Source organism: uncultured Bacteroides sp. (genome assembly GCF_937912035.1).
Lineage (GTDB): Bacteria > Bacteroidota > Bacteroidia > Bacteroidales > Bacteroidaceae > Phocaeicola.
In genome coordinates, this window is the sequence record NZ_CALDPF010000056.1 from 1 (window position 1) to 55,949 (window position 55,949).

A 55,949-nucleotide genomic window follows, 5' to 3' on the forward strand; every position below is an offset into this window, starting at 1 on the left:
CCCATCCTCTGATAATTCCTAAACGGTTGCTTATTGGATTAACTTTTTGTCCCATTTACCTTAATTTTGATCTTCGTTATTACTTTTAGAACCAACGAACAACGTTACGTGGTTTGAACGTTTACGAATTCTGTAACCTCTTCCTTGCGGAGCCGGACGAAGACGTTTAAGCATCGCTGCACAATCCACATAGATCGTAGAGATGTAAAGTTCTCCGTTTTCGGCTTTGCGTTCGTTCTTTTGCTCCCAGTTAGCGATTGCAGAGCGGAGAAGTTTTTCTACACGCTGTGCAGCCTCTTTATTTGAGAATTTAAGGATGCCAAGAGCTTTGAATACTTCTTGACCGCGCACCATGTCAGCGACTAAACGCATTTTACGTGGAGATGTCGGAACATTGCGCAGCTTAGCGAAGCTCTGAGATTTGCGGGCCTCCTTTATCATTTCAGCTGATTGTCTTTTTCTTACACCCATTGTATTTTATTCTTTATTTTTCTTGAATTAATATTACGGGCCATTATTTCTTCTTGTTACCACCGTGACCACGGAAGTTACGAGTCGGAGCGAATTCTCCGAGCTTGTGACCAACCATGTTTTCAGTTACGTAAACAGGAATGAACTTGTTACCATTGTGTACTGCGAAAGTATGACCTACGAAATCCGGAGAAATCATTGAAGCACGGCTCCATGTCTTAATTACAGACTTCTTGCCTGATTCTTCCATTGCAGCCACCTTCTTTTCGAGCTTAACGCTGATAAATGGTCCTTTTTTTAATGAACGACTCATAGTTGTTTAATTAATCAATTTACTTTTTTCTTCTTTCAATAATGTACTTAGAAGACTGTTTCTTAGGAGCACGTGTCTTCAAGCCCTTAGCATACAAGCCTGTACGTGATCTTGGATGACCTCCAGACTGACGTCCTTCACCACCACCCATTGGGTGATCAACAGGGTTCATTACAACACCACGGTTGTGTGGACGACGACCTAACCAACGAGAACGTCCTGCCTTACCAGAAGATTCAAGTGCGTGGTCTGAGTTACCTACACTACCGATAGTAGCTTTACAAGCACTCAAGATTTGTCTTACTTCACCTGAAGGCAATTTGATTACACAATATTTTCCTTCACGAGAAGTCAACTGAGCAAAATTACCAGCCGATCTTACTAAAGCTGCACCTTGTCCTGGACGTAATTCAATATTGTGAATAACTGTACCTACAGGGATGTTCTCAAGCGGAAGTGCATTACCAATCTCAGGCGCTGCAGTCGCTCCAGACATCAAAGTGCTGCCAACTTGCAATCCATTAGGAGCAATAATATATCTCTTTTCTCCATCAGCATAGAACAACAAAGCGATACGAGCCGAACGGTTTGGATCGTACTCTATTGTTTTTACAACTGCTGGAACACCGTCTTTATTTCTCTTGAAGTCGATGAAACGGAATTTTCTCTTATGACCACCGCCAATATAGCGCATTGTCATTTTACCAACGTGGTTACGACCACCAGTAGAACGCTTTCCACATACAAGAGATTTTTCTGGTACCGATGCAGTAATTTCTTCAAAAGTACCAATAATTTTGTGTCTCTGCCCCGGTGTTGTGGGCTTAAATTTACGTACTGCCATCTTATCTATTAAATATTGCTATAAAAATCAATAGTATCGCCTTCTTTCAATGTCACTACAGCTTTCTTATAAGCATTAGTACGACCCTGAATCAGGCCCGATTTAGTATAACGGCTTTTATTTTTACCAGCGTAACGAATTGTATTCACGCTAATAACTGTCACGTTATACAAAGCTTCGATTTCACTCTTAATCTCTAATTTGTTAGCATCAGGACGAACAATAAATCCGAAACGATTAAATTTTTCAGTTATTGCAGTCATTTTTTCTGTTACTAACGGTTTAATAATAATTCCCATTTTACTAAGCCTCCTTTAATTATTTAACTAAGGTTTCCTCGATAGCCTTTAATGCACTCTCTGTAACAACAAGAGTTTCTGCATTCAATACAGAGTATGTATTTAACGCAGAAGCAATTGCAAGATTTGTACGCTCTAAATTACGAGCAGACAAATATACGTTTTTATTTGCTTCTGGCAAAACCATAAGTAGCTTTTTGCCAGCCACTTTAAGATTATTCACAACATTTACGAATTCTTTTGTTTTTGGAGCTTCAAAAGTGAAGTCTTCAACTACAACAATGTTGTTAGACTGAGCCTTATATGACAGAGCAGACTTACGTGCAAGAGCCTTAACTTTCTTGTTCAATTTAAACCAGTAATCACGTGGTTTAGGACCAAATACACGAGCACCTCCAACCAAAAGTGGAGAGTTGATATCACCACGACGTGCACCACCGCCACCTTTCTGACGACCCAATTTACGAGTAGAACCGCTAATTTCGCTTCTTTCCTTTGATTTATGAGTTCCCTGGCGCTGATTAGCCATGTACTGCTTAACATCAAGATAGATAGCGTGATCGTTTGGTGTAATACCGAAAACAGCTTCATTAAGAGCTACTTTTCTTCCAGTATCTTCACCTTTTATATTTAATACGTTAACTTCCATTATTTCTCAATTATTACGATTGAACCTTTGTATCCTGGAACAGAACCCTTAATCAAAAGAAGATTGTGTTCTGGAATAACTTTTAATACCTGTAAGTTGTGAGTAGTTACTCTATCACCACCCATGTGTCCACCCATGCGCATGCCTTTGAACACCTTTGCTGGGTAAGAACAAGCACCGATAGAACCCGGCTTACGAGCACGGTTATGCTGACCGTGAGTAGTCTGACCTACACCACCAAAACCATGACGTTTTACAACACCCTGGAATCCTTTACCTTTAGAGGTACCAATAATGTCAACATAAGTTGCATCATTAAACAGTTCTACAGTGATAGTGTCACCTAAATTCAATTCTTCTGAGAAATCTTTGAACTCGGCCAAGTGTCTCTTTGGAGTTACTCCAGCTTTCTTAAAGTGTCCCATCAAAGGCTTAGTAGTATGCTTTTCTTTTTTGTCCTGGAAACCTACCTGAACAGCAGCATAACCATCTTTTTCAACACTCTTAATCTGAGTAACTACACAAGGACCAGCTTCGATAACAGTGCATGGTACATTTTTACCATCAGCACTGAACACGGATGTCATTCCGATTTTCTTTCCTAATAATCCTGGCATTTCAGTTAAATTTTAATTGATTAAACTTTAATTTCTACTTCTACTCCACTTGGTAATTCCAATTTCATCAAAGCGTCAACAGTTTTAGCAGTTGAGCTATAGATGTCGATAAGTCTCTTATAAGAAGACAGTTCGAACTGTTCACGTGACTTCTTATTAACGAAAGTCGAACGGTTTACAGTAAAGATTCTTTTGTGAGTTGGCAATGGAATTGGACCGCTAACGATAGCACCAGTAGCCTTCACAGTTCTTACAATTTTTTCAGCAGACTTGTCAACCAAGTTGTGATCGTAAGATTTCAGTTTAATTCTGATTTTCTGACTCATTGTTAAATTTTAAATTATTAATTAAGTATTTATGATAAGATGAAGCATGAGGGCTAAGAGTCATTCGCTAGCCCTCATAGGCTTCAAGATATTTTTATTGATTAAACCAGATCAACTCGACCTTTAACCTCTTCAAGAACAGTCTTAGCGATTGAGCTAGAAACCTGTGCATGATGATCGTATGTCATAGAAGAAGTAGCACGACCTGATGTGATTGTACGCAATGCAGTTACATAACCGAACATTTCAGCCAATGGAACCATCGCTTTAACTATACGAGCACCTGAACGGCTTGATTCCATACCTTCAACCTGTCCACGACGCTTGTTCAAGTCACCGATAACATCACCCATGTTTTCTTCCGGAGTTACAACTTCAAGCTTCATGATAGGCTCCATAAGAACAGGACCTGCCTTAGCACATGCATTCTTGTAAGCCTGAATAGCACAGATTTCGAAAGACAACTGGTCTGAGTCAACCGGGTGGAAAGAACCATCTTTCAACACTACTTTCAAAGAATCAAGAGGGAAGCCAGCCAACACACCATTCTTCATTGCAGTCTGGAAACCTTTCTGCACTGAAGGAATGAATTCCTTAGGCACGTTACCACCTTTAACCTCATCAATGAACTGAAGTCCGCCTTCCTTGTAATCTTCGTCAACTGGGCCGATAGTTACGATGATATCTGCAAACTTACCACGACCACCAGACTGTTTCTTGTAAACTTCACGAAGCTCTACAGTCTTAGTAATAGCCTCCTTGTAGTTAACCTGAGGACGACCCTGGTTACATTCAACCTTAAATTCACGTTTCAAACGGTCGATAATGATATCCAAGTGAAGCTCACCCATACCAGAGATAACTGTCTGACCTGTCTGTTCGTCAGTTCTTACAGTAAATGTTGGGTCTTCTTCAGCAAGTTTAGCCAAACCGTTAGAAAGTTTGTCAAGGTCTTTCTGAGTCTTAGGTTCTACTGCGATACCGATAACTGGTTCTGGGAAGTCCATTGACTCAAGAACGATTGGAGCTGTTTCATCACAAAGAGTATCACCAGTACGGATATCTTTGAAACCTACTCCTGCACCTATATCACCAGCGCTGATTACTTCAACTGGATTCTGTTTGTTTGAGTGCATCTGGAACAAACGAGATACACGTTCTTTCTTACCTGAACGAGAGTTGAAGATATAAGAACCAGCTTCTACTTTACCTGAATATACACGGAAGAATGTCAAACGACCAACGTATGGGTCAGTTGCAATCTTAAATGCAAGAGCTGATGTCTTTTCATCTTCATCTGGTTTACGATCTTCTTCAGCACCAGTAGTTGGGTTTGTACCGATGATGTTTGGAGTATCAAGCGGAGAAGGCAAGAATGCGCAAACATAGTCAAGAAGAGTCTGTACACCTTTATTCTTGAAAGAAGAACCACAGAACATAGGAACGATATCCATCTTCAATGTTCCGGCACGCAAAGCACGCAAGATTTCTTCTTCAGTGATAGTAGAAGGATCATCAAAATACTTTTCCATCAAGGCTTCATCAAATTCAGCCACTTTTTCAAGCATTTTATCTCTCCACTCCTGTGCCTCATCAACGAGGTTAGCAGGGATATCCTCTACATCGTAGTCAGCTCCCATAGTTTCATCGTGCCATACAATAGCCTTCATTTTAATAAGGTCTACTACACCTTTGAAGTTCTCTTCAGCACCGATAGGAATAACAACAGGACAAGGATTAGCTCCAAGAACGTCTTTCATCTGACGAACAACTTCGAAGAAGTCAGCGCCAGAACGGTCCATTTTGTTAACATAACCGATACGTGGAACATTATACTTATCAGCCTGGCGCCATACAGTTTCAGACTGCGGTTCAACTCCACCAACAGCACAATATGCAGCAACTGCACCATCAAGAACACGCAAAGAGCGTTCTACTTCAGCAGTAAAGTCTACGTGCCCCGGAGTATCAATCAAGTTAATCTTATAAGTATTACCCGCATATTTCCAACGAGTAGTAGTAGCTGCAGATGTGATAGTAATACCACGTTCCTGCTCCTGCTCCATCCAGTCCATTGTTGCAGCACCGTCATGAACCTCACCAATTTTGTGAGTCAAACCAGTGTAGAACAAGATACGTTCAGAAGTCGTAGTTTTACCAGCATCAATGTGAGCCATGATACCGATATTACGGGTCAAGTGCAAATCTTGTTTAGCCATTTTAAATCTTTAGTTATTAAATTATTACTTGATTAAAATCTGAAATGCGCAAAAGCACGGTTAGCTTCAGCCATACGATGCATATCTTCCTTACGTTTGAAAGCACCACCCTGTTCGTTATAAGCATCAAGGATTTCAGCAGCCAACTTATCAGCCATGCTCTTACCTCCGCGCTTACGAGCAAATAATATCAAGTTCTTCATTGAGATAGACTCTTTACGATCAGGACGAATTTCTGTTGGAACCTGGAATGTTGCACCACCGATACGACGAGATTTAACTTCAAGTTGTGGAGTTACATTTTCAAGAGCTTTCTTCCACACTTCAAGAGCTGAAGTTTCCTCAGCAGGCAATTTAGTGCCAACTACATTAAGTGCACCGTAAAAGATTTCATAAGAAGTATTCTTCTTTCCGTCATACATCAGATGGTTTACGAACTTAGAAACCTTCTGATCATTAAATACTGGATCCGGAAGGATCACACGTTTTTTTGGTTTTGCTTTTCTCATTTTGTTTGACAAATTATGTTTAGTTTGGGGCTGCACCTCTGTTTGCTTCAACATCTCCTCCGAGACATTTACTCAACCTTAAAGCTTTTCCAACAAACCAAAACGAAATTATTAAAGTCTTTACTTAAAAGGATTGTACTCAGCTAAAATTATTTTTTCTTACCCTTAGCTGCTGCTGGAGCCTGTCCTGGTTTTGGACGCTTAGCACCATATTTAGAACGTCTCTGTGTACGACCAGCCACACCTGCAGTATCCAATGTACCGCGAACGATATGATAACGTACACCCGGAAGGTCTTTCACACGACCACCACGTACCAATACGATTGAGTGTTCCTGCAAGTTGTGTCCTTCTCCCGGAATGTAAGAGTTAACTTCCTTAGAGTTTGTCAGACGCACACGAGCAACTTTACGCATTGCTGAGTTAGGTTTCTTAGGAGTTGTAGTATACACACGTACACAAACGCCACGTCTCTGAGGACATGAATCAAGTGCTGGTGACTTACTTTTCTCAACCAAAACCGTTCTTCCTTTTCTTACTAATTGTTGAATAGTAGGCATTTTGTTTGATTTTTAAATTTATATATATTGTTTATTCAAATTCCAATCCTAAAGCGAAACTACATATTTCGGGTTGCAAAGGTACGAATAAGTTTTTAATACACAAACTCTTTTGCAAATAAAAAAGGCCCAATCTGCTCATTTTTGCGCAAATCAGACCTTTATAAACATTTTTTATTATTTATTAAGCTTCTCCTTTAAAATCAGTCAAAGGTGGAACAAAAGTTCTGCCACTTTTATCTTCATCTTTCACCCTTTCTTCCGGCATTTTTACTGCTCCAAAATTTCTTTCATACTTTACCATATTATCCTGTAAAGCATACATTAATCTCTTAGCATTTTCTGGAGTCATCACAATTCTTGACTGCACACCTGCCTTTGGCAATCCCGGCAACACTGATACAAAATCAATAATAAATTCAGAAGTTGAATGGGTAATAATAGCAAGATTTGCGTAAGTTCCCTTTGCCACATCTTCTTTTAATTCTATTTGCAATTGATTATTTTTATTTTCGTTTTCCATGATAAATTATGTTTTTTAATAATTATATACGACAAAAGTAGAACAAAATAAGCAGTCACGCAAGAAAAGAGTATAAAAGTTATATTTTCATTCACAAAAAAATAGCTAAATTTGCCACATAAGATAATGCATATGAACATATACAGATTTCTGACAATATTTCTTCTACTATTCTTTAAAACAAGTTTTATTATTTCTCAAACTGTTTCCTTCAACAATATTACAACTGAAGACGGTTTATCACAATTGTCTGTCAATAGTATATATATCGATGAATCGGGTATGCTTTGGATAGCAACCAGATCCGGTTTAAATCTATATGACGGGAATCACATATATACATTTAAAACTGAGAAAGACAATCCACAAAGCATTTCTTCAAATTTCATACTTCAAGTAACAGGAAACAAAAACGGTAACATATATATTTTGAGTACAGATGGAATTAGTGAATACAACATGCAAACAAAAGTATTCACCAAAATATATAATAACAAGGCGGGATGTATCTATTATTATGGTAACAAACTATACATAGGTTCAGGCAACACAATATACACTTACGATTTCACAGATTCACTACTAAAGAAGGTATCAACACTACCCAATGATATTCAAAATATAAATAGCATAATAATAGATAATAATGATTACATTTGGCTAGGAACAGATAATGGAATATACAATTATGACACCAATACTGATTCAACATTACACATTGTTAAAATAGGAAATATCACAAAACTTTTCATTGATTCAGCAAACAATATATGGGCAGGAAGCTGGGATAATGGACTTTTCTGCATTACTCCAGAAGGTAAAGTTAACAACTATAGAAACAATAATAAAGAAAAATCCATATCTTCTGATTTTACAAGAGCAATATCTGAGGATAACCTTGGTAACATTTGGATAGGAACTTCAAAAGGAATAGATAAATATAACAAAAAAACAGGAGAATTCAAACATTACACCTCAGGCGATTCAGAATACTCATTAACCCATTCATCTGTATGGTGTATTGAGAAAGATGAACAAGGGACATTATGGATTGGAACATATTTCGGTGGAGTCAATTATATTAATCCTGAATATTCAATCTACACAAGTTACACTATGTCCGACGAAGAAGGTAAAGGTCTTAGTAGTCCAATCGTCGGCCGGATTATAGAAGATGATAAAAGCAATCTATGGATAGGAACAGAAGGGGGCGGACTAAACTACCTCGATAGAACATTAAAGTCATTTAAATGGTATAGCCATACTACAAATAAAACAAACTCTATCTCACACAACAACATAAAAGCATTATTTTTCGACAAAGAAACATATTCACTGTGGATTGGTACCCATACTGGCGGTCTTAACAAACTAGATATAAACTCCGGAAAATTTGTTTATTATAAATCTAACCCCAAAGATAAGACCACTATTCCCTCTGATATTGTTAGAGACATAGAGCCATACACTAAAGACAGTATCATTATTGCCACTCAAAATGGACTTTGCATAATGAACAAATCCAACGGCATATGCCGACAGATACTTAACAATCTTCCCGAGAACCAAAAACTTGGTATGATTGCGGATATAACACTAGATAAAAATAACAATCTATGGATAGCTGCTACAGGTGAAGGAGTTTATGTCTACAATATAAAAAACGGCAGTTTAAAGAATTATCGTCATTCAGAGAATAAATCCGAAAGTATAAGCAGTAACAACATCAACAATATAACCATAGATAATGAAGGAGAAATATGGTTATGTACATCAGGAAGTGGCTTAGATATTTACAGACCTGAGACAGACAGTTTCATAAACTTCGACTCAAGCAACAGCAGTCTGAGTAATAATTGTATATATCAGGCATGTCAATCACCAGTAACAGGCAATATACTGCTCATTACAACAGACGGATTCTCTGTATTCGACAAAAAAGAAAAAACTTTCAGGAACTATAATTCAGATAATGGTTTCCCATTGAAAGCTTTAAACGAAAACGCTCTATATATTTCCCAAAACGGGGAAGTCTTTTTAGGTGGTATACACAATATGGTTTCCTTTTACGAGAAAGATTTAAGAAGGAAGTATAAGCCATACCATATTGTTCCAACCAAACTTTTAATTAACGGCAAATACATTAGAGTCGGTGATAAAGAAGGTATTCTAAAAAAATCAATAGCATATACAGACACGATACAGCTCAATCATAAACAGAATATGATTAGTTTGGAATTTGCAGTTACCAATTATATTGCAGCAAATAAAGATAAAATAATATACAAACTTGAAGGGTTATCCAACGAATGGAATGACACAAGAGGTAAAAACGAAATTACATACACTAATCTTACTCCTGGAAATTATAAACTCATTATAAAGCCCAAGGATATTGATAATTCTATATGCCAACCTATAGAATTACAAATTATTATAAAAGCCGCATTCTATCAAACTACATTAGCCTATATATTATATATACTGATCACAATTCTTATACTTTGGTATATCATAACTATATACCTCACCAGATTACATCTATCCGAATCACTTAAACTTGAGCAAATGCACGCCGACAATATAAGAAAAGAGAACGAAGCACAATTACGATTATTCACTAGTATATCACATGAATTCCGCACCCCATTAACATTAATAATATCACAAATAGAAACATTAGTACATGAAATCAAGCCTTCGCAACGTATTTATAGCAAGCTATCAACTATCTACCAGAACTCAGTACAGCTGCGGGAATTAATAACAGAACTTCTTGACTATAGAAAGTATGAATTAGGCTACCTTAAGTTGCAAGTTTCAAAAAGCAACATTGTACAGTTTATAAAAGAGAATTATCTCCTATTCAACGACTATGCTGCAAGAAAAAACATAGATATCAATTTCTCATCATCAGAAAACGAAATCGAACTATGGTTTGACCACAAGAATATGCAAAAAGTAATAAACAATCTTCTGTTCAATGCGATTAAGCATACACAATCAGGTGGGAAAATTTCAATTACACTCACAAAGGAAATAAATAATGTTGTAATCACTATAAATGATAATGGAGAAGGTATTCCTGAAAAGGATATAAACAAAATTTTCGATATCTTTTATCAATCCGAGAATTCACAAACATCTTTACAGTATATGATAGGTTCAGGAATAGGATTATCATTGGTAAAAAACATAATTCAAATGCATCATGGCAATATCAAAGTAAAAAGCAAGCTCAACGTTGGTTCTACTTTCATATTAACCTTACCTTTAGGAAATGAACATTTCAAGCCTGAAGAGATAACGAATGAATATAACTGGGAAATTTGTGCACACCATACACCTATACCGACAGTAAATTATGATGAAAGAACCGACAATAATAGTATCAATGGTGAATTTACACCAACAGATCGTTCAGAGAACAAACCAGATATGCTTATAGTTGAAGACAACAGGCAAATATGCGAGATGCTTGAAGACATACTAAGTCCTTATTATAATATTCACACGGCATCATCTGCCGAAAAAGCATTAGAACATTTGGAAGGACATATATCCGACATTGTCATAACGGATGTTATGATGTCAGGAATGGATGGCAAAGAGCTATGCAAAAGAATAAAGACTTCAGCAGCAACAAGCCACATACCGGTTATTATTTTAACAGCGCAAACAGCTGTTGAACAATACATAGAAGGATTTCAAACAGGCGCTGACGACTATATTACCAAACCGTTTAACACTCAGATGCTAATATCCAGATGTAACAACCTTGTAAATTCCCGGAAACTATTACAGGAAAAATTCAGTCACAAGCCTGATACATCAGTACAAATGCTAGCTACAAACAAAATTGACAAAGAAATCCTAGACAAGGCTATATCAATAATAGAGGACAATATATCTAATGTTGAATTCAATATGAATATATTTGCCAGAGAAATGGGAATGGCAAGAACAAATCTCTTTACTAAAATTAAAGCAATTACAGGAGAAACTCCAAATGACTTTATTGTCAGTATCCGACTAAAGAAGGGAGCGTATTTATTGAAAAACAACCCTGAATTAAATATCACAGAAATAGCAGAAAAACTAGGTTTCAGTTCTGCCAGATACTTCTCCAAATGTTTTAAAGACATGTATAATATAAGTCCTCTCTCGTATCGTAAAGGAAGTACAGAACACAAAGACTCTTCGGAATAATATAATCCGAAGAGTCTTTCAATATGATAACATATATAACTCTAATTATTCTTTTGCTGACTTACGATATTCTGCCGGTGAAGAGCCGAATAGTTCCTTAAACAAGCGCGAAAAATATTTGGCAGAGCCAAAGCCCAATTTATCAGCAATCTCGCTTATTTGCAGATTAGGTTCCTGCAACAACATATCAGCTGCTTTTTTCAGTTTATGTTGTACAATAAAATCATTAGGTGTCAGGTTTGTCAGAGCCTTAAATTTTCTCTGCAATGCAGTACGACTCATTCCTATTTCCTGACACATAAAAGGAATATCAAAGTCAACATTATCCAAATTTTCGTCTATCACCTTTACCACATCCTCAAGGAATTTTTTATCAAGAGGATTTGTTGCCAACATTACAATCTCACCATTCATCTTCTTCGTATACTTCTCCTTGACAAGCTGTCTGTTCCTGATCATATTATTACAGCGAGTCAGCAACAATCTTACATCGAAAGGTTTGGTCACATAGTCATCGGCCCCCATTCTCAATCCTTCAATATTACTTTCTGGAGAATTCAATGCTGTCAACAATATAACCGGAATATGGGACAATTCCATATTAGATTTTATCTGATGACACATTTCTGTTCCAGACATCTCAGGCATCATCACATCACTAAGTATCAAATCCGGAGCACTTTCTTTGGCACATTCCAGTCCTTCGACACCATTCGATGCCAATAAGACCTCATATAAAGGTGAAAATAACTGATAAAGCATTTGCCTAAGCTCTACATTATCTTCAACAATCAGAATTCTTTTTGCCTGATCATTGCTACCATCATTTTGCATATAGATATCATCAGGCAACATTTCATCAGAGAAAGTATCCATACGTTCAGGAAGTACAGCCGTATCCTTCCATTCTATACCCTCATCACCTTCATAAACAGATTTATCTATCGGTAACTCGACTATAAATGAAGTTCCCTCTCCTATTCTGGATACTACACTGATTGTACCGTGATGCTGTTCTACAATACTCTTTGCCAATGCGAGGCCAATACCAGTACCACCTTTATCTTCTGATGATTTATCTCCTGAGCCTGTCTGATAAAATCTGTCAAAAACATAAGGCAAATCATCTTGCGATATTCCAATACCTGTATCCTCTACACTAATTTTGACTATTCTTTCATCTAAACTGGTTTTTAATCTGATTGAGCCATTATCAGGAGTGAATTTAAATGCATTGGACAATAAGTTCAATATTACTTTCTGCATCTGCCTCACATCAAACCACATTTCCATAGAAGGATCAATTTCATCATCAAAAGTATAAGTTATGTGATGCTGCTTGGCATGCTCTGTAAAACTATAATACATTTCCTTCAGGAAAAAAGACAAGCTCTGTTCGGAAAGTTCCAACTTTTTCTTCTTTTGATCAATCTTTCTGAAATCAAGCAACTCAGTTATTAGCTCATTCAGCTGTTTTATGTATCTTGACACTTTTGAAAGTTGAAAGCGAGCAGAAGATGACAATTGTGAATTTTGTAACACAATCTCTATCTGAGTCGAAATTAATGTCAAAGGAGTTTTAAATTCATGACTTATGTTTGTAAAGAAGCGTAGTTTGGCCTGATTGAGTTCTTCTATATGATGCTTCTCAAATTGTTCTCTCTCAAGTGAAAGTGCAACTTTTCTTTTGGCCTCTTTAATTCTATATATCCAAATACTGATACTTAATAACGAAACAATAAATAATAACCTAGCCCACCAGGTGGCATACCATATATTTTCAACCTCAATCATTAAAGAAGACTCATGAAGTATTGGATAATCTTCACCCATCTGTCCTTTTGCTCTAACCTTAAGACAATAATCGCCAGGAGGAAGATTAGTATATCTAATCTCATTCTTTTTAGTTACTGTCCACTCTTTCTCAAGTCCAGAAAGATAATACTCATACTGCACATCACTGTTATTTCCTCCAACATCAGATGTCGCAAATTCCACCAGTAAATTATTTTTATTATAAGGTAACTTCAGACTTTTGGTCATTGGAAAAGATTCTTGTAATATACCACTTTCATCTCCGGAAGTAATTTTTTCATTATTCACAAATAATCGTGAGAAATAAAGATTTAGATCAATGGATGATTTAAAAAACTCATTCTCTTTAAATGAAACCATTCCATTTGCTCCTCCTACGAACAATTCATTGTCCCGACAGTTATAAATGCCACAACCTGAAACTATAGAGTTTTCAGAGAACAATGCGTTCATTTCTATATTATAAAATTTATCAATCAATGGATTATACAGAAAAATCCCCTTATCCGTAGAGAATACAATATTACCTTTATTTGTCTGGCAAATATTGTAACAATAATTACTCAAAATATTTCTTTCTTCTTTATCTAAGCTAGAAGATTCTTTTTTAATTTTATCGAAAACTACTATTCCAGCTCCTAATGTAGAAACATACACTTTATCACCAACATTGATTACACTAGTCAAATTATAGGATTTAGTACTCTTTAAGTTAATCCAACTGGATTTTGATTTATTATTTAAATCTAGCCTAAATAAAGATTTCGTATTAATACCCCAAAATATCCCTTCTGAATCAATATCAAAGTCCTGAAAAGTACTTCCGGAAATTTTTCTTCCCAAACCAGTTTTACCATCTAATATAAACAATCCATTTCGTGCAGAAACGACTAGAGAATCATTCCACATTTGGACATTATCTATTATATGCCTAGGAAATGGAACATTCTTCCTTTTCTTAAGACTATCATAATTATTAAACTTACCGGATTGAATATCAAAGCATGTCAACCCTCCCTTATGAGTACCTATATACAATAAATCCGATTTACTATCATAACAGATAGCTTTTAAGTTATTATGTGGCAAACCATACTCAGATGCCATATAACGTGTAAACTCTCCAGTTTTTCTGTTAAGGCAGGTTAGTCCTCCTCCATCTAAACATATCCATAAATCCCCCCTTTTATCTTCTACCATATCACCAACAAATGGAAATCCCAAACAGTCAGAACGATAAGGATTGTAATTATATTTTTTAAATCCGCGCGCACTCTCTGTTAAATAATCAACTCCACCATAGTAAGAACCTACCCATACCGTACCATCACGGTCTGTCAATAAAGAATATATGGAAGAATGCTTTAATCCGTTAACAATACCTTCTGAAGTATAAAACGTAACTTTAGAACTTACAGAATTCACCATATATACTCCTTCAAAAGTACCTATTAAAATATTCCCAAATCTATCTTGAGTAAAACATCTTATATCAATACTTTTACTACCGGAAGGCAAGAAAAGATCAAATTTTTCTATTTTTCCAGTTCCTTGAGGAAATATCCTGTAACATCCATTATTAAGCGTACCAACCCAAATTACTCCATCTTTATCCTTAAATAAAGCTCGAATATCAACATTTTTTATTACTTCCTCATTTTTTCCATTAATATCAATTTTATATAATCCATTTGCTGTACCTACCCAGCACACATTTCCTTCTATTAAAAAATTCCTACTTCTTTTAATTTTTTTATGTTGGGTAAATAAAATCCCTTTTTTTGAATCATATTTAAAAATCGAGTCATGTCTTAATCCCCAAATAGCCCCTTCAAAGGTATCTATATAGCGGAATCCACCTTTACCAAGCAAAGTGAGCCTTTCTTTTCTCAAATCATATTTTACCAGATTATCATCAACAAGTAAAAAAACATCACCCTGATTATCACCGGTAATGCATGAAACTAAATTACCCAACAGTTTATTTTGATTATTGTCAACGACACTTCCAATAACACCTTCTCTAATAGATTTATATCCAAAAACATTTTTACCATCATACACAGATATCCCTTCCTGAGTTCCTATCCATATTCTTCCTAGTCTATCTTGATAAAGCGACCTTACTGACAAATGAGATAACCCATCAGACATTCCTAAATGCTTGAAATATGACGCTGAAGCAGTAAAATTAAAAAGATATAAACACAAAAAAAATAAAACGAATTTTATCAAGCAAAACTTATTATGTATTTCCATAGTCTTTACCATTTTTCTATTATGAGCAAGATGCCCACAATTATATTTGTAACAATGTACAAATTTATCAGAAAATTCACAGACAACCTAAAAATATATTAATTTTCTAATTGCGTTTGTTTCAATAAATTATACAAATAGTACGGGAATATCATTTTCACAAATAAATTAAGGGGGAAAAGAACCTTCGAAAATTCTTTTCCCCCTCTTGTTTTCATAGTCAATAGAAAGACATAAAAAGAGTTTTAGTTATAATGTTCAGGGTTTTCATCTTGCCATTCGTTTACCCCATCCCTTATTCTATTACGGAAAGTAAGAGTATCTGTAGCATGTGAAATTGTTCCATCAGCATTCTTAAATTTATATTTTAAGAATATCTTTCTGTCTTGAAGCAATTTAGCACGGTTAAATATACATTCGCCGTCATTCGACACTTCCAAAGCTACATTATCAGACTCAACATTAATAGCTCCTGTTTCGTGATTAAGTGTCAATTTCAATTTACCGGATAATGTTCCATCACCTATTTTATCTGTCATCAAACTTGTAGGAGCCACAGTTGTAAGGTTCCACACCTGGTTATCAGGTTGAGGTATCTGAGTGTAATAACGTTTAGTTTCTATTTCATTTCCATTCGCATCTTTCACCACAGTCACACCCCCATGCCAATAATTACCGAACAACATATTTTCATATTTAAGACCGATAACCATTGTATTCTTATTTTGCAAGATTGTATCAGCATCTGCACGAGTTATTTTGAAAGGTATCGCATAATTTGCCTTCAAAGTTAGAGGGTCATTAACAAACTTCAATGAATCAACCTTAACGGTTACTTTTCCCAAATGATCTCCCTTAGGAATCACTATTACATTATTACTGATACTATAGTAATCAGAAGGCATACTCTTCAACTCAGAAACTCCTTCAACGGCTTCCTTTATATAAGTAGAAGCACTTGCTTTCATTTCCTCAAGAACAGACTCATTCACAAGTGAATTGTCTATTTCATAATCCACCTGTCTGTTCTGATTGTTCTCCATCACTCCACCCAAAACAGCTCCTACTTCAATCTTCATACCTTCACCTACAACTACTGTACGGGTATTTATCTGATTGGCGAAATAAACACCGGAATATTCGTAATCCTTTACATAGTCCTCATAGCATGAAGTCATAGAAAGAGCAATCAACGATACAAATAATGTTTTCTTCATATTAATAATCCTTTTAAATTATTTCCACTGATCCCAGCCCTTGTTTTGCACAAGTTTATCCATTTTACGCATCTCATTATAAGGAATAGGTTGATAAGGTGATGTAAATTTACGTACCTCTACAACCTCAGGTTCACCATAAGTGAATGTCCCGTCTGCATTCTTGGTTATTACAGGTCTTGTAACAGGCATATTTAGAAGAGACAAATCACTTTCTGTTGACCAACGTCTCAAATCATAGTATCTCATACCTTCGAAACAAGTCTCAATACGTCTCTCATTTCTGATGAATTCTCGGAATCCTTCTATATCATTAGATGTAAACTCATCCAAATATGGATCCGCGTCTGCATACAAATTCGCATTATCATAAGTTTTTCTCTGACGAAGCATTCTCATTGCTTCTCTGGCTGTCAAACCATCAATTTCAGCATCAGGACCGCCATATTCATTTGCAGCTTCAGCAAAATTCAGAAGCATGTGAGCCCAACGTACATAGAATTTCGAATGATTTGATTTCTTAACACTTGCATCACTCCAGTTCAAACCCATATATACAAACTTCTTTATGTGATAGTTGGTTCTACTGTTTTTCGCAAGACCTGCCAAATCCTTACCAGGTTGTCCTTCAGCATCAGTCACCCAATTTTCAAAAGTATACATAGGCTTGCTGGCATTATTATCTCTGCAAGCTTGAGCTCCATTATAGAATATAACACTATAGAATCTTGGGTCTCTATTTTTATAAGGATTCTGAGGATCGTACAGTTTCTGTCCTTCCGGATGTTCCTTTGGATAACCATTACTCATAGGAAAAGCATCTACAAGTTCCTGAGTAGCACCTATATTTCCATTACCTCTGAAACCACCTGGATAAAATGCTTTTTCAATCGCATCATTATTAGCATCGAATCTAGAAGTAAATACTATACCTGCAAAGTTTGGATCAGACCATAATACACGATCCAACGGTTTAAATCCATTTTTTGCTTGACCATCTACATTCAATTTGAAATCTATCACTTCCTTAGCATACTCGGCTGCAAGTTTCCAACGTTCTCTATCTTCCGATTGGTTAAATAATGGACTAGCGTATGTAAGATACATCTGGGATAATATTGCTCTTGTAGTTATACCGTCAAGACATCCCCAGTACTTACCTCCAGCTTCATTTCTATCACTTGACGCAACCAAGAAATCTCTATGAGCAATAGGCAGATATTTAAAAGCTGAATCACAGTCATTCTTTATCTGTTTCATACAATCCTCGTATGTATCACGCGCTCTATTAAATTCACCGGTTAGAATCTCATCGTCGAAAGACTCTGTTACTATAGGAAATCCCAAGAGCTCTCCATTATCAGTTCTTCCTCCAAAGCGTTTCAACAGATCCCACTGAAACCATGCTCTCAAAGCATAAGCTTCGCCCTGCAGTCTCCAGCGTGTAATACTGTCCTTACGTGCTTCAGTTTTATAACGGGTATTGAATCCACGATTATCTTTCAGGAAGCGGTTAACAGAAGCTATTGCTTTGTAATCATTACTCCAATAGTCACCAAAAGGGTCCTGTGATGTAGTGATTGATCCTGTTCCCAATTTTGTAAGGGCATGTGTAGTACTTGTTATTACAGCATCATCCGTTGCTCCATCCAAATAATATCCTTCATTATCATTATATGTTTTTGACATAAATTCATAAGCTCTGTAAACAAAGCCCTGTACTATACTAGGTCTCTCCCACATTTCTTCCTCAGGAAACTGTCCGTATGGATAAGTATCAAGGAAGTCAGAGCAAGAAGCAAATGCTGTAACCAATGCACCTGCCAATAGTATTCTTTTAGTTTTCATATATTCCTCATTAATTAGAACGTTAAATTAAATCCTGCAGTAAACGTACGGTTCAAAGGATAAGTTGTTACACCTGAGTTCACCGATTCAGGATCAACATCTTTTACACCAGAGATTGTAAGGAGATTGGCACCCCTTGCAAAGATACGCATTTTCTGCAAACCCATACTCTCGAAGAATGGCAAACGTAATGTATAAGCCAACTCCACATTCTGAATCTTAAAGTAAGTTCCCTTCATTAACCAGAAATCAGACATCTGGAAGTTATTGTTGACTTTATAATATGTCAGTCTTGGATAATCACCACCTACATTATTCAATACGTATTCAGAATAATTGTTGTCTCCCCAACCGTTTTGGAAATAACGGTTAGTTTTCTGAATATCAAAACCGGCCTTACCGTCTCCTATTATTGTAAGCTCAAAATCTTTATATTTGAAACCGAGATTAAAAGTATAAATGTATTTAGGAGATGAATTACCAATCTGAGTCTTATCGTTATCATCTATAACACCGTCACCGTTCAAGTCTTTATATTTGAAGTCACCTTCATGAAGTTCAACGTCAAATAACTGATTTACAGAATTTGCTTCTTCATCGCTGGCATATCTTCCATCATAAACCAGACCAAAAATAGCATCAGTCGGTTTGCCTTCACGATATTGATAATCCCATTTATAGTTAGGTTCATCATAACGGAGCCTTTCTGTACGAGGTATTGAGAACGAGCCTCCTATCATGTAAGAGAAATCACCTACCTGTCCTTTATATCTTGCAGCAATTTCACCCCCATAATATAATGTGTTATTGTAATTCATATAAGGAACCTCTAGTAAACCTACCATTCCAGGAAATTGATTAGTTGGTCTTACCCATTCACCGTCATACAAAGAACGATAATAGTTTACACTTACAGACAGACTCCTATTAAACAGCATTGCATCAATTCCTACAGAGAACTCTTTTCTTGTTTCCCAATCAAGATCAGGATTCTTCCATTTATTATAGAATGTATATTTAGGAGTCCATCTTGAACCACCTCCCATCCATGTATTAGAAGAATTAGGACCAAACTGCGAACCATCACCATTTTGCCACTTATTTTCATACATACTCAAAGTCGGAGATGATGATAAATATCCTAGAACACCATATTCAGCTCTCAGTTTAAGGAAATCAATAAAGTTCACATTTTTCATGAAATTCTCTTCTGAAATGACCCAACTTGCACCGATAGAAGGGAAAGCCCTGAAACGTTTTTCTTTTATAAGTTCCTGTGAACCTGCGTATGACACTGCCCCCTGTATAGAATATTTCTTGTCGTATGTATATCCTGCCATAAAGTTAGCATTCATTTCACGCAACGGATTTTCTACCCCCTGACGTGCAAGTTGTGACATGAAAAGAAGAGCACTAGCCTTTACATCATGCTTACCGTTGAACACATTTTTATAGTCAATTGACTGATAACCTGAATATCTCAAGAAATAGTAGTCACGCATTTTCGATTCACCTGAAGCTGTAATAGGTGTCTGCACATGAGTATATTCATAACCTCCTTCAGCGTCATCGGACGGAGTCATAGTATAAGCCGAATATCTCTCATTTTTACCGATACGAGTCTGATTATAACTTGAAATATCCATAAAAGTACGCAAAGAGATACCCTTTATAATATGGTTAAGATCTATATTCAAACCGATATTAGCTCTTCCTGAACGTCCTTTCTCTGTATAATAACCGCTTGATGCCAATGCACCAATAGGATTATAATTGAAAGTATTGCTTACACCATAATTTAGGATATCTTTATCTTCACTTTCGATAGGAACATAAATAGGGAAAGCTATTGGCGAAACAGAAGTAGCCTGATCCAGGGCTCTGTCAAAATCGAAGTAATCAAAAGTATCATACTGATAATTTGGTGACTTACGTATTGAAAGTCCCGCGAAAAGTCCTAAATCAACAGAAATGAAATCATTTATTTTCATATCCATATTAGCACGGGCATTCAATCTGTTATAATTCGCAGTTTCTCCTATTTTAAAATTATCACCTTCTCCAGTATAACCAAGATATGCGAAATATTTTACAAAATCATTTCCCCCTGTTGAGGAAAGATTCACACGCTGATATGATTTGGTATCCTTGAACATCATATCCTTGAAATTGGTACTTGGATATTTCAAATCGTATGGATCATTCTTGGAATAACCGGCAATAGCCTCATCAGTGTAAATAGGTTCCATTCCGCTATTCTGACGTGCCATATTATTAAGTCTGGCATAATCAGCACCTTCTGTCCAATTAGGGAATCTATCAACAACACTCACACCGGCTTCCATATTCACTCTCAATTGTCGTGCATCAGTATTACCTCTTTTTGTCTTAATACTGATTACCCCATTGGCAGCTCTTGGTCCATACATGGTCTTAGCCAAAACATCCTTTATAAAAGTGACAGTTTCAATTTCCTGAGGATCCAAAGGCGTCTCTGCAATATCAACTTGAACTCCGTCAATGAGGTAAATAGGCATACTTCCTCTCATATACTCGTTGGCACGATTTCTATCCTTGTGTATTTCCGAAGAAATGCCGGTTGCACCATCTGTTTCAGTAATTGACAGACCAGTTACAAGGCCGGAAAAAGCCAAACGAAGGTCTGTAGAAGGATATCTTTCAAGTTCCTCACCGGTAATAACAATATAATCGCCGGTACTATTCGATTTCTGCATTGTCCAATAAGGCAACTCAATATTCTCTTCACTGGAGTTGAATAGTTCTGAGTTTTCTAAAACGACTAAAGACTTATCGGCTGCTTCATTCAGAGAAAGAACTTTTTCTTCATATCCTTTTTCAGAAATAGTAACCAACTCACTACCGTTACCTTTCAATGAGACTTTTCCATTAGCATCACTCTTATAGTTCGTACGGTTATTGCCTACATAAACATCCACATCCGGGATAGCATTTCCTTTTTCATCAACAACCACAATACTGACTTCACGCACACCTTCAACATGATTATTTGCCATAACCACTCCATTAACAGCCGACAACGACATCAGAATGGCGAGGGGGCGATGAATTGTTTTCAATATATATTTCATAATAATCTGTTTTACAAATTAAACATCACCAAACCGGATTCAGGCTGGTATCAAAATCCTTGAATTTATAATAATCGTCTGTGGCAAATGGGAAGTAGTACATATAGTCAAACCATTTAACCTGACGGTCAGAAGGCAATTCAACTCTGGTATATTTAAACTGCATATCGCCAGTTCTTTCTATATCCATTCCAATTAACGGTGTTGACATAACTTCAGGAGCTATCATCCATCTTCTTATATCATGGAAACGATGAAAACCTTCCTGATCAAACTCTACAGTTCGTTCATTATAAAGACGTTCCCTAAAGAGGTCTTTATTTGCAAGATACTTTTCGTCTAAATCAGGCATTTCTGCACGCTCACGAATTTTATTCAAAGCTTCAGCCGCCGTCAGATTAGCTCCAGGTGCTGTTTCTTTAGGTCCGTATGCCTCATTAACGGCTTCTGCATAGTTCAAATACAATTCGGCCTTTCTTATAAGCGGATCGGTCATCAATATACCTCCCATCTGATTTCTGTAACTTATATCATTTGTATACTTACGTGCATAATATCCTGTATAAGTATGTCCTTTAAAACTCTGGTCCCAGTGTGTCGCGTATATACTCTTACCCTGAGCATCTTTTGTATAATAAATATTAGCCTTATTTTTATACTCTCCTGTTTTAACCTGCGACCATGTTATATCAGCCATATTATAAATGACATTATTGTAGAAACGTGGATCTCTGTCAATATATGGGTTCTGTTCATTATAATGTCCTAAAGCTGCTGCTGCATTTCTGTCAGCCTCAGTATTGAGAGGATCGCCCCACTTAGTCTCATACTTGTCAACCATATTCTGTGTAGGATTCTCTCCTGACGCATAGCTCTTATTATTTTGAAATACACCAGACACCATAGACTGCAAGTCACCACTATTATATGTCTTTTTTCCAGCATGCCATGCCCATATCTGTTCATTTGAATATTTCACGCTATGAAAGTTCTTATAATATTCATCCATAGGTAACAATTCGTACTGATATTCATCCGCCATTTTTAGAGCTTCCCATGCAGCATCAGCAGCTAATTTCCAGTCCTCTTCACCATTAGCATTATTCAATTTACTTGCAGCATACAGAAGAACTCTGGATTTTAAAGCCTTCGCAGCCATGCCAGCCGGACGTCCCTGTAAAGGATCTTCCAAGTGACCGGCCTGACCAGGTCCCGGGTCACGACGTATCTTTCCTGCTGCCTGGAAAGCTACAAATGCAGAATCCAAGTCATTGGCAATTGCAACGAATGTTTCATGTTTGCTCAGTCTAGGCAAATCCCAGTCATCGTATGCACCAATAGGCTGTGTAATATGAGGCATTGGTCCCCAATAAGTAGCCAGTATAAAGTGACAATAAGCCCTCACAAAATAAGCCTGACCTCTCATATCCTCAATATCTTCCGGTGTTGGAGCATCTTCTACCCTATTCAGATTCTGTAATGTTATATTTGCTACACGAATAGACTTGAACATTGCATCAAAAACCGGACGTCTCTTTGTATCATACGTAATAGTATTGATATTTCCCTGCATCATACCTCTTTTTACAGGCTGTCCCCAGAACACACGTCCATTATCTGCAATATCCGTAGTAGCATTCAAACCTGTTTTCTGGTCCCACATCATCCAATACAGAGGATGAGCAGAAGTTATATTTATTTTGTCTTTTCCACCATATACTACATCAAAAAAAGCCTTCATATTGACGTATTTTCCAAATACCTCTTCTTCAGACAATCCCGCCTCAGGCGATATATCCAGATAATCTGTACACGAAGTGGATGCAAACACCATCATAAGCATCCCGACAACTGTCAAATATATTTTCTTCATAATCATAATTACTTAAAACGATACTTTTAAACCAAGTTTATATGTACTCATCTGCGGATAAAATCCTTTTTCAAAGTCTCTTCTTTCAGGATCGCCTTCCACAAGTTTAGTAAATGTCAAAACATTGTTACCTGTTGCATATACCTGAAAATTGGAAACTCCGAGAATTCGTTTCAGATATTTAGACTTGAAATCATATCCTATATATATCTCGCGTAATTTCAGATAATCAGCCTTTCTCCAAAAACGTCCATCCAGCGCAATGTCATAACCTGTGTACGAATCACCACCAGTCCAAGAGAATCTCGGGTCATTGGTTGAGCCACCCAAGAAACGCAATGCCGAATGATTAGCATTAGGATTTGTCGGTGTCCAATAATCCAGCTGTGAGGCATGCAAACGATATGCGTCCTGATTAAATTCTATTTCGTATGCCTCATTAAATGATACGTATTTGCCGATATTTCCCTGGAACAGAATATTGAATGTCAGATTCTTATATTTCAATCCTCCACCGAAAGAGAATACACAAGGAGGATACTTACTACCATATATCGGATATTGGTCTACTACTGTTATAGAGCCATCTGCTGTATAATCAAGATATCTGTAATCACCAGGTATCATATTTTCTATATTAGAAGTAGTAGGATAGTTATGAATATCATCTATTGTATTGAAATAACCATTACCTGTTGTAATACTACCGTTATATAATCCTCCGTATGCCTTTCCGGCTTCTTTCATATAATCAGGAGCGTATGGAAGGTCGTCCTTGGCAAGAATACGGTTTTCATTAAAGCTTACCATACCATTCAGGTGATAATTGAGGCCATAACTTGTTTTCTTGTTAAAACCGACCTCAATATCAAGACCATGTTTCTTCATTGCTCCAAGATTAAGTTGTTTAAATCCGTTATTACCAATCAATGGTGTTGACGATTTTGTTGTCAGAAGCATTTTGCTACGATGTTCATCATAAAGGTCAATACCGAAAGTAAACATGTTATCAAGCAATCCTATCTCGATACCTAAATCTCGTTTATGAGCCTCTTCCCATTGAGACAATACGTTAGGAACTTTACCTTCGTATATATAACTTCCACTCTTTGTATATTCACTCATGTAAAGCCAACGTTCACTTGCAGCATCACTACCAACACGTCCATCTGAATATCTGAACTTCAATTTGTTCATCCATTTTACGTTTTCCTTAAACCACTTTTCTTCGGATACTACCCAACCTAAAGCATAAGAAGGGAAGAAACCGAATCGGTTGGAAGGTGCGAAACGTTCAGAACCTGTATAGCCCAGATTGACCTCAAACAGATACTTATGTTTATAATCGTATGTTGCTCTCGCTACCCATGCCTCATTACGATAAGCAAAATCAGTATTTGTATTTTTCTGCTGACGGTTCATCAAAGCCAATGCTGATACTGTGTGGTCACCAAAAGTACGGTTATAGTTCAGAGAAGCCTCATAATACAGATTTGTATAATATCCACTCTGTAATCCACCAACGTTAATATCCAAAGGAGTTTGTACAAACACATCATCAGATTGACCACTTCTTACCCAAGGATTGATTCCAGTACCAATATTCTCAAAATGAAGATCATATGTAGGAAAAGTCCAATCGGCTTTTAAAGTTTCATTATTATAATAAGTACTTAATGAGACCTTTCCACTAAACGAAAGACCTTTTGTTATGAAATCAAGCTTTTGCTTGAATAAAAGGTCAGAATAAAGTGTTGACGATGTTTTTTGACTGAATTTACCCTGATGCAATGCTGAATAAGGATTATCATCACCATCCTGAGAATTAGCCAATCGATCTCCCGTTGCATCCGGATAATCTAAGTCAGGAACTTCTTCCAGCACCCATGATGGGAAATATGCCGGATAAAGTGCTGTACTGGTTTGAAACATACCTTCCCAAATACTACGCGAACTACTACTGTTTGGTGCATTTCTTACACTGACGATACCACCAAGATTAAAAGACAGAACTGTTGATTTTGTCAAATCAAAGTCAAGGTTCATACGATAGTTCAAACGGTCATATTTGAATCGTGTATCACAATATCCTTCATTAAACGATTCGAAAAGTGAACCTTCATGAGTATATCCTAAAGAAGCATAATACTTCACAAATTTAGTTCCTCCTGTCAACGACACATTGGCATTGGTTGTTGAAGCAAAGTTCTTTGTCAACAGTTCAAACCAGTCAACATCCGGATATCTCAATGAGTTCAAACGTGAAGAAGGATTACGATATTCAGAAAGTTCATAATCAGATTTCAAATTAGAATAATGACCCTGATTCTTGTTCGCAATATTATACAAGCTCATAGTAGTATAAGAATCAATATGATCACTGACACGTGTCGGAGTCTGAATACCATAGCTTACAGAAGCACTCAACTTAGGTTTACCTTCAGTACCTCTATTAGTAGTTACGATAATTACACCATTCGCACCTTTCGCACCAAATACAGCTGTTGCTGATGCGTCTTTCAAAACTGATATACTTTTTACCTCATTAGGGTCTATCGCATTAAAATCACGTTCAACACCATCCACCAAAACCAACGGAGCATTACCGTTCCAACTGGATACACCACGGATAATGATGTCATTAGCAGTACTACCTGGCTGACCAGACTGTTGCATAGTCAACACTCCAGGGAGTTTTCCTGACAAAGCAGCTGTAATATCTGAAGTACCCGCATTCGTAATTTTCTCATTGTCAACCTGTGATATGGCACCAACAACACTTTCCTTCTTCTGTATACCATAACCTACAACAACGACTTCTTCCAATACTTCTGTGTCTTCATGCATTCGTACTAACAGCTTTTTATTCTTTTCAATTGCAACTTCAGCTGTAGCATAACCCAAATAAGATACAATAATCTTCTTACTATTTGACGGCACATTAGGAATCATAAAGTTTCCATCAAAGTCGGTAATAGTTCCCAACGTTGTTCCATCTACTCGAATATTTGCACCGATTATCGGTTCACCATTCTGATCCAAAACAGTACCTTTCACCACAATTGCCTGCTGCAGGGAAGCATGAACTTCCATTGCAGAAGCAGGATCAGAATTTATATGTGCATCCTTTGCGTTCAGCATAGAAATCATACCGGGCTGAAGCATCAATAAGCACATGGAAATTTTGCATACTTTTTTTCTCATAAATATGTGTTTATTCCTATTATTAAATTAAGGGGGATCTAACATCCCTAAGGTTATCGGATGTAATACCGTCACCCCTTCAGAGTTAAAAACTTTCCTTCGAAAAGGAGTTCATACAAAACTCAAGAGTTTAAGATTACATAACATCTAAGAGCTGTACTTTTTACGGCAAATCACTAAGAAGAATTCATAAAAAACATTTTGTAAAAAAAATTTGTCAATCACAATTATTATCTCATATAGTCAGATTAGAATAAAAACTATAAATCGAATTCCACTTTCATAAACAACAAGCCTATTATTCCTTCATCCACCTTTCCGAGTATTGCAACAATCTTTTTACCAAAAGAAAAACTTCACCTATTAGATTTTAACTTAATAATATATAATATTCTAATTCCTGTATAAATTTATTTTCCATTGCAAAATTACAAGTATAAGAAAAGTAAAGCTTCTAAAATTGGGTAAAAATAGGTATAAAATTCAACACACAAGTATCATATATACGTCACAAAGACTTTAAAAGCATCTCGTACCATATATTATACCTAATAAAACCAAATTTAAACCACGATGATATATGAGATGACTATTTTTGTGATAGAATAAAAATCGATATATTTTACTACCTAAAAAGACTAATATCTGTAGAAAAATTTAAAATCAAACAATATGACTAACAAAATAATTTTAATAATATTGTCAATATTTTGCAGTAATATCGTATTCTGTAAAACAACGGATAATATTAAAGAATACATGTCCTCTCAAGCTCTTAAATGGGAACAACTCCCAATGCAATGGAACGAAGGTGCATTCCTTGGAAATGGAAGAATAGGAATGATGGTTTACGTTGACTCAGTCGACAACTCCCTGACGTTATGGTTAAGCCGTCCTGACGTAACAGATCATCGTTTGGCCCCTGACAGAAAATCATCATTAGGAATCAAGGGTGCATCTGTGATGACTGACTTTTGCCGTATGGACATTGGAAAAATAAAGTTATTCCCCGAAACTGAAATTAAATCAGGGAATATGGAACTCAACATTTATGACGCTACTCTCACGGGTATTCTACATACAGATAAAGGAGATATTTCTCTAACAGCTTATACACCTTATAATAGTGAAGTAAACGTTGTTGAAATAAAGACCAGTATACCATATAAGTGGAAGTTTCAGCCAGGAAGTCCACGTTCTCCTCGTATACAAGTTTTCCCACACCTTAAAGACGAACTGAAATATGAGGATAATCCTACACCAAAACAGTTTACAGATATACACGAAGGTTGGAGTGTACATCAATTGCTTGCCGGTGGTGACTACGCAACGTATTGGAAAGAGATTCAAAATCAAAATGGTTCCGATCTATATATATCTACAATGAACGAGGTTCCTGCGTCAGGGAAATCACTAACAAAAGCAAAAAGAGAAGTAAATAATGCAATCAATAAAGGTACCCAAAAACTAAAGAAAGAAATGAGATCTTGGTGGCATGATTATTATAAAACCGGTATTATAAACATTCCAGACAAAAAAATGGAAAACTTTTATCATATTCAGTTATACAAGCTTGCTACCTGTTCACATCCTGACGGACCGGTTATGGATACTTTCGGTACTTTCTACAAGACAAGCCAATGGCCGGGAATATGGTGGAACCTTAATGTACAACTTACTTACATGGCTACTCATTCCACAAACCGACTTAATCAGGGAGTTAATTATCAAAAGCTATTGGATAAACTGTTTACAGATATCATGATTGCGTATGGTCCTGCAAAATGCGGAGACTTTGCATGGGCACTACATACATATTATTCATACATGAGATATGCCGGAGAAGACTGGAGAATTATAAAAGACAAATTCATGCCCAAAGCAAGCGAATTATTTAAGTTCTATATACCTCATTTGAAGGAAATAGACGGAATAATTCATTTGTTAGACACTGAATCGCCGGAATATGAAGGATTTAAAACATACAATAACAGCAATTATAATCTGGCTGCACTCAGATGGTTATTGCAAACAATGACTGAACTATGTGACAGGACAAATGAAAGGCCCAAAGAATACGCTGAATGGAAAAATATTCTGGAGAAACTTCATACATGTCCTATAAATGAGAATGGTTATATGATTGCAAGTGACAAACCATTTGCAAAATCACACAGACATTACTCTCATTTACTGTCTTTTTACCCATTAAGACTTCAAGACACTACAATACCTGAAGTAAATGCCGTATTGGAAAAATCAATAGACCATTGGATGAATATAGGTAATGGTAAGGGACTGGCAGGATATTCATATACAGGCGCAACATCTCTATATGCCTATCAAGGAAACGGTAATAAGGCATACGAGAAGATATATCACTTTCTAAACAAACCTATAGGTATAAGCCTACTCCTACCAAATACTATGTATGTGGAAAGTGGAGGGAAGAACCCGGTTATAGAAACCCCTTTAAGTGCAGCAACAGCCATTACCGAGATGCTTCTCCAAGGTTGGGGAGAAACATTAAGAGTTTTCCCGGCAATTCCTGATGAGTGGAATGACTGTAAATTCAGAGAACTTAGGGCAGAAGGTGGATTTGTAGTATCTGCATCACGTAAAGGAGGAATTACAGAGTGGATAAGCATACACAGTGATGCAGGACAAAAATGCAGAATATATTTACCGGACTGGAAACAAGTATATATTATAAAAGGATATAAAGCTAATATCAATTCTGAGGGAAATGGTTATTACACCATTTCTTTGCCAAAAGGAAAATCAATAACTATTTCCAGAGAAAAAGAAACAAAAATACAGTCTGAATATAAATATTCTGAAAACGGAAATAGTAATTTTTATGGAGTGAAAAAGGGAAAAGGGCTATCAAGACAAATGGATTGGCCAGAAGATTTGGAAAGCATAAAAAAAGAAGCAGCAAAACAAGATCCAAAATATTTAATCAAATGATATATAAGTATGAAAAGAAATCTATTATTTTTAGGTGCATTCATGATTATGACACTATCAGGATGCAACAGTGAAAAAAAGGTCTCGGAGGAACAGGCATTCATTAACGAGAACGTAACATTTGCCTGTCAACAGACAGAAAACATGCTGAAAGAAGTAGGTAAGCCAGGTAAAAAGAATTATCCAAGAACAGTAACACCAGACGGAAAACTCCGTACCACATCAAGACGTGACTGGACCCCAGGGTTCTTTCCAGGATCTTTATGGTACCTTTATGAACTTACAGGCGACCAGAAATGGAAAGGCTATGCTGAAGAATGGACACATTCGCTTGAAGAATTAAAGACATTTACAGGGCATCATGACATCGGTTTTATGATGTATTGCAGCTACGGTAATGCTGAAAGACTGGCTCCACGTCCTGAATACAAGGACATACTGGTTCAAAGCGCTGAATCTCTATGTACAAGATATAACGATACTGTTAAAGCAATAAAATCTTGGAATTACCGTGAGGCATGGAATGGCAACAAGTGGTACTACCCTGTTATCATTGACAACATGATGAATCTTGAACTGCTGTTTTACGCACACAAAGTAACAGGAAACAAGAAATTCTATGATATAGCAGTAACACATGCCAACACTACGTTGAAAAATCAATTCAGACCTGATTTCGGTAGCTATCACGTAGTGAACTATGATCCTAAAACAGGTGAAGCACTGCACAAACAAACATGTCAGGGATACAGCGATAATTCTACTTGGGCTAGAGGAGAAGCGTGGGCTGTATACGGCTACACTATGATGTATCGTGAGACAAAAGATCCTGTATATCTTGAAGCAGCACAAAATTTTGCTGACTTCTATATCAAACATTTGCCTGAAGATCTGGTTCCAACCTGGGATTTCAATGCCGGACAAGAGGGATACGTGCCTGATGGAAAATCATACGCCGGAGAATATGAGAATGTAGCACAACTGAAAGACGCATCAGCTACAGCTATTGTATGTTCAGCCTTATTTGATTTGGCAAAACTGGCTAATAACAACAGCTACGAAGATATCGCGATAAAAATGCTGAAAAGCTTGTCGTCTACAAGCTACAGAGCAGAATTGGGCAAAAACGGTAATTTTATCATAATGCATTGCACAGGAAGTCTGCCACATAAATCGGAAATAGATGCACCGCTTGTATATGCTGACTATTACTACCTGGAGGCTCTAAACAAATACAAAAAACTAGTAAAATAAACGTTACTATAAATAGGTATTATTATTTTATTACAATATATATTGAGTTAAACAAAGTAAAGAATAAATACCCGGCCATTGTGAAATGGTCGGGTATATTATTATACATTCTGTGAAACTCACAATAGAAAGAACTATTTTATTTGACATTAACAACCATAGTAATAACTTTTGAATCTTCATTCTTATAATTAGAATTAGTCATCAAGAAAGTTGCGCTATATGTTCCTTCATGTTCGTATATAAATTTATAAGAAGTTATATTATTTGATATGTTCTTTATTGTTATTCCCTTATCTGGAATACAAGAATTGATGACCAGATAATCTGAAACCAACCATGATTCGCGTAAACCTTTTCCAACAGGTACACTATGAACAAACAAATTACCTTTTGAAGCATTAACCAGATTCCACATACCCCAAATATTAAGGTTAACTGTTCCATACCATAAAGCACTCTCTACCAGTTTTCCGGAAGCATCATAATATCCTGAAACCTTAGATAAATTTGGATCAAGGGTAATATTACTTAAATCAGAGCTCCATATATTAACAGGTGTAAGTCCAAACTCCGAAGCATAAAGTACTACAGTAGACCCATTATCCAATACATTGGTAATTTTCAGATTGTTAAAATTAAGTCTTGGCTGTTGTTTTGTTTCATCATGAGGATGTACATTAATAGCAAGTGTCAAATTCTTACTTAAATAAGGTTTCATATCCTTCTCAAAGTGTCTGGTTACATTAGGAGCATCTGGTATTTCTTCCTGTTCAACCCACTCTCCCCACTCTGAAAAGTCTTTTAAAAGCTGACAATCCTGTTGGAAATCATTTTTGAATAGTCCAGTAAAGGATTCAGACATATACATACTGAAAAGATTATCATAGCCACCGCTCCACTGAGTATTGACATCAACGGAAAGTGTAGACGATACTATCTGACTAGGATCTATAGTAGTACGATTTCTATATTCAAAATTACTTCCTTCCTCACCACTGAAAAAAACGATATTGTCCGGATCGCCACTGAAAACAAATTCTATCGGTTCTCCTTTTTTCACGTTTAAGGTAAGTCCGTCACTTACCACATTCTCGTTTTGTGTAACTGTTACTCCTGCTATGGATATATCTTTATCCAGACCATCATCACAAGAAGTAAAAGCCAAGACTATCAAGCTCAATGAAATTAATCTATATGTTTTCATTTTTCTTATATTAAGTTAAATAGATTACCAACCTGGATTATTAGATGTTATTGCCTTATTGACCGCCATCTCTGCATCTGGAATTGGGAAATAGTTATATGTATCTGTTACATCAAGATAATTCTGTACATTGTTCAATTTTACCTGAACCCAGATACTAGGATCAGAAGCTATTGCTTCAGAACGCCTTTCCTGCATTTTTTCTGTAAACTCTCCCCAACGTATCAAATCATTACGACGGGTAAACTCGAAGCACAGCTCCATAGCACGTTCTTCTTTAACTGCCTTACGGAAAGCATCCTGACTCTCTATATCCTTAGGGTATTCCAAACCGGCACGTGTTCTCACCAATGTAAGACACTCCTTTGCCAATGCTGTAGGTCCACCATACGCTTCATTTTCAGCCTCAGCAATCATGAGCAATACATCAGAATAACGAAGAATAGGATAATTGATAGATGTAAAATTCTTATTTTTCTTGTCATCTTCGTATTCACGACGATATTTTGCACATGAAGGACTTTGGTCAGCATTATCTTTAAAATAATCAGCTGCATACGAATATGTATTTCGTCCCCAGTTTCCAAAAGTATTCTTAATTACATCCATTGCTTTCTGACTGACAAACTGTCTTTTTTTAACAGCACCTTTTCCTGAGTCGTTAGCGTCAAGATATTTAAATGGAGCAATATTCCAATAGAATCGTTCCTGATCGCCATTATCTGTATAGAGATTATAAAGATAAGGAGTGGCAAAAATAAACTCATAACAATACCCCGGATCCTCACTTCCTACAATATTACTCTGATTAGACAAATCGGGAGCACCTAAACCGACTATATTTCCCCACCTGCCTTCTGCTATAATATCAGTAGTGTAATTTCCAGCGAACTCAGCCTCCCAAAGACTTTCATTGGCTGTTGTATTGTATTCATTCGAACAAATATCAATAAAGAAATCCCAATAATTTTCGGCAAGACTATGCTTATTCAATCCTTTTACTTTCTGACCATATTCACTAGCTTTTTCAAAATATGTTTTAAGTTCATCATTTGTAGCCTGACGTTTCTCACGGTGCCATTCACCTGCACGGAATAAATATACCCTTGAAAGCATACCCCATGCTGCAGATTTAGAGACATGTCCTGGTTTAAAGTTGAGTTCTTCGGCAGAAAGCAGTCCACCGGTTTCCTCGTCAGATACCTCAGCCATTTCTTTAACTATAAAATCATATATAGTCTGACGGTTTGTACGTTCTATCTCCAACCCTACAACACTATTCACTGATTTTGTTCTGAATGGAACATCTCCCCAGTTCTGTACTAAATTAAAGTAGTAAAAAGCACGGAGGAAACGTGCCTCAGCGATATATTGTGCTTTTAGTTTTGCATCCATCTCAGGTACACGGTCAATATTTTCAAGAAACATATTGGCACGATTTATACCAGAGTAAAGAGTATACCAGAAACCGGTTACTGCCGGATCACTAGAGAGTGCATTTGCACAAATCAATCCTTTTGTAGCAGGTGTACGCGTGCTGGAACCTCCATAAGTCTGTAAATCATCACCTCCCTGAAGATAAATATAGTTCTCACCATAGAAAGAAGCCTGTCCCAATATAGCATATATGCCAGTCAGAAAAGAGCTAGCCTCATCTGCTGTATTGAAATATGTTTCTGGAGTAAGATCTGTTGGTTCTTTATCAAGAAAATTACATGACGTAATTATCCCTGCCAACAAAAATGTATATAAATAATGTTTTAATAATTTCATACTCATTAATTTTAAAAATACAAACATTTATTAAAAACCAAGATTAACTCCAAAGCTTACAGTATAAGCTCTAGGATAAGAAGAGAAGTCAAGTCCTGGTGTCAATGCACTATTACGAACTGATACTTCAGGGTCATATCCTGAATAACTAGTCCATGTCCACAAATTCTGAGCTGCAACATAGAGTCTGACATTTGTAAGACGAGCCTTTGCAATCATTGTTTGTGGGAAAGTATATCCTAAAGAAACAGTCTTCAAACGAAGGAATGAACCGTCCTCGATTATTCTTGACGAGAAAACTCGATTAGAGCTAGACTGTGTTGCGGCAGGAATATCACTATCTGGATTTTCAGGTGTCCAACGATCTGCATAATTTGCAAACTGATTCAGCTCACGCTGCATATTGTTTGAACTTTCGAAGAACAGTCTGTTCGCATTAAGAATGTCATTACCATACGACCACTGGAAAAAGATACTTAAATCAAATCCTTTATATGCAAAATTGTTTGTAAATCCACCAGTATGTATAGGAAGACCACGACCAATAACTGTACGGTCATTAGAATCTATTATTCCATCACCGTTTATATCTTTATACTTAGGCATACCAGGTTGGGTATTAGCTTCAGTAGAAAAGTATGGTACTCCCCCTTTCAGAGTATAACTGTTTCCGGATTTAATAAAATCATCATATTTATATGTTCCTTCATAAATATATCCATACATCATTCCCATTGGACTACCAACTTTTGCAATATAGCTAGGCTGAGAGTTATAATTTTGGTCAAAAGTTGCAGCTGTCAGCAGACTTTGCTGGTTTTCTGCCAGTTCCAACACTTCATTCTTATTGAACGCTATATTAAAATCTGTAGTCCATTGGAAGTTCTTTGTCTTTATATTTATAGTACTCAGACTTAATTCAAGACCATCATTTCTTACCTTACCAATATTCTTTGTAGCACTATAGAAACCTGAGGATAATGGCAACGAGGCATTAAGCAACAAATCGCGTGTTGTCTTACGATATATATCAGCTGTAAAATTCAGTCTTTCATTAAAGAAACTAAGATCGACACCTAAGTTCCACTGTTCTGTTGTTTCCCACTTAAGGTCTTCATTAGGAAGAGACGTAGGAACTACTCCAACATTTGTATTGTCATTATCAAAAGGATATGCTCCACTAGGAATACTTCCGTTGGATATATAATCACCTGTTCTAACCTTCAATTGTTCAAGTAATGCATAATAATCATATTCTCCGATACGGTTATTACCTGTCAATCCCCAACTCAAACGAAGTTTACCGGCTCCTAATACATTCTTTATAGATTTCATAAAATCTTCTTCCATAAAATTCCAAGCCAAAGAACCAGAAGGGAAGTAACCATACCTGTTTCCTTTACTGAACTTAGAAGAGCCGTCTGCACGGAAAGAGGCAGTAGCATAATATTTTGACTTATAATTATAATTCAAACGAGCAAGATATGACATCATAGACCAGGAACTTTTTAAAGAAGAAGCAGAAGACAATACACCATCTGCCATACCTGCCATACCCAAGGACTCATTTGGTATATGTGTTGTTTTCATCATGTAATACTCATAATCAGAATTCTGGAATGTAATACCAACCAAAGCATTAAAGAAATGTCTATTTTTGATATTAGTCTGATATGTTAGGGTATTCTCATTTAACCATGTCAAACGCTCATTACGAATAACCTGTGCATTTACCTTATCTATAGATGTAGGTCCGCCGTATCTTGTATTAGAGTTATTGAATTGGTCGTTCTTACGAGCATCGTAAGTGTAACCTCCGGATATCTTAAGTTTCAGGCCTTTTAAAATATCGTATGAGACATAACCATTCAATTGAAGATTATTAATGTAAAACTTTCTATATTCTTCTTTCAACGATCTGATAGGATTAAAACGATAGTCATTAGTACTGTCTATCGCATCATCCATTACATCATTTAGTAATGAATCCATTGATTTATTTGGGAAAGTTACCGGACGATACCCCCAAACACTGAAAAAAAGGTTATTCATTCCGCTATAAGATGTCTCAGAAGGCGTACTACCTGTCTGAACACTACGCGAATAATTAGCCGTAAGACTAATATCTAACTTATCACGACGAACTGTTGTATTTATACGTCCCTGAAACCTATCATAACCAGTATTCAACAAAATACCATCCTGATTATAATATGACATTGAAGCATTATATCTAACACCCTCAGTACCACCGGTTATACGCAGATTATGATTATGCTGCATTGCTGTACGAAGAATTTCATCCTGCCAATCATATTGGAAAATATTTCTATAATCATCGAGTGTCCAATCCTTACCATCGTAATTCATTAAATATCCACCACTTGCATTAGCAGCCGCCTGAGGATACATTTCTGTCTGAAGTTTAACAAATTCGTATGCATCCATCATAGGTATCGTGCGTGTAACATTCTGCATTGTAACACTGCCGTCATAAGTAATCTGTGCTTTTCCTACTTTTCCTTTTTTTGTAGTGATTATTACTACACCATTCGCTCCACGAGCACCATAAATAGCTGTAGCGGAAGCATCCTTTAAAATATCCAATGATTCAATATCAGAAGGATTTATTGTACTTGCTATTGCAGCGTCTTCTACCGGAAAGCCGTCTATGACATAAAGTGGAGAATTATCCTGAGTTAAAGAGTTATTACCACGAATAACAATATTCATAGTTCCTCCTGGAGTTCCTTCACCAGATGTCACGTTAACTCCTGCCACTCTACCACCTAATGTCTGGTCGAAAGAACCTACAGGCGTGTTCAAAAGGTCATTCATATCAGCCTTCGCTACCGAGCCCGTCAAATCTTTCTTTTTAACTTCCTGATAACCGACAACAACAACTTCTTCAAGCATTTCTGAATCTTCTTTCAGAACAATAGCCATAGGCTTAGATGTATCAGCTTTTACCTCTAAACTTTGGTAACCAATATAAGAAACAACCAGCACGGCATTCTTGTCTGTTACAGATATGGAAAACTTACCGTCCATATCGGTTATTGTTCCCTGATTTGTTCCTTTTACTAAGATACTAGCTCCGATAACCTCGAAACCTGTGTCATCAAGAACTGTACCTTTAACGAGTGACTGAGCCACTACATTGGTGACCGCCATAAAGGTTAACAGCAAAATACTGAAAGCCCTCTTCCATTTTAATAATACTTGGAATCCAGTTTTCATACGAAATAAAATTACGTTTAGTTTAATTTTTAATGTTTTTATTTTGCAAATATATTAACAATGCCCGACGGACAAATGACAAAATAGTTCAGGAATAGTACGAAATAATACAAATCACCAGTATATTTATAAATTTACACCTGAATAATACCAACAAATACAAATTAATTTAATTATGCAAAATGAATAAATAAATATTTTGATTTAATAAGGATAAATTATAAACAACAGAATCATATAAAATAATATGTATTAATACATCAAAAAAATGCCCTGTCATTCAAACTTAAACGACATGACGTTTAAGTTTGAATGACAGGGCATTTTTTTAAGCTGTTTCTTAACTCTGAAAACAGAAAATTATTCTAAGAATATAGAATCAGAAACCGGTGTCATTACGAATGTAAATTCATAATCTCCGTATGGCAATCTGTATTCAGGCAGAGGTATTGCCCCCCAACTGTTTTCGCAAGCCAATCCCTGCTGAGCTTTATCAATAAGGAAATTTGTAAGCTTAGAAGGTTTTACTTCCGGAGAATGACGTTGATCTTTCTGTACTCCATCATCAAGAGATTCGATAGTATAATGAAGGGCAGAAGCAGAGAACGGTGCCTCAGATACAAACATCAATCCTTTTCCTTCATTATTCAAAAGTTTCCACCAACGGATATCAGTCTTTGTTCCGTTTTCCTGAGGACGGATATATGAATAGAATTGCTCTGTTACCGTCTGATTATATATTCCAAGATCTGCGCTATGATTGCGGTCAGAATAATTTTCAATAGGGCCACGACCATAATAGCTGATCTTTTCAAATGATTCCGGCATTACAAACTGCATACCGAAACGGAACATATCAGCAACTTTAACATCCTGGGCTGAAGCCATTCTTTGCGTTACTTTTACTGCTCCAGTGTTGTTTATGGTATATTTGATATACAATTTTGCATGTACTTCCTTCATTTCATATTCTGCAGATACTACAGCCATTCCATCTGACATTTCATGTTTCAATGACAAAAGTTTGATTTCCGGATTTCTCCATACAGCATTCCTTTTTTGCAAACCTGCTCCATAATCATTATCAGTTGGAGCACGCCAGAAGTTTGGAGTCAATTTTGCACCTTCCTTAATCATTGAAGTTCCATTAACCTCGTAGTAGTCCATATAACCATCGTTCTTATTGAACTGTATATTAAAGGATTCTCCTGTAATCTCAATACAATTAGAGTTTTCATCGTTTATTACAGGCTGCTTTACATCTACATTAGTCTGAGCTATGTTTGAGAACTGAATTTCAGAAGGCTCATATGCTCTTACCACTATCTGGTTTCTTGCTACTACATGACCTGCAGGAATAAGATCTTTTGTACATTTCTGAACATATTTCACATTAAGAAGCCATTCACCACTGTCGTCTGTATTTCCAAAATCTAATTTAACCTTGGCTGTCTGCTGTGGTGCGACTCGAATATCATCCAATGTTCCGCAACGTACAATCTTTCCATCCTTCAAAAGCTGCCATTCCATTCTGTAGGCAGATAGATCTGTAAAAAAATTCTCGTTGTGTACGTTCAATTCACCTTTACTCAAATCGGCTGGGGTTGTCCAGATGTTCTGATAGAAATAACCAACTTCATACATGTGTGGATTAGGAACTCTGTCAGGACTGATAAGACCATTGTTACAGAAATTGTTGTCGCTTGCATCAAAACGGTTAAAATCACCACCGTATGCATATATCATTTCACCATTGGCTCCTTTCCAACGGCATGACTGATCTACAAAGTCCCAGATAAAACCTCCCTGATATTTAGGATACTTGCGTACCAGATCCCAATATTCCTTAAAACCTCCCTGCGAATTTCCCATTGCATGAGCATATTCACATTGAATCAGTGGTTTATTAAAGTTTTCATCTTTTGAATATTCTTCACAGGCCTTATATCTGTAATACATAGGACAGAAAATATCAGTCTTTCCGTTTTTACCGGCCTGTTCATACTGTACAGCTCGACTTGGGTCTTCTGCTTTTATCCAATCGTAAGCAGCTTCGAAATTAGGACCATATCCTGCCTCATTTCCTAACGACCAGAATATTATGCTTGGATGATTGAAATTACGCTGAACATTGCGCATATTTCTTTCCATGTGCGCTTTAGCATAGTCTTTATTTTTTGCCAATGTCTTTTCACGGTAACCCATTCCATGAGATTCGATGTTAGCCTCCGCTACCATATATATACCATACTTGTCACAAAGCTCATACCAATAGGCATCATCAGGATAATGGCATGTACGAACAGCATTGATATTGAATTTTTTCATTATCTGTACGTCCTGAAGCATGCGTTCGCGAGAAACCACATATCCTCCGTCAGGATCCATTTCATGACGGTTAGCCCCCTTAAACAATACAGGCTGACCATTTACCAGGATCTGAGAATTCTTCAGTTCTATCTTACGGAAACCAACTTTGACAGGAACAACTTCTGTAATTGAAGAACCTTTCATTACACTTGCACGTAGTGTATAAAGATATGGACTTTCAGCTGTCCATTTAAACGGATTCTCAGTCTGAAGTTCGGTCTGTACTATTCCAGAGCCTTTAACTTCTTTATCGGCAACAACATTACCGGACTCATCAAGAAGTTCAAGTTTAACCAGATTGTTACCTTTCAGCTTAAGTTCAATATTAAGTGTACCGTTCTTATAATTATCGTCAAGATCAGGCGTAATACGGATATCGTCTATTCTGTTCTTGTTGCGTGTATAAAGATAACAGTCACGACCTACTCCACTGTAACGGAAAAAGTCCTGATCTTCAAGATAGGTTCCATCACACCAACGGAACACCTGAAAAGCTATAAGATTTTTCTGACCAGGTTTCAAATATTTTGTTATATCAAACTCTGCTTCAAGCTTGCTGTCCTCACTATAACCAACAAATTTTCCATTTACCCATAGATACATATTCGAAGTGACTGAACCGAAATGAGCAATTATATCTTTACCATTCCAGTCGGCAGGTATGATTATTTCCTTACGATATGAACCGACATGATTTTTCTCTATAGGAACGTATGGAGGATTGTTTTTATACTGATTACGCCACGCATATCCGACGTTTACATATATTGGATCGCCATAACCGTTTAATTCCCAAACGGCAGGAACTTGCATATCATCCCATCCTTTGTCATTATATCCTACACGGAAAAAGTCTGTAGGACGCTGATCGGCATTGGCAACCCAGAAAAATTTCCATGTACCGTTCAGTGTCATGTAATTCTCCGATTTTTCCTTTACGGAAGCTGAAGCAGATTCCAGATTCTCGTAAGCAAAAAAGCTGGAATGCATCGGAGCACGATTGATTTCATTCACCTGCGGATCCTGCCATTCTTTGAATGTTTGTGCAGAAACCGAGAATGAACAGGCACATAATGTGCCGAAAAATAAAAGTTTCTTCATGATAAATAGATTAATTTATTAGAGTTTTATTATATAAAAAAATTATTCAACCACCCATTTTTTACTGTAAGGAACGGTAAATTCCGGATTATAATCAACCTTATCGTTATCAGGTATCATTATTATATACTCCTTTTCACTTTTTACAGGCAATGATGTAGACCTCAACCACGGATTCAGATTCTTTAAAAGAGCGTATGTAGTTCCCTGTCCCCGTGCAAAACGTGCCAAATCGGAAATCGTTTCCGAAACTTTTACAGTACGATAATGTATCTGAGGATATAAATCGGAATGCCTCAGGTTAAAGCCAAAAGCAGACGGATTATTAAACAAAAGTTTAGCAGCAAAAATTCGATAGACATATCTTGCAGTTTCTTCAACAAGATAAAGATCTAGTGTTTCGTCTGTATACTGTCGTTCCTGTTGTTGAGATATTCTAGCCTGACCTGCATTATAAGATGCGGCAACACTGATCCAGTCGCCAAATTTTCGATAAGCATCCTTAAGATACTTGCATGCTGCGTATGTGGATTTCTCAATATGATACCTTTCATCTACATGTGAATTGACCTCAAGACCATATTCCTTGGCTGTTACAGGCATAAATTGCCACAAGCCGGCTGCCCCTGCTCCAGAACGTGCTAAAGGATTACAAGCACTTTCTATAGCCATCAAATATTTGAAATCCTCTGGTATACCGTTTTCTTTCAATATAGGAACTACAACAGGGAAATATCTGTTGGCACGTTTTATTGTCTGAATGGATGTACTGTGCATAAAAGAGAAAGCCAACATCTCACGATCCATGCGTTCATGACGATCATAGCGTGTCAAATCAATGGTATCACCACAAAATTCAATATAGCGTGGAACTTCAATACAAGTATAACTCTCAGTTGGGTCATCAGGATTATCCGTTACGCATGAACTGACACAATAAGCATTGAGCAGAAACGGAAAAATACATAATAATAAAAGTATAACAGATGCGTATGGCAATGACTTTAGCAAATTATTTTTCATAAGGTAATGATTTATTTATAAGAATAATTTTCACTTAATAATGCAATCAAGAGGATACTTATTCCCTTTTATCTCAGTAAGGAAAGCTTTTGCAGAACCAAAATTCAGATACATATCAAGTCTTACAGGAAGATGATTTCTGTCGTCTGTAACATAGAAAGTAATGACTTCTTTTTCTTTTCCCTTCACGTACTCAACAAGTGAAAAGACCAGACATCTGTATTTAATATCGTTTTCACCTTTATACACTTCCTTTCCACGATAAATTAGTGTTTGTTTCTCTATATCCCTGCCTGTAGCCATAGAGAAAAGAATTTTGTCACCGATTTTATAATCGGAAGCATCATACGAACGGGCTTGCAAAAGTATGCTAAGCATATCATAAACGCATACTTTAGATTCCTGAAAATCCTTTCTGATATTTCCATTGACTATTCTAAACTGGTCTACTATACATTTCCCTGCGCGATAACTGAATGTTACATCATCTACACTATATCTCTTTCCTTCTGCTGCACCTTTACGGAAATATAATGGAACCAAATCTTCAGATGTAATACATGTCAGGGTATCACGCATTCTGAAAAACATATCGATACGCTTATTTGTATATGATTCAAGATCGGTCTTAAGACACTTTTTACCATTATACATAGTAGTATCTACAGTCATTTTTGCCCAGCCTGCATTTATCCAGATAAACTTCCAGTTGAACTTCAATTCGTATGACAGTTCTTCACCAGGCATAATAGCATCGTTGACTGCCCCACATTGTGCATTGGCGCAAATTCCTACATATAGAAATAGGAATATGCTAAGGATGATTCGTCTCGTCATGATGTAAGTCCTAATTTTTTAGCTCGTTCTTTATTTCTATCCTTGATTTTTTTGGCTTCTTCTGGCTTCTGCTTCTTTATTTCATCCAATTTCTGCCTATCGAGAGGAACAACATTCACATCCCAATTCTCTTCAAAATCAAAGTTAGCCTTCATTTCCCATACTTTCGGGAAATAATATACTTTTTCCGGTTGTATCTTACTTTCGTAAGATCCTGTATCCCATTTTCCATTGTTATTACTGTCAATGTACATTCTTATATAATATTTTGTGCTGGGCTGCAGAAAATAAAAATCACACGTATTGTCAGGTTTTACTTTCTGTTCCCTTACAACAGCATCACTTGAGTTAAGAAGTTGTACAACAGCATTTTCACCAGCGCCACTAATATTTAGATACAATGTCCCATATTCTTCAAGTGTCTTTATTTTCAATGTATTCTCCACTTTGTCTGTATGAAGGCCGTAAATACTCTTTATGGCGGTAGAATCTATGGTAAGTTTATATTCATTACCCGGTTTCCAATCGCTCAATATATAATACTTCCTCGGAATAATACTGTCTGCAACGAACAAAAAACGTTCCTGTTTCCAAAGTGTGTCTACCTTAACATCAATATGTATCATAGAAGTATCAATACTTTGAACAGGTTCATCAAAAGTAAGACTTATATTCTTATTTATATCCATTGAAGAAGGTGCATCAACATTCATATTGAAAAACTTTGTTTCTACAATATTTAATGTATCACCTTTTTTACGTTTCTTTTTCAGCTCTTTTTCTTTCTTCTCCATCTCTTCCTTAGCCATGGCTAGACGCTTCTGCTTATTAATCTTATTCATCATAACCAGGGTATCACATTTTGGAACTAGTTTTCCTAAGGTATCAGTATAAAGATAATCTAACTGGATAGTGAGCGTATCTCTTTCACAAAGAACTGTGTCTTTTATCCAATAACGTATTGTATCATTATTTAATGATGGTTCAATAATAAAGGCTTCTTTTTCATCAAAGTCAAGTCCCTTGACTACAGGTAAAGTATCAGATTTAGCACTAAAATATAATGAAAATCTGTTTAATTGCTCTCTTTCACTTTTAGTAAGATATTGCATCGTATTCTCTTCCTTGAAAGCTCTGAGTATTATATCATCAGGCATGAAACGGGTATAATTGACCTTGATAATTGTATCAATCTTCAATGTGTCAATTGGATTCCATGTAGTATCCTGTCTGGATGCAGGATGCATAGATGGTACTATTACTGAGTCTGTGAATGCTATTATTTCTGTTTTTGAATCGAACAGATAGTTCTGGTTTCCATCCTTAAGAGCATAAATACGGTATTTTCCTGGTGCAATTCCCTTAATTGTAAAACGACCACGACTGTCTGTTCTTGATATTCTGTCGAATGGTAAACTAGTAAAAGCTGTGTCATTCAGATTTTTATGCAGTCCAACCTGTATACCTTTAATAGGTTCCAGATCCTGGGCATTCAATATGGTTCCTGACACTTGCATTGTGTCAATTATCTCTCCTGTAGAGAAAGCAAAAGAGAAATCTCCCATTGGATTACCTTCATTGTTATCTACAATGGCATCACCAAAGTCAATGGTATAAGTACTGTTTTCACGAAGAGAGTCAAAAAATTCTATCAGTACCCGCTTACCACTAGCTTTTACTTCCGGAGACTCAGTTTGTGGAGGTGAGATTATTACCTTTTCTGCCGCATTCTCTATTTTGATAAACTCGTCAAACTCTATCGATATTTTCTTGCGTTTATTGTTTGTGGCATTAGGTTCAGGAGTTGCACGCACAAACTTTGGAGGTGTTTCATCGTATGGACCTCCATCAGGTGTTCCCGTACTGGCACATGCATATAATATAAGTATTAATACAGTGAATGGAAGTATATGTAAAGAAGAAAATTTCATTTGTAGTCGCTATTATTTTTTTAATAGTGTTATGATTAATATAGTTATCACTGATCATTAAGTTTTAACATACTTTCTATATGTTCACGATTATTGCTAAGACGAGGAATTTTGTGTTGACCACCCAATTTACCTTTCATCTTTAACCAATCATGAAACAGTCCTTCTCTAGCAACAATTATCTCAAGTTCCTGTAATGTTATATCTTTATGCCTCTTGGCTTCGTAATCAGAATTAATTCCCTGCAAAGCCTTATCAAGAACATGTCGGAAATGTTCTACAGAATCAGGCATACGACTAAACTCAATAAGCCATTGATGACGACACTTCGCATTTGAATCCATAAACACAGGTGCAGCCGAATATTCAAGTACCTGAGCACCAGTTTCACGACATGCAATCTGGAGACCTTTCTCTGCATTGTCAACCATTAATTCTTCGCCAAAAGCATTTATAAAATGCTTTGTACGTCCTGTAATTACAAACTTATACGGATCTTTCTGTGTAAATTTTACAGTATCGCCTATTATATATCTCCATAATCCACAAGATGTACTGATGACCATTGCATAATTCTTACCAATCTCAACTCCCCATAGAGGTACGATTGACGGATTCTCATTTTCGAATTCATCCAAAGGAATAAACTCATAAAATACATCATAATCTATCATCAGTAACATTGAAGGATCAGAAAGAGAACTTTGCAAACCAAAAAAACCTTCACTGGCATTGTATGTTTCCATATAATGCATCCTGTCTGAACGTATAAGTGACTTATATTGCTCTCTGTATGGAGTAAAACAGACTCCTCCATGAAAAAAAACTTCCAGATTTGGCCAAACCTCATCCAATGTCTTTGCCCCGGTTTTCTCAAGTATTCGTTTTATAACAGCAAGCATCCACGAAGGTACACCAGATATATTTGTCACATTCTTACCAACAGTAGAATCTGCAATCTTCTCTACCTTTTCCTCGAACTCACCTAAAAGCGCTATTTCTTTACTAGGCACTCGAATACAATTTACAAGTGGATTGACATTTTGAATAAGTATAGCAGACAAGTCTCCCACAAGACTATCTTTAAGGTTATAATTAGGTGCATGACTTCCACCTAGTATTAATCCCTTTCCAGAGAAGAAACGACTCTCAGGATTTTCCCGTAAATATAAAGCTACAGCATCAGTACCACCTCGATAATGAATATTCTTCAAACCATCAGAAGATACAGGAATGAACTTACTCTTATCATTAGTAGTTCCGGATGATTTTGCGTACCATTTGACTGTTCCAGGCCATAAAACGTCTTTTTCACCATGACGCATACGGTCTACGTATTCTTTGACATCTTCATACGTTTGTATCGGGAGTCTGGTAAAATCTGTATATTTGTTTATTTCTTTATATCCATACATTTTACCCCATTCAGTCTTTGATGCTCTGTTAATCAGGCTTCTCAAAACTAAATTCTGTATTTCTTCTGCATTTGAAGAATAACTGTCTATTTGTTTTCTACGAGGCAAAAAAATTTTGTCAATCAATTTGGTTGGGTTCATCTTGATTACATTTTTCATGTTGATGTTATGCAAAGGTAGGTTTTTTATTATTATATATATGATAGACTTGATTATTTTTTTGTGAAAATCAAGTAAATCTTGTTTTTTTAATAACTTTACATCACAAAATTATTATGAGGGTTATGAAAATAGGAATATTGACTTCAGGAGGAGATTGTCCCGGTATTAATGCAACAATCCGGGGAGTTTGTAAATGTGCCTTGAACCATTACGGAATGGAAGTTTATGGTATTCATAATGGTTTTAGAGGCTTATTAGATGGACACGTTAATCCTTTAACAGAAGATTCAATCTCTGGTTTGCTTACAATGGGAGGTACAATACTCGGTACATCAAGAGAGAAACCATTCAAGAAAAGTCTTTCTACAATGGACAACAAACCTTCAATGATTATGAGGACACTTGAAGAGTATGGTATCGATTGTCTTGTATGCATAGGTGGTAATGGTACACAAAAGACTGCAGCAAAACTTATGGAGGTTGGAGTAAACGTAATAAGCATACCTAAAACAATAGACAATGATGTTTGGGGAACAGATTTCTCCTTCGGATTTGATTCAGCGGTATCAATTGCTGCCGACGCAATAGACAGACTACATTCCACTGCCAGTTCACATCAAAGAGTTATGGTAATAGAAGTTATGGGACATAAAGCTGGATGGCTGGCATTATATTCAGGTATGGCTGGAGGAGGTGATATTATACTTATGCCGGAAATACCTTTCGATATACATCGTATAGGTGATACAATAATTAACCGTCTGAAAAAAGGTAAACCTTACTCAATAGTAGTAGTAGCAGAAGGGATAAATACGCCTGAAGGCAAGAAGCCAGCCCAATATATCGCAGAAGAAATCGAATATGAGACTGGATTTGAAACACGTGAAACCGTTCTTGGATACATACAAAGAGGAGGTTGCCCTACTGCATTTGACAGGAACTTGGCAACAATTATGGGAGGACATGCGGTAGAGCTTATCTCAAACGGTGAATTCGGACGAATGGTTGCATTACAGGGAAATAAAATCAGTTCAATTCCTATATCTGAGACAGCTGGAAAAACAAGACTTGTAACTGAAGATCACGAACTTGTTATACAAGGAAGAAGAATGGGAATATGTTTCGGTTAATAAAGTGACCAGATTATATGGTGAAAGGTGTGAAGTTAAAACAATACAGATATTGATAACTATAAAAAAAATAGACTGCCTCTTTTCTGAGACAGTCTATTTTTTTATATAAAAGAACAATTATTCTACGTCACTGTAATCCAATATATTCTTCTTGTTTGCCAAGATTCTGTCATACTCATCTTTAGAACCAACAACAATCTTTTCAAATTCACGCTGACCTGTTCCGGCAGGAATCAAATGACCACAAATTACATTTTCCTTCATACCTTCCAAACGATCAACCTTACCATTAATTGCAGCTTCATTAAGCACCTTAGTTGTTTCCTGGAAAGAAGCAGCAGACATAAAGCTTGATGTCTGAAGAGCAGCTCTGGTGATACCTTGAAGTATCTGTGTAGATGTTGCTGGAACTGCATCACGTACCTCTACAAGTTTTAAGTCACGACGTTTCAACAAGCTGTTTTCGTCTCTCAACTTACGGGCTGTCACAATCTGACCAGGTTTAAGGTTCTGAGAATCTCCAGCGTCAATAACCACTTTCTTACCCCAGATACGATCATTTTCCTCGTTGAATTCCATACGGTCCACTACCTGAAGCTCAAGGAATCTTGTATCACCCGGTTCGTCAATCTGTACCTTACGCATCATCTGACGTACGATAATTTCGAAGTGCTTATCGTTGATCTTCACACCCTGAAGACGGTAAACGTCCTGGATTTCGTTAACGATATATTCCTGTACAGCTGTAGGACCCTTAATAGCAAGGATATCAGCTGGAGTAATAGCACCGTCAGACAATGGAGTACCGGCACGTACATAGTCGTTTTCCTGTACAAGGATCTGTTTAGACAATGCAACCAGATACTTACGTACTTCACCTGTTTTGGATGTCACGATGATTTCGCGGTTACCACGTTTGATCTTACCCATTGTGATTTCACCGTCAATTTCTGATACCACAGCAGGGTTAGATGGGTTACGAGCCTCGAACAACTCAGTTACACGTGGAAGACCACCGGTGATATCACCAGCCTTACCTACCGCACGTGGAATCTTAACAAGAATGTCACCGGCCTTAACGTTTTCTTTATCCTCTACTACAACGTGACCACCTACAGGCAAGTTGTATGTACGCAAGATACCACCATTCTCATCAAGTATGTGCAATGAAGGGATCTTGTTCTTATCCTTAGATTCAGTGATAATGATTTCGCGCAAACCTGTAGCTTCGTCAGATTCTACCTTATAAGTTACATTTTCGATTACTGATTCGAAATCAATCTTACCACCAACTTCTGTTACAATAACGGCATTGAATGGGTCCCATTTTGCAATAAGTTTACCTTTCTCTACGATTTCACCGTCTGCAGCATAAAGTTTAGAACCGTAAGGTACGTTGTGAGTTGACAAGATGATACCTGTATTGATATCAACGAAACGAACTTCAGCCAAACGTCCTACAACGATCTTAACTGGTTCGCCTGTTTCTTCAACAGCATCAACAGTACGCAATTCTTCAAATTCCAGACGAGCAGGATTCTTGGCAACAATAGATGCATTAGCAGCCATGTTACCGGCGATACCTCCGGCGTGGAATGTACGAAGAGTAAGCTGTGTACCCGGTTCACCGATTGACTGTGCAGCGATGACACCGACAGCCTCACCTTTCTGAACCATCTTACTTGAAGCAAGGTTACGTCCGTAACATTTAGCACAAACACCCTTCTTAGACTCACAAGTAAGCACAGAACGGATTTCAACGCTTTCAATAGGTGATTTTTCAATTTCTTCAGCGATAGCTTCTGTAATTTCCTCACCTGCTGCTACTATAAGTTCACCTGTAGTAGGATGTATAATGTCGTGTACAGAAACACGTCCCAAAATACGTTCATAAAGTGTAGCAATAACTTCATCATTATTCTTCAATGCTGTACAAACAAGTCCGCGCAATGTACCACAGTCTTCTTCGTTGATAATCACATCGTGTGATACGTCAACAAGACGACGAGTCAAGTATCCGGCATCGGCAGTCTTCAACGCAGTATCGGCAAGACCCTTACGAGCACCGTGAGTTGAAATAAAGTACTCCAACACGGAAAGACCTTCCTTAAAGTTAGAAAGGATAGGGTTTTCAATGATCTGAGCACCTTCGGCACCTGCCTTCTGAGGTTTAGCCATCAAACCACGCATACCAGACAACTGACGGATCTGTTCCTTAGAACCACGGGCACCTGAATCAAGCATCATAAATACTGAGTTGAATCCCTGGTCGTCGTTCTTGATAGTCTTGTAAAGGATATCAGACAAGTCACTGTTAACGTGTGTCCATGTATCAATTACCTGGTTGTAACGTTCATTGTCAGTGATGAATCCCATGTTATAGTTCATCATAATCTGTTCAATTTCTTCGTTACCACGTTTAACGAGTTCTTCTTTTTCCTTCGGTATGATAATATCACCAAGGTTGAATGACAGACCACCTTCGAATGCCATCTTATAACCAAGGTTCTTGATACCGTCAAGGAATTCACAAGCACGTGCAACACCCACAGCCTTGATTACGTCGCTGATGATGTCACGCAATGACTTCTTAGATATAATTGTATTAAGGTAACCACATTCATCTGGGACGATTTCATTTACGATTACACGTCCTACTGAAGTTTCCTTAATCATCTTCTTGACAATATTACCGTTTTCATCCAAGTCATTAGCAACTACGCTAACTATTGCATGAATATCCACTTTACCTTCATTGTATGCGATAAGAGCTTCTTCTGGTCCATAGAATATAAGTCCTTCACCTTTAGCTCCCTTACGCAACTTAGTGATATAATAAAGACCGAGTACCATATCCTGTGCAGGCACAGTGATAGGCGCACCGTTTGCAGGATTAAGAATGTTGTGTGACTGCAACATCAACATCTGAGCTTCCAGAATAGCTTCATTGCTCAAAGGCAAGTGAACGGCCATCTGGTCACCGTCGAAGTCGGCGTTGAACGCAGTACATGCCAATGGATGCAACTGGATAGCCTTACCTTCAATCATCTTAGGTTGGAATGCCTGGATACCCAAACGGTGAAGTGTCGGCGCACGGTTCAGCAATACCGGATGTCCTTTCATTACATGTTCAAGGATATCCCAAATAACAGCCTCCTTGCGGTCAACGATCTTCTTCGCTGATTTTACAGTCTTAACGATACCTCTTTCAATAAGCTTTCTGATGATAAATGGTTTGTAAAGTTCGGCAGCCATCAGCTTAGGAATACCGCACTCACCCATCTTCAATTCAGGACCAACGACGATTACCGAACGTGCAGAGTAGTCAACACGCTTACCCAGCAAGTTCTGACGGAAACGTCCCTGCTTACCTTTCAAGCTATCAGAAAGAGATTTCAAAGGACGGTTAGCGTCTGTCTTAACCGCGCTTGCCTTACGAGAATTATCGAACAATGAGTCAACAGCTTCCTGAAGCATACGCTTTTCATTACGTAAGATTACATCAGGAGCCTTGATTTCAATAAGTCTCTTCAGACGGTTATTACGTATAATAACTCGACGATACAAATCATTCAAGTCAGAAGTTGCGAAACGTCCACCATCCAATGGTACAAGAGGACGCAATTCTGGTGGTATAACCGGAACGTTCTTGATAATCATCCATTCAGGCTTGTTCCTTCCCTTTGAAGAACGGAACGATTCAACGACCTGCAAACGTTTTAATGCTTCATTTTTACGCTGCTGAGATGAATCATTGTTAGCCTTATGACGAAGTTCATATGAAAGTGCGTCAAGATCCAATCCTGCAAGAAGATCGTAGATAGCTTCAGCACCCATCTTTGCGATGAACTTGTTAGGATCACTATCATCAAGGAACTGGTTTTCCTTAGGAAGTGATTCCATGATATCAAGATATTCGCCTTCTTCAAGCAAATCATACTTGCTCAATCCGTCTTCGGCCTTAATACCCGGTTGTATAACGACATAGCGTTCATAATAAATGATTGCATCAAGCTTCTTTGTAGGCAAGCCGAGCAGATAACCGATTTTATTAGGCAATGAACGGAAATACCAGATATGAGCAACCGGTACAACCAGCTGTATATGTCCACTACGTTCACGGCGTACTTTCTTTTCTGTTACTTCAACACCACAACGGTCGCAGACAATACCTTTATATCGAATACGTTTGTATTTACCACAGTGACATTCGTAATCCTTTACCGGACCGAATATACGCTCGCAGAACAAGCCATCACGTTCAGGCTTATAGGTACGGTAGTTAATGGTTTCTGGTTTCAGAACCTCACCGTAAGAGTTTTCAAGAATCTCTTCTGGTGAAGCCAAACCAATAGTAATCTTGGAGAAATTACTTTTTATTTTAGTATCTTTTCTAAAAGCCATACTTAAATTTGTTTTTTTGTTTATTCCATTGTTATGCTCAAGCACAGACCTCTCAATTCATGAAGCAATACGTTCAGTGACTCTGGTATGCCCGGTGTAGGCATTGGTTCACCCTTGACAATAGCTTCATAAGCCTTAGAACGTCCTACAACGTCGTCTGACTTGATTGTCAGAATTTCCTGAAGAATGTGAGCTGCACCGAATGCCTCGATAGCCCAAACCTCCATTTCTCCGAAACGCTGACCACCGAACTGAGCTTTACCACCAAGTGGCTGCTGCGTAATCAACGAATATGGACCGATTGAACGAGCATGCATCTTGTCTTCAACCATGTGACCAAGTTTAAGCATGTAAGTTACACCAACTGTTGCCGGCTGGTCAAACTGTTCACCAGTACCACCATCATACAAATAAGTCTTGCAATAACGTGGCAAACCTGCCTTGTCTGTCCATTTATCAAGATCCTCAAGTGTTGCACCATCGAAGATTGGTGTTGCAAATTTGAGTCCAAGTTCTTTTCCTGCACGTCCCAATACAGCTTCGAATATCTGTCCGATGTTCATACGTGAAGGCACACCCAATGGGTTCAATACTATATCTACCGGAGTACCGTCAGCCAAGAATGGCATATCTTCCTGTCTAACAACTCTTGATACAATACCCTTGTTACCGTGACGACCGGCCATCTTATCACCGACACCGATCTTACGCTTCTTGGCAATGTAAACTTTAGCCATTTGCATAATACCTGATGGCAACTCATCACCAATAGTAAGAGCGAATTTCTTACGCTTCAATTCAGCATCATATTCCTTATACTTCTTGATGTAGTTCATAATCAATGAGCGTATCAAGCCATTTTTATGTTCATCAGAAGTCCATGAGCTGAGCTGGATAACTGTATAGTCAAGAATTTCAAGATCACGCTTAGTAAATTTCGCACCCTTAGCTATAACCTCAGTACCAAGGTAATCCTTAACACCCTGTGAAACAAGATTGTTAGTAAGGATCATAAGCTTATCTACCAGAATATCTTTAAGTTTTGCAACTTTTTCCTCGAACTCTTCATTAAGCTTAGGAAGAATAAGTTTATCTGCATTCTTTTCGCTGCGAGTCTTAACTACACGTGAATACAATTTCTTGTCTATTACCACACCTCTCAATGACGGCGAAGCTTTAAGAGATGCATCCTTAACGTCACCAGCCTTATCACCGAAGATTGCACGCAACAGTTTTTCTTCAGGAGAAGGATCAGATTCACCCTTAGGAGTAATCTTACCTATAAGTATATCTCCCGGTTCGATACGTGCACCTATACGTACGATACCTGTTTCATCAAGGTCTTTAGTTGCCTCTTCGCTTACGTTAGGGATATCAGCAGTAAGCTCTTCCATACCACGCTTTGTTTCGCGCACTTCAAGGATGTATTCATCCACGTGTACAGAAGTAAGAATATCTTCTCTTACTACACGCTCATTCAATACGATAGCATCCTCATAGTTATATCCCTTCCATGGCATGTATGCAACAAGCAGGTTCTTACCCAAAGCCAACTCACCGTTTGCAGTTGAATATCCTTCAGTTAGGATATCACCCTTCTTTACGCGCTGGCCTTTGGAACAGATCGGACGCAAGTCGATAGTCATGCTCTGGTTTGTCTTGCGGAACTTAGGAATTCTATATTCAACCAATGCAGGCTCAAAACTTACAAACTCTTCATCTTCAGTACGGTCATATAATATACGAATTGTAGTTGCATCTACAAAGTCTATTACACCATCCCCTTCTGCCGCAATCTGGGTTCTTGAATCCTCACAAAGTTGTTTTTCTATACCAGTACCCACAATCGGTGCTTCTGTGCGCAACAATGGAACTGCCTGACGCATCATGTTAGATCCCATCAATGCACGGTTAGCGTCGTCATGTTCAAGGAAAGGAATCAATGAAGCAGCTATAGATGCAATCTGCTGAGGAGAAACGTCCATCAGCTGTACCTGATCCGGTGTAACAACCGGATAATCTGCATCGCGACGTGCTTTAACTTTGTCACGGATAAATGTTCCGTCATCATTAAGTGGAGCATTACCCTGTGCAATGATTACATCTTCTTCCTCTTCAGCTGAAAGGTATTCGATACCTTCCGGTGACAAGTCAACAACGCTATCCTTAACCTTACGGTAAGGAGTTACGATAAATCCAAGATCATTGATCTTTGCATATACACACAAAGAAGAAATCAAACCGATGTTCGGACCTTCAGGAGTCTCAATAGGGCACAAACGTCCGTAGTGAGTATAGTGTACGTCACGTACCTCGAATCCGGCGCGGTCACGTGAAAGACCTCCAGGACCAAGAGCAGAGAGACGACGTTTATGTGTAATCTCAGCCAATGGGTTTGTCTGGTCCATGAACTGTGACAATGCATTTGTTCCGAAGAACGAATTGATTACAGACGAAATAGTCTTGGCATTAATCAAATCAATCGGAGTAAACACTTCATTGTCACGAACGTTCATACGTTCACGGATTGTACGGCTCATACGTGCCAAAGCAATAGAGAACTGATTTGAAAGCTGTTCTCCTACAGTACGCACACGACGATTACTCAAGTGGTCGATATCATCAACGTCAGCCTTAGAGTTTATAAGCTCGATTAGGTATTTGATGATTTCGATAATATCTTGTTTAGTCAACACTCTAACATCCATTGATGTATCAAGTGACAACTTCTTGTTAATTCTGTAACGACCTACATCACCCAAGTCATAACGTTTTTCAGAGAAGAACAAGTTATTGATAACTTCACGTGCACTGGCATCATCAGCAGGGTCAGCATTTCTCAACTGTCTGTAGATGTACAATACAGCTTCTTTCTCAGAGTTAGACGGGTCTTTCTGCAGTGTATTATATATAATTGAGTAGTCAGAAGCGTTTGCATTGTCATTGTGAACCAGAATATTCTGTACACCAGACTCAATGATAGTCTCAATATGATCCGGTTCTATTACTGTTTCACGGTCTATAACGACCTCATTACGCTCGATAGAAACTACTTCACCAGTATCTTCATCAACGAAATCTTCAGTCCATGTTTTAAGAACACGTGCAGCAAGTTTTCTGCCAACAATCTTCTTAAGGTTCTGCTTGTTTACCTTAATTTCTTCAGCAAGATTAAAGATTTCCAATATATCCTTATCGTTCTCAAAACCAACTGCTCTTAAAAGAGTTGTAACCGGTAATTTTTTCTTACGGTCGATATACGCATACATGACATTGTTAATATCTGTAGCGAACTCTATCCAAGAACCTTTAAAAGGAATAATACGAGCAGAATACAATTTTGTTCCATTGGCATGAATACTCTGACCAAAGAATACACCTGGAGAACGATGCAACTGTGATACGACAACACGTTCAGCACCATTTATAACAAAAGTACCCTTTGGTGTCATATAAGGTATCGGACCCAAGAAAACATCCTGTATCACTGTATCAAAGTCTTCGTGATCGGGGTCAGTACAGTAAAGCTTCATCTTAGCTTTCAAAGGAACACTATATGTCAGACCACGTTCAAGACATTCGTCGATTGAATATTGTGGCGGGTCAATATAGTAGTCAAGGAACTCGAGCACGAAATTATTACGTGTATCTGCAATAGGGAAATTCTCTGAGAATACCTTGTATAGACCGTCCTTTTTACGTTGTTCAGGCGGAGTGTCCAATTGCAAGAAATCGTGGAACGATTTCAATTGTACTTCCAAGAAATCCGGATACTGCATCGGATTCTTAATAGAAGCAAAATTAATTCTTTGATTTTGAGTGTTTAAAGACATCAGTAATTCAGTTAAGAATTAAAAATAATTATAATTTACGTTGTTTAAAACAACGATATACTTTGAGACGCAAAAAGGTTAAGAATCCTCAACAACGAGGATTCTTAACCGAACTACCTGATTTACAGGATAATCTTATTTAAGCTCAACTTCAGCTCCAGCTTCTTCCAAAACTTTCTTCAAAGATTCAGCTTCGTCTTTAGCCAAACCTTCTTTAACTACGCTAGGAGCACCGTCAACCATGTCTTTTGCTTCTTTCAAGCCAAGACCACATGCTTCTTTAACGGCCTTAACTACCTGCAACTTAGCAGCACCTGCGCTCTTCAAAACTACATCGAAAGATGTTTTTTCTTCAGCAGCAGCTGCACCAGCAGCAGCAGGACCAGCAGCAACAGCTACAGCTGCAGCAGCAGGTTCAATACCATATTCTT

General features: G+C 37.2%; 32 protein-coding genes. 4 read left to right on the forward strand and 28 right to left on the reverse strand.

What is annotated here, in order from left to right:
* Positions 1-60: 60 nt before the first annotated feature.
* From rplV to Q0486_RS15325, 11 genes are all read right to left on the reverse strand, one after another.
* On the reverse strand, positions 61-471 hold the full coding sequence (gene rplV, locus Q0486_RS15275; RefSeq protein WP_299235303.1) for a 50S ribosomal protein L22: 411 nt from the start codon (positions 469-471) through the stop codon (positions 61-63).
* 43 nt (positions 472-514) lie between these two features.
* Entirely contained in the window at positions 515-784 is a 270-nt protein-coding gene (rpsS, locus tag Q0486_RS15280) for a 30S ribosomal protein S19 (RefSeq protein ID WP_299235305.1), read from the reverse strand.
* A 19-nt stretch (positions 785-803) separates the two neighbouring features.
* Positions 804-1,628, reverse strand: a complete 825-nt coding sequence (rplB, locus tag Q0486_RS15285; RefSeq protein ID WP_299235308.1) for a 50S ribosomal protein L2 — start codon at positions 1,626-1,628, stop codon at positions 804-806.
* 8 nt (positions 1,629-1,636) lie between these two features.
* On the reverse strand, positions 1,637-1,927 hold the full coding sequence (rplW, locus tag Q0486_RS15290) for a 50S ribosomal protein L23 (protein ID WP_299235311.1): 291 nt from the start codon (positions 1,925-1,927) through the stop codon (positions 1,637-1,639).
* A 19-nt stretch (positions 1,928-1,946) separates the two neighbouring features.
* On the reverse strand, positions 1,947-2,576 hold the full coding sequence (gene rplD / locus Q0486_RS15295) for a 50S ribosomal protein L4 (protein WP_299235314.1): 630 nt from the start codon (positions 2,574-2,576) through the stop codon (positions 1,947-1,949).
* Positions 2,576-3,193 (reverse strand): 50S ribosomal protein L3, encoded by a 618-nt coding sequence (gene rplC, locus Q0486_RS15300; protein ID WP_299235317.1) that lies wholly within the window; start codon positions 3,191-3,193, stop codon positions 2,576-2,578. The genes rplD and rplC overlap by 1 nt, the downstream gene beginning before the upstream one ends.
* A gap of 20 nt (positions 3,194-3,213) precedes the next feature.
* Positions 3,214-3,519 carry a 30S ribosomal protein S10 gene (gene rpsJ, locus Q0486_RS15305; RefSeq protein ID WP_002558075.1) on the reverse strand — a complete coding sequence of 102 codons (306 nt, stop codon included), beginning with the start codon at positions 3,517-3,519 and terminating at the stop codon, positions 3,214-3,216.
* 101 nt (positions 3,520-3,620) lie between these two features.
* Positions 3,621-5,738 carry an elongation factor G gene (gene fusA / locus Q0486_RS15310; RefSeq protein WP_294455163.1) on the reverse strand — a complete coding sequence of 706 codons (2,118 nt, stop codon included), beginning with the start codon at positions 5,736-5,738 and terminating at the stop codon, positions 3,621-3,623.
* 32 nt (positions 5,739-5,770) lie between these two features.
* A complete protein-coding gene (gene rpsG, locus Q0486_RS15315; RefSeq protein ID WP_294455164.1) occupies positions 5,771-6,247 on the reverse strand; it encodes a 30S ribosomal protein S7 in 477 nt (158 codons plus the stop codon).
* Between the two features lie 149 nt (positions 6,248-6,396).
* Positions 6,397-6,807 (reverse strand): 30S ribosomal protein S12, encoded by a 411-nt coding sequence (rpsL, locus tag Q0486_RS15320; RefSeq protein WP_291559776.1) that lies wholly within the window; start codon positions 6,805-6,807, stop codon positions 6,397-6,399.
* Positions 6,808-6,991: 184 nt separating this feature from the next.
* On the reverse strand, positions 6,992-7,330 hold the full coding sequence (locus Q0486_RS15325; RefSeq protein WP_299235326.1) for a DUF3467 domain-containing protein: 339 nt from the start codon (positions 7,328-7,330) through the stop codon (positions 6,992-6,994).
* Positions 7,331-7,789: 459 nt separating this feature from the next.
* Here Q0486_RS15325 and Q0486_RS15330 point away from each other — a divergent pair, with 459 nt between their 5' ends.
* On the forward strand, positions 7,790-11,539 hold the full coding sequence (locus Q0486_RS15330; RefSeq protein WP_299235328.1) for a hybrid sensor histidine kinase/response regulator transcription factor: 3,750 nt from the start codon (positions 7,790-7,792) through the stop codon (positions 11,537-11,539).
* Between the two features lie 45 nt (positions 11,540-11,584).
* Here the strand turns inward: Q0486_RS15330 and Q0486_RS15335 are convergent, their stop codons facing one another.
* The 6 genes from Q0486_RS15335 to Q0486_RS15360 form a co-directional block, all read right to left on the reverse strand.
* On the reverse strand, positions 11,585-15,613 hold the full coding sequence (locus tag Q0486_RS15335; RefSeq protein ID WP_299235331.1) for a hybrid sensor histidine kinase/response regulator transcription factor: 4,029 nt from the start codon (positions 15,611-15,613) through the stop codon (positions 11,585-11,587).
* 245 nt (positions 15,614-15,858) lie between these two features.
* Positions 15,859-16,830 carry a DUF1735 domain-containing protein gene (locus tag Q0486_RS15340; RefSeq protein WP_299235334.1) on the reverse strand — a complete coding sequence of 324 codons (972 nt, stop codon included), beginning with the start codon at positions 16,828-16,830 and terminating at the stop codon, positions 15,859-15,861.
* Positions 16,831-16,848: 18 nt separating this feature from the next.
* A complete protein-coding gene (locus tag Q0486_RS15345) occupies positions 16,849-18,678 on the reverse strand; it encodes a RagB/SusD family nutrient uptake outer membrane protein (RefSeq protein WP_299235337.1) in 1,830 nt (609 codons plus the stop codon).
* Between the two features lie 14 nt (positions 18,679-18,692).
* Positions 18,693-21,788, reverse strand: coding sequence for a SusC/RagA family TonB-linked outer membrane protein (locus Q0486_RS15350; protein WP_299235341.1), 3,096 nt, complete (start codon positions 21,786-21,788; stop codon positions 18,693-18,695).
* Between the two features lie 25 nt (positions 21,789-21,813).
* The gene (locus Q0486_RS15355) at positions 21,814-23,661 is read right to left on the reverse strand and encodes a RagB/SusD family nutrient uptake outer membrane protein (RefSeq protein ID WP_299235344.1); all 1,848 of its coding nucleotides are present in this window, start codon (positions 23,659-23,661) and stop codon (positions 21,814-21,816) included.
* A gap of 12 nt (positions 23,662-23,673) precedes the next feature.
* On the reverse strand, positions 23,674-26,865 hold the full coding sequence (locus Q0486_RS15360) for a TonB-dependent receptor (RefSeq protein ID WP_299235347.1): 3,192 nt from the start codon (positions 26,863-26,865) through the stop codon (positions 23,674-23,676).
* Positions 26,866-27,624: 759 nt separating this feature from the next.
* Here Q0486_RS15360 and Q0486_RS15365 point away from each other — a divergent pair.
* Both Q0486_RS15365 and Q0486_RS15370 read left to right on the forward strand, forming a co-directional pair.
* On the forward strand, positions 27,625-29,835 hold the full coding sequence (locus Q0486_RS15365; protein ID WP_299235350.1) for a glycoside hydrolase family 95-like protein: 2,211 nt from the start codon (positions 27,625-27,627) through the stop codon (positions 29,833-29,835).
* Between the two features lie 9 nt (positions 29,836-29,844).
* Positions 29,845-31,089, forward strand: coding sequence for a glycoside hydrolase family 88 protein (locus tag Q0486_RS15370; protein WP_299235352.1), 1,245 nt, complete (start codon positions 29,845-29,847; stop codon positions 31,087-31,089).
* A 139-nt stretch (positions 31,090-31,228) separates the two neighbouring features.
* Here Q0486_RS15370 and Q0486_RS15375 read toward each other — a convergent pair whose 3' ends face one another.
* The 8 genes from Q0486_RS15375 to Q0486_RS15410 form a co-directional block, all read right to left on the reverse strand.
* Complete coding sequence (locus tag Q0486_RS15375; protein WP_299235355.1) at positions 31,229-32,296, reverse strand: DUF5017 domain-containing protein; 1,068 nt, start codon at positions 32,294-32,296, stop codon at positions 31,229-31,231.
* Positions 32,297-32,320: 24 nt separating this feature from the next.
* The gene (locus Q0486_RS15380; RefSeq protein ID WP_299235358.1) at positions 32,321-34,069 is read right to left on the reverse strand and encodes a RagB/SusD family nutrient uptake outer membrane protein; all 1,749 of its coding nucleotides are present in this window, start codon (positions 34,067-34,069) and stop codon (positions 32,321-32,323) included.
* Between the two features lie 30 nt (positions 34,070-34,099).
* Positions 34,100-37,243 carry a TonB-dependent receptor gene (locus Q0486_RS15385; protein WP_299235360.1) on the reverse strand — a complete coding sequence of 1,048 codons (3,144 nt, stop codon included), beginning with the start codon at positions 37,241-37,243 and terminating at the stop codon, positions 34,100-34,102.
* Positions 37,244-37,669: 426 nt separating this feature from the next.
* Positions 37,670-40,780 carry a glycoside hydrolase family 2 TIM barrel-domain containing protein gene (locus Q0486_RS15390; protein WP_299235362.1) on the reverse strand — a complete coding sequence of 1,037 codons (3,111 nt, stop codon included), beginning with the start codon at positions 40,778-40,780 and terminating at the stop codon, positions 37,670-37,672.
* Between the two features lie 42 nt (positions 40,781-40,822).
* The gene (locus tag Q0486_RS15395) at positions 40,823-41,803 is read right to left on the reverse strand and encodes a lytic transglycosylase domain-containing protein (protein WP_299235365.1); all 981 of its coding nucleotides are present in this window, start codon (positions 41,801-41,803) and stop codon (positions 40,823-40,825) included.
* Positions 41,804-41,833: 30 nt separating this feature from the next.
* Positions 41,834-42,640: a DUF3108 domain-containing protein gene (locus Q0486_RS15400; RefSeq protein ID WP_299235367.1), complete on the reverse strand. Its 807-nt coding sequence runs from the start codon at positions 42,638-42,640 to the stop codon at positions 41,834-41,836.
* Positions 42,637-44,571 (reverse strand): Ig-like domain-containing domain, encoded by a 1,935-nt coding sequence (locus Q0486_RS15405; protein ID WP_299235370.1) that lies wholly within the window; start codon positions 44,569-44,571, stop codon positions 42,637-42,639. Before Q0486_RS15405 ends, Q0486_RS15400 begins: the two co-directional genes overlap by 4 nt.
* 47 nt (positions 44,572-44,618) lie before the next feature.
* Positions 44,619-46,127, reverse strand: a complete 1,509-nt coding sequence (locus Q0486_RS15410) for a GH3 auxin-responsive promoter family protein (RefSeq protein ID WP_299235372.1) — start codon at positions 46,125-46,127, stop codon at positions 44,619-44,621.
* 143 nt (positions 46,128-46,270) lie between these two features.
* On the opposite strand from Q0486_RS15410, the gene Q0486_RS15415 reads away from it, so the two are divergent.
* Positions 46,271-47,278, forward strand: coding sequence for an ATP-dependent 6-phosphofructokinase (locus Q0486_RS15415; protein ID WP_299235374.1), 1,008 nt, complete (start codon positions 46,271-46,273; stop codon positions 47,276-47,278).
* 120 nt (positions 47,279-47,398) lie between these two features.
* Here the strand turns inward: Q0486_RS15415 and rpoC are convergent, their stop codons facing one another.
* The 3 genes from rpoC to rplL all read right to left on the reverse strand — a co-directional run.
* Positions 47,399-51,685 carry a DNA-directed RNA polymerase subunit beta' gene (gene rpoC / locus Q0486_RS15420; RefSeq protein ID WP_299235376.1) on the reverse strand — a complete coding sequence of 1,429 codons (4,287 nt, stop codon included), beginning with the start codon at positions 51,683-51,685 and terminating at the stop codon, positions 47,399-47,401.
* 20 nt (positions 51,686-51,705) lie between these two features.
* Positions 51,706-55,518, reverse strand: a complete 3,813-nt coding sequence (gene rpoB, locus Q0486_RS15425) for a DNA-directed RNA polymerase subunit beta (protein WP_299235378.1) — start codon at positions 55,516-55,518, stop codon at positions 51,706-51,708.
* A 135-nt stretch (positions 55,519-55,653) separates the two neighbouring features.
* Positions 55,654-55,949: 50S ribosomal protein L7/L12 (gene rplL / locus Q0486_RS15430; protein ID WP_299235380.1), on the reverse strand; the 296-nt coding region annotated here is incomplete at its 5' end.

Coding starts and splice junctions, on each gene's coding strand:
- rplV (WP_299235303.1), bottom strand. CDS start 471: ATGGGTGTAAGAAAAAGACAATCAGCTGAAATGATAAAGGAGGCCCGC.
- rpsS (WP_299235305.1), bottom strand. CDS start 784: ATGAGTCGTTCATTAAAAAAAGGACCATTTATCAGCGTTAAGCTCGAA.
- rplB (WP_299235308.1), bottom strand. CDS start 1,628: ATGGCAGTACGTAAATTTAAGCCCACAACACCGGGGCAGAGACACAAA.
- rplW (WP_299235311.1), bottom strand. CDS start 1,927: ATGGGAATTATTATTAAACCGTTAGTAACAGAAAAAATGACTGCAATA.
- rplD (WP_299235314.1), bottom strand. CDS start 2,576: ATGGAAGTTAACGTATTAAATATAAAAGGTGAAGATACTGGAAGAAAA.
- rplC (WP_299235317.1), bottom strand. CDS start 3,193: ATGCCAGGATTATTAGGAAAGAAAATCGGAATGACATCCGTGTTCAGT.
- rpsJ (WP_002558075.1), bottom strand. CDS start 3,519: ATGAGTCAGAAAATCAGAATTAAACTGAAATCTTACGATCACAACTTG.
- fusA (WP_294455163.1), bottom strand. CDS start 5,738: ATGGCTAAACAAGATTTGCACTTGACCCGTAATATCGGTATCATGGCT.
- rpsG (WP_294455164.1), bottom strand. CDS start 6,247: ATGAGAAAAGCAAAACCAAAAAAACGTGTGATCCTTCCGGATCCAGTA.
- rpsL (WP_291559776.1), bottom strand. CDS start 6,807: ATGCCTACTATTCAACAATTAGTAAGAAAAGGAAGAACGGTTTTGGTT.
- Q0486_RS15325 (WP_299235326.1), bottom strand. CDS start 7,330: ATGGAAAACGAAAATAAAAATAATCAATTGCAAATAGAATTAAAAGAA.
- Q0486_RS15330 (WP_299235328.1), top strand. CDS start 7,790: ATGCAAACAAAAGTATTCACCAAAATATATAATAACAAGGCGGGATGT.
- Q0486_RS15335 (WP_299235331.1), bottom strand. CDS start 15,613: ATGGAAATACATAATAAGTTTTGCTTGATAAAATTCGTTTTATTTTTT.
- Q0486_RS15340 (WP_299235334.1), bottom strand. CDS start 16,830: ATGAAGAAAACATTATTTGTATCGTTGATTGCTCTTTCTATGACTTCA.
- Q0486_RS15345 (WP_299235337.1), bottom strand. CDS start 18,678: ATGAAAACTAAAAGAATACTATTGGCAGGTGCATTGGTTACAGCATTT.
- Q0486_RS15350 (WP_299235341.1), bottom strand. CDS start 21,788: ATGAAATATATATTGAAAACAATTCATCGCCCCCTCGCCATTCTGATG.
- Q0486_RS15355 (WP_299235344.1), bottom strand. CDS start 23,661: ATGAAGAAAATATATTTGACAGTTGTCGGGATGCTTATGATGGTGTTT.
- Q0486_RS15360 (WP_299235347.1), bottom strand. CDS start 26,865: ATGAGAAAAAAAGTATGCAAAATTTCCATGTGCTTATTGATGCTTCAG.
- Q0486_RS15365 (WP_299235350.1), top strand. CDS start 27,625: ATGTCCTCTCAAGCTCTTAAATGGGAACAACTCCCAATGCAATGGAAC.
- Q0486_RS15370 (WP_299235352.1), top strand. CDS start 29,845: ATGAAAAGAAATCTATTATTTTTAGGTGCATTCATGATTATGACACTA.
- Q0486_RS15375 (WP_299235355.1), bottom strand. CDS start 32,296: ATGAAAACATATAGATTAATTTCATTGAGCTTGATAGTCTTGGCTTTT.
- Q0486_RS15380 (WP_299235358.1), bottom strand. CDS start 34,069: ATGAAATTATTAAAACATTATTTATATACATTTTTGTTGGCAGGGATA.
- Q0486_RS15385 (WP_299235360.1), bottom strand. CDS start 37,243: ATGGCGGTCACCAATGTAGTGGCTCAGTCACTCGTTAAAGGTACAGTT.
- Q0486_RS15390 (WP_299235362.1), bottom strand. CDS start 40,780: ATGAAGAAACTTTTATTTTTCGGCACATTATGTGCCTGTTCATTCTCG.
- Q0486_RS15395 (WP_299235365.1), bottom strand. CDS start 41,803: ATGAAAAATAATTTGCTAAAGTCATTGCCATACGCATCTGTTATACTT.
- Q0486_RS15400 (WP_299235367.1), bottom strand. CDS start 42,640: ATGACGAGACGAATCATCCTTAGCATATTCCTATTTCTATATGTAGGA.
- Q0486_RS15405 (WP_299235370.1), bottom strand. CDS start 44,571: ATGAAATTTTCTTCTTTACATATACTTCCATTCACTGTATTAATACTT.
- Q0486_RS15410 (WP_299235372.1), bottom strand. CDS start 46,127: ATGAACCCAACCAAATTGATTGACAAAATTTTTTTGCCTCGTAGAAAA.
- Q0486_RS15415 (WP_299235374.1), top strand. CDS start 46,271: ATGAAAATAGGAATATTGACTTCAGGAGGAGATTGTCCCGGTATTAAT.
- rpoC (WP_299235376.1), bottom strand. CDS start 51,685: ATGGCTTTTAGAAAAGATACTAAAATAAAAAGTAATTTCTCCAAGATT.
- rpoB (WP_299235378.1), bottom strand. CDS start 55,518: ATGTCTTTAAACACTCAAAATCAAAGAATTAATTTTGCTTCTATTAAG.